The organism is Pelagerythrobacter marinus, from assembly GCF_009827515.1.
Lineage (GTDB): Bacteria > Pseudomonadota > Alphaproteobacteria > Sphingomonadales > Sphingomonadaceae > Pelagerythrobacter > Pelagerythrobacter marinus.
On the sequence record NZ_WTYO01000006.1, the window covers coordinates 107,935 to 150,615 of the forward strand.

At 68.6% G+C, this 42,681-nt stretch carries 44 protein-coding genes, 1 pseudogene and 1 riboswitch (1 of these 46 only partly in view); of the genes and pseudogenes, 25 read left to right on the top strand and 20 right to left on the bottom strand.

Going from position 1 to position 42,681, the window contains the following annotated elements; translation table 11 throughout:
- The 4 genes from GRI72_RS12845 to GRI72_RS12860 all read left to right on the top strand — a co-directional run.
- Positions 1-12: the 3' portion of a hypothetical protein gene (locus GRI72_RS12845; protein ID WP_160734330.1), read on the top strand. It extends 552 nt beyond the left edge of the window; 12 of the gene's 564 nt are visible here — the last part of the coding sequence; its start codon lies beyond the left edge, outside the window; the stop codon is at positions 10-12.
- A gap of 101 nt (positions 13-113) precedes the next feature.
- The gene (locus GRI72_RS12850) at positions 114-575 is read left to right on the top strand and encodes a Dps family protein (protein WP_160734331.1); all 462 of its coding nucleotides are present in this window, start codon (positions 114-116) and stop codon (positions 573-575) included.
- 76 nt (positions 576-651) lie between these two features.
- Complete coding sequence (locus GRI72_RS12855; RefSeq protein ID WP_337191193.1) at positions 652-1,272, top strand: 6-phosphogluconolactonase; 621 nt, start codon at positions 652-654, stop codon at positions 1,270-1,272.
- A complete protein-coding gene (locus GRI72_RS12860) occupies positions 1,260-1,727 on the top strand; it encodes an NUDIX domain-containing protein (protein WP_160734333.1) in 468 nt (155 codons plus the stop codon). The genes GRI72_RS12855 and GRI72_RS12860 overlap by 13 nt, the downstream gene beginning before the upstream one ends.
- Here GRI72_RS12860 and dinB read toward each other — a convergent pair.
- Positions 1,722-2,876 carry a DNA polymerase IV gene (gene dinB / locus GRI72_RS12865; protein WP_160734334.1) on the bottom strand — a complete coding sequence of 385 codons (1,155 nt, stop codon included), beginning with the start codon at positions 2,874-2,876 and terminating at the stop codon, positions 1,722-1,724. The two genes, GRI72_RS12860 and dinB, sit on opposite strands and share 6 nt — an antisense overlap.
- Before the next feature lie 64 nt (positions 2,877-2,940).
- Between dinB and GRI72_RS12870 the strand changes: the two genes are divergently transcribed.
- Entirely contained in the window at positions 2,941-4,215 is a 1,275-nt protein-coding gene (locus GRI72_RS12870; RefSeq protein ID WP_160734335.1) for a multidrug effflux MFS transporter, read from the top strand.
- An 18-nt stretch (positions 4,216-4,233) separates the two neighbouring features.
- Here GRI72_RS12870 and GRI72_RS12875 read toward each other — a convergent pair whose 3' ends face one another.
- From GRI72_RS12875 to crtY, 5 genes are read right to left on the bottom strand one after another with little or no spacing between them, the layout of a single operon-like run.
- Complete coding sequence (locus tag GRI72_RS12875; RefSeq protein WP_160734336.1) at positions 4,234-6,123, bottom strand: acetyl/propionyl/methylcrotonyl-CoA carboxylase subunit alpha; 1,890 nt, start codon at positions 6,121-6,123, stop codon at positions 4,234-4,236.
- Between the two features lie 48 nt (positions 6,124-6,171).
- Positions 6,172-7,233: a phytoene/squalene synthase family protein gene (locus tag GRI72_RS12880; protein WP_237487168.1), complete on the bottom strand. Its 1,062-nt coding sequence runs from the start codon at positions 7,231-7,233 to the stop codon at positions 6,172-6,174.
- Positions 7,234-7,273: 40 nt separating this feature from the next.
- Complete coding sequence (locus GRI72_RS12885) at positions 7,274-7,855, bottom strand: LOG family protein (RefSeq protein WP_160734338.1); 582 nt, start codon at positions 7,853-7,855, stop codon at positions 7,274-7,276.
- Positions 7,856-7,898: 43 nt separating this feature from the next.
- The gene (locus GRI72_RS12890; protein ID WP_160734339.1) at positions 7,899-9,461 is read right to left on the bottom strand and encodes a phytoene desaturase; all 1,563 of its coding nucleotides are present in this window, start codon (positions 9,459-9,461) and stop codon (positions 7,899-7,901) included.
- Entirely contained in the window at positions 9,458-10,639 is a 1,182-nt protein-coding gene (gene crtY / locus GRI72_RS12895) for a lycopene beta-cyclase CrtY (protein WP_160734340.1), read from the bottom strand. Before crtY ends, GRI72_RS12890 begins: the two co-directional genes overlap by 4 nt.
- 163 nt (positions 10,640-10,802) lie before the next feature.
- Here crtY and GRI72_RS12900 point away from each other — a divergent pair, with 163 nt between their 5' ends.
- A complete protein-coding gene (locus GRI72_RS12900; protein WP_202389114.1) occupies positions 10,803-11,663 on the top strand; it encodes a MipA/OmpV family protein in 861 nt (286 codons plus the stop codon).
- A gap of 70 nt (positions 11,664-11,733) precedes the next feature.
- On the opposite strand, the gene GRI72_RS12905 is transcribed toward GRI72_RS12900, so the two are convergent.
- Positions 11,734-13,773 (bottom strand): S9 family peptidase, encoded by a 2,040-nt coding sequence (locus GRI72_RS12905; RefSeq protein WP_160734342.1) that lies wholly within the window; start codon positions 13,771-13,773, stop codon positions 11,734-11,736.
- A gap of 133 nt (positions 13,774-13,906) precedes the next feature.
- Here GRI72_RS12905 and GRI72_RS12910 point away from each other — a divergent pair, with 133 nt between their 5' ends.
- The 6 genes from GRI72_RS12910 (at position 13,907) to GRI72_RS12935 (ending at position 22,352) form a co-directional block, all read left to right on the top strand.
- The gene (locus GRI72_RS12910; RefSeq protein ID WP_160734343.1) at positions 13,907-15,187 is read left to right on the top strand and encodes a metal-dependent hydrolase family protein; all 1,281 of its coding nucleotides are present in this window, start codon (positions 13,907-13,909) and stop codon (positions 15,185-15,187) included.
- A gap of 103 nt (positions 15,188-15,290) precedes the next feature.
- The gene (locus GRI72_RS12915; protein WP_160734344.1) at positions 15,291-17,171 is read left to right on the top strand and encodes a DUF885 domain-containing protein; all 1,881 of its coding nucleotides are present in this window, start codon (positions 15,291-15,293) and stop codon (positions 17,169-17,171) included.
- Positions 17,172-17,239: 68 nt separating this feature from the next.
- Positions 17,240-17,351, top strand: a riboswitch (TPP riboswitch).
- 44 nt (positions 17,352-17,395) lie between these two features.
- Positions 17,396-19,231, top strand: a complete 1,836-nt coding sequence (gene thiC / locus GRI72_RS12920) for a phosphomethylpyrimidine synthase ThiC (RefSeq protein WP_160734345.1) — start codon at positions 17,396-17,398, stop codon at positions 19,229-19,231.
- Positions 19,232-19,246: 15 nt separating this feature from the next.
- A complete protein-coding gene (locus GRI72_RS12925; protein WP_160734346.1) occupies positions 19,247-20,938 on the top strand; it encodes a hypothetical protein in 1,692 nt (563 codons plus the stop codon).
- A gap of 164 nt (positions 20,939-21,102) precedes the next feature.
- The gene (gene arr / locus GRI72_RS12930; RefSeq protein WP_419880247.1) at positions 21,103-21,528 is read left to right on the top strand and encodes an NAD(+)--rifampin ADP-ribosyltransferase; all 426 of its coding nucleotides are present in this window, start codon (positions 21,103-21,105) and stop codon (positions 21,526-21,528) included.
- Between the two features lie 83 nt (positions 21,529-21,611).
- Positions 21,612-22,352, top strand: coding sequence for a hypothetical protein (locus GRI72_RS12935; RefSeq protein WP_160734347.1), 741 nt, complete (start codon positions 21,612-21,614; stop codon positions 22,350-22,352).
- Between the two features lie 61 nt (positions 22,353-22,413).
- Here the strand turns inward: GRI72_RS12935 and GRI72_RS12940 are convergent, their stop codons facing one another.
- Entirely contained in the window at positions 22,414-22,683 is a 270-nt protein-coding gene (locus GRI72_RS12940; protein ID WP_160734348.1) for a DUF2061 domain-containing protein, read from the bottom strand.
- 218 nt (positions 22,684-22,901) lie between these two features.
- Between GRI72_RS12940 and GRI72_RS12945 the strand changes: the two genes are divergently transcribed.
- On the top strand, positions 22,902-23,246 hold the full coding sequence (locus GRI72_RS12945; RefSeq protein WP_160734349.1) for an HPF/RaiA family ribosome-associated protein: 345 nt from the start codon (positions 22,902-22,904) through the stop codon (positions 23,244-23,246).
- A 16-nt stretch (positions 23,247-23,262) separates the two neighbouring features.
- Here the strand turns inward: GRI72_RS12945 and GRI72_RS12950 are convergent, their stop codons facing one another.
- Positions 23,263-23,718 carry a GFA family protein gene (locus GRI72_RS12950; RefSeq protein ID WP_160734350.1) on the bottom strand — a complete coding sequence of 152 codons (456 nt, stop codon included), beginning with the start codon at positions 23,716-23,718 and terminating at the stop codon, positions 23,263-23,265.
- Positions 23,719-23,855: 137 nt separating this feature from the next.
- On the opposite strand from GRI72_RS12950, the gene GRI72_RS12955 reads away from it, so the two are divergent.
- From GRI72_RS12955 to GRI72_RS12970, 4 genes are all read left to right on the top strand, one after another.
- The gene (locus GRI72_RS12955) at positions 23,856-24,191 is read left to right on the top strand and encodes an antibiotic biosynthesis monooxygenase family protein (RefSeq protein ID WP_160734351.1); all 336 of its coding nucleotides are present in this window, start codon (positions 23,856-23,858) and stop codon (positions 24,189-24,191) included.
- A gap of 55 nt (positions 24,192-24,246) precedes the next feature.
- The gene (locus GRI72_RS12960) at positions 24,247-24,681 is read left to right on the top strand and encodes a DUF6491 family protein (RefSeq protein WP_160734352.1); all 435 of its coding nucleotides are present in this window, start codon (positions 24,247-24,249) and stop codon (positions 24,679-24,681) included.
- A 200-nt stretch (positions 24,682-24,881) separates the two neighbouring features.
- Positions 24,882-25,094, top strand: a complete 213-nt coding sequence (locus GRI72_RS12965; RefSeq protein WP_160734353.1) for a cold-shock protein — start codon at positions 24,882-24,884, stop codon at positions 25,092-25,094.
- An 82-nt stretch (positions 25,095-25,176) separates the two neighbouring features.
- On the top strand, positions 25,177-25,401 hold the full coding sequence (locus GRI72_RS12970) for a hypothetical protein (protein ID WP_160734354.1): 225 nt from the start codon (positions 25,177-25,179) through the stop codon (positions 25,399-25,401).
- Here GRI72_RS12970 and GRI72_RS12975 read toward each other — a convergent pair.
- Together GRI72_RS12975 and GRI72_RS12980 are read right to left on the bottom strand one after the other, a co-directional pair.
- Positions 25,395-25,775: a hypothetical protein gene (locus GRI72_RS12975; protein WP_160734355.1), complete on the bottom strand. Its 381-nt coding sequence runs from the start codon at positions 25,773-25,775 to the stop codon at positions 25,395-25,397. The two genes, GRI72_RS12970 and GRI72_RS12975, sit on opposite strands and share 7 nt — an antisense overlap.
- A 10-nt stretch (positions 25,776-25,785) precedes the next feature.
- Positions 25,786-26,070 carry a DUF3175 domain-containing protein gene (locus GRI72_RS12980; RefSeq protein WP_160734356.1) on the bottom strand — a complete coding sequence of 95 codons (285 nt, stop codon included), beginning with the start codon at positions 26,068-26,070 and terminating at the stop codon, positions 25,786-25,788.
- A 131-nt stretch (positions 26,071-26,201) separates the two neighbouring features.
- Here GRI72_RS12980 and GRI72_RS12985 point away from each other — a divergent pair, with 131 nt between their 5' ends.
- Positions 26,202-26,642 (top strand): COG3650 family protein, encoded by a 441-nt coding sequence (locus GRI72_RS12985; RefSeq protein ID WP_160734357.1) that lies wholly within the window; start codon positions 26,202-26,204, stop codon positions 26,640-26,642.
- On the opposite strand, the gene GRI72_RS12990 is transcribed toward GRI72_RS12985, so the two are convergent.
- On the bottom strand, positions 26,620-26,964 hold the full coding sequence (locus tag GRI72_RS12990; RefSeq protein WP_160734358.1) for an Mpo1-like protein: 345 nt from the start codon (positions 26,962-26,964) through the stop codon (positions 26,620-26,622). The two genes, GRI72_RS12985 and GRI72_RS12990, sit on opposite strands and share 23 nt — an antisense overlap.
- A gap of 58 nt (positions 26,965-27,022) precedes the next feature.
- Positions 27,023-28,468, bottom strand: a complete 1,446-nt coding sequence (locus GRI72_RS12995; protein ID WP_337191194.1) for a S41 family peptidase — start codon at positions 28,466-28,468, stop codon at positions 27,023-27,025.
- Between the two features lie 281 nt (positions 28,469-28,749).
- Here GRI72_RS12995 and GRI72_RS13000 point away from each other — a divergent pair, with 281 nt between their 5' ends.
- From GRI72_RS13000 to GRI72_RS13015, 4 genes and pseudogenes are all read left to right on the top strand, one after another.
- Complete coding sequence (locus tag GRI72_RS13000; protein ID WP_337191195.1) at positions 28,750-29,352, top strand: YbhB/YbcL family Raf kinase inhibitor-like protein; 603 nt, start codon at positions 28,750-28,752, stop codon at positions 29,350-29,352.
- Between the two features lie 33 nt (positions 29,353-29,385).
- Complete coding sequence (locus tag GRI72_RS13005) at positions 29,386-29,637, top strand: SWIB/MDM2 domain-containing protein (RefSeq protein WP_160734361.1); 252 nt, start codon at positions 29,386-29,388, stop codon at positions 29,635-29,637.
- A gap of 152 nt (positions 29,638-29,789) precedes the next feature.
- Positions 29,790-30,593 (top strand): annotated as a pseudogene (locus GRI72_RS13010) (DUF72 domain-containing protein).
- Positions 30,590-31,867: a dipeptidase gene (locus GRI72_RS13015; RefSeq protein WP_160734362.1), complete on the top strand. Its 1,278-nt coding sequence runs from the start codon at positions 30,590-30,592 to the stop codon at positions 31,865-31,867. Before GRI72_RS13010 ends, GRI72_RS13015 begins: the two are co-directional and overlap by 4 nt.
- A 28-nt stretch (positions 31,868-31,895) precedes the next feature.
- Here the strand turns inward: GRI72_RS13015 and GRI72_RS13020 are convergent, their stop codons facing one another.
- From GRI72_RS13020 to GRI72_RS13045, 7 genes are all read right to left on the bottom strand, one after another.
- Complete coding sequence (locus tag GRI72_RS13020; RefSeq protein ID WP_160734363.1) at positions 31,896-32,081, bottom strand: DUF3008 family protein; 186 nt, start codon at positions 32,079-32,081, stop codon at positions 31,896-31,898.
- Between the two features lie 47 nt (positions 32,082-32,128).
- On the bottom strand, positions 32,129-32,437 hold the full coding sequence (locus tag GRI72_RS14615) for a hypothetical protein (protein WP_202389116.1): 309 nt from the start codon (positions 32,435-32,437) through the stop codon (positions 32,129-32,131).
- A 99-nt stretch (positions 32,438-32,536) separates the two neighbouring features.
- Positions 32,537-33,358, bottom strand: a complete 822-nt coding sequence (dapD, locus tag GRI72_RS13025; RefSeq protein ID WP_160734364.1) for a 2,3,4,5-tetrahydropyridine-2,6-dicarboxylate N-succinyltransferase — start codon at positions 33,356-33,358, stop codon at positions 32,537-32,539.
- Positions 33,359-33,425: 67 nt separating this feature from the next.
- A complete protein-coding gene (locus GRI72_RS13030) occupies positions 33,426-34,496 on the bottom strand; it encodes a phosphotransferase family protein (protein ID WP_160734365.1) in 1,071 nt (356 codons plus the stop codon).
- A gap of 78 nt (positions 34,497-34,574) precedes the next feature.
- On the bottom strand, positions 34,575-35,663 hold the full coding sequence (locus GRI72_RS13035; protein WP_160734366.1) for a Zn-dependent alcohol dehydrogenase: 1,089 nt from the start codon (positions 35,661-35,663) through the stop codon (positions 34,575-34,577).
- On the bottom strand, positions 35,663-36,949 hold the full coding sequence (locus GRI72_RS13040; protein WP_160734367.1) for an acyl-CoA dehydrogenase family protein: 1,287 nt from the start codon (positions 36,947-36,949) through the stop codon (positions 35,663-35,665). The genes GRI72_RS13035 and GRI72_RS13040 overlap by 1 nt, the downstream gene beginning before the upstream one ends.
- A gap of 95 nt (positions 36,950-37,044) precedes the next feature.
- Positions 37,045-38,481, bottom strand: a complete 1,437-nt coding sequence (locus tag GRI72_RS13045) for an MFS transporter (protein WP_160734368.1) — start codon at positions 38,479-38,481, stop codon at positions 37,045-37,047.
- A 320-nt stretch (positions 38,482-38,801) separates the two neighbouring features.
- Between GRI72_RS13045 and GRI72_RS13050 the strand changes: the two genes are divergently transcribed.
- From GRI72_RS13050 to GRI72_RS13060, 3 genes are all read left to right on the top strand, one after another.
- Complete coding sequence (locus GRI72_RS13050) at positions 38,802-39,965, top strand: acyl-CoA dehydrogenase family protein (protein ID WP_160734369.1); 1,164 nt, start codon at positions 38,802-38,804, stop codon at positions 39,963-39,965.
- 138 nt (positions 39,966-40,103) lie between these two features.
- A complete protein-coding gene (locus GRI72_RS13055; RefSeq protein ID WP_160734370.1) occupies positions 40,104-41,243 on the top strand; it encodes an acyl-CoA dehydrogenase family protein in 1,140 nt (379 codons plus the stop codon).
- A gap of 130 nt (positions 41,244-41,373) precedes the next feature.
- On the top strand, positions 41,374-42,171 hold the full coding sequence (locus GRI72_RS13060) for an SDR family oxidoreductase (protein ID WP_160734371.1): 798 nt from the start codon (positions 41,374-41,376) through the stop codon (positions 42,169-42,171).
- The last annotated feature ends 510 nt before the right edge of the window (positions 42,172-42,681 follow it).

Below are 42,681 nucleotides of genomic sequence, written 5' to 3' on the forward strand. Positions count from 1 at the left end.
ATCATCGGTTGATCGACCCACTCGATCACACAGAGCGGCCGACCTCGCGAAACCGTTTGCCGATCCGGCCGTTGGGATAACAAGTATCAACGCGAAGGAGGGATATTCTCACGATGAGCACGACGGGCGACAATTCGAAGAAGGCGCTGGTGAGCGCGCTGAACGGCGCGCTGGCGGACACGCTGGCGCTCTACGTCAAGACCAAGAACTTCCACTGGCACGTCGCGGGCCCGCGCTTTCGCGACCTGCACCTGCTGTTCGACGAGCAGGCGGCCCAGCTGATCGGCACGGTGGACCTGATCGGCGAGCGGGTGCGGAAGAACGGCGCGCCGACGCTGACCTCGATCGGTTCGATCGGCAATGCCACCGGCGTATCCGACCAGGACGATACCTCGCTGGAAGCCGACACGATGGTGAAGGAACTGCGCGACGACAACCGCAAGCTCCACGACCGGCTGAACGAAGTAAAGGAAGCGGCCGAGGAAGCCGGCGACAATGCCACCAGCGGGATCGTGGACGACTGGATCGACCAGGCCGAAGAACGGATCTGGTTCCTTTCGCAGACGCTGAAGTAACGCCCGCCCCTTTTTTGCGATGAAAGCCCGCACGCGGCGCTTGGCCGCGGCGGGCTTTATGCTATTTGCTGCGGCCGTGAAGAACGCGAACGTGATCGAGGGGGCCGGCGATGCGCGCGTGGCCGAGTGGCTGGGCGACAGGCTCGACGCCGCGCTGGGCGGCACCGCCGGGACCGTGGCGGTTACCCTGCCCGGCGGATCGACCCCCTTTCCCATTCTCGAACGGCTGCAGGAACGCGCGATCGACTGGTCGCGGGTGGAGGTCTGGCCCGGCGACGACCGGATCGTTCCCGAAGATCACCCGGCCAGCAACACCGGCCGCATCCGCGCCGCGCTGGAGCCGCTGGGCGCGCGGATCGTCCCGCTGGAAGAAGACGCCGCGCCGCCGCGCTTCGCGATCGCCTGGCTGGGCATGGGGGCGGACGGGCACATCGCCTCGCTGTTTCCCAATACCGATCCGCGGCCCGACGATCCGCGCCCGGTGCGCCGCTTGACGCCTGACCCCCTGCCGCCGGAGGCGCCTTTCGACCGGATCACGCTGACGATCCCGGCGCTGCTGGCGAGCGAGGAGATCATGTTCGTCATCCGCGGGGCGGACAAGCGGACGGTGTTCGACGGCGCCCTGCGCGGCGAGCACGACCTGCCCGTGGCGCGCCTGCTGGCCGCGGCCCGGCAACCCGTTACGTGCTTCGCCTGATCCCTCCCCCGGCGCACCGCCTCGCGCTGCGCCTGGCCCATGCCGCGCGCAAGCGCTGGTGGCGCCTGACCCGGCCGACGCTGGAAAGCTGCGCGGTGATCGCCTGCGATATCGAGGGGCGGCTGCTGCTCGTGCGGCTCAGCTACGGCACCGGCAACTGGTCGTTGCCGATCGGCGGGGTGAAGCGGCGCGAGACGCCCGAGGAAGCGGCCCGGCGCGAACTGCGCGAGGAAACCGGGGTCGAGGCCCATGCCATGGCCCTGCTCGGCGTGCGGAACGAGGAACTGCACGGCGCGGTCCACCGGCTGCACATCTTCGCCACCCAGGTCGCCGGGCATCCCCGGCCCGACCGGCGCGAAGTGCTGGAGGCGCGGTTCTTCCCCCCGCATTCGCTTCCCGAGCCGCTCGACGAGCGCACCCGCCTCAAGATCGCGCTCTGGCGCCAGCGGTCATAGCAGCGACAGCTGGGCGCTGTCGCGCGCGGCCTCTTCCTCCGGCATCCCGGGCCGATCGAGGCCGGACAGGGTCAGGCCCATCAGCCGGATCGGCAGCGGCAGGGGCAGCAGGTTGTCGAGCAGCTCGTGCCCGATCCGGGCGAACTCGCGCTTGTCCGCGACGTCGCGCGGCAGGCTGCGCGAACGGGTCACGATGCGGAAATCGGTGTATTTCATCTTCAGCGTGACCGTGCGCCCGCGCGCCTCGGCCCGCTCGATCCTGTCCCACACGATATCGACGATCCCGTCCAGCGCCGCGCGCAGGGCATGGCCCGTCGAAATGTCCTCGCGGTACGTCCGCTCTCCGCCCACCGACTTGCGGATGCGGTTGGTCCGCACCGGGCGCAGGTCCACCCCGCGCGCCGCGCGATAGAGGTAATCGGCGAAGCTGCCGAAATGCGCGCGCAGGAAGGCGATGTCCTTCGCCGCCAGGTCGGCCCCGGTCTCGATCCCCAGCCGGGCCATCTTCTCCGCCCCCTTGGGCCCGACCCCGTGGAACCGGCGCACCGGCAGGCGCGCGACGAAGGCCGCCCCTTCGCCCGGGCGAATCACGCACAGGCCGTCGGGCTTGTTCTGGTCGCTGGCGATCTTGGCCAGGAACTTGTTGTACGAAACGCCGGCACTGGCGGTCAGGCCCGTTTCCTCGCGGATCGCGGCGCGGATCATCTGCGCGATCCGGGTGGCCGAACCGATGCCGTGCAGGTCCTCGGTCACGTCGAGATAGGCCTCGTCCAGGCTCAGCGGTTCGACCAGCGGGGTGTGGTGGCGAAAGATCGCCCGGATCTGCTGCGAAACCTGCTTGTAGACGTCGAACCGGTGGCGCACGAAGACCAGGCCCGGACACAGCCGCCGCGCGGTGACCGACGGCATGGCGCTGCACACGCCGAACTTGCGCGCCTCGTAACTGGCGGCCGCGACCACGCCCCGGCCGCCCGCGCCGCCGACGGCGACCGGCTTGCCGCGCAGTTCCGGGTGGTCGCGCTGCTCGACGCTGGCGAAGAAGGCATCCATGTCGACGTGGATGATCTTGCGCAGCCCCGCGGCCTCGTCGGATTCGGGCTCCTGCCCGTCGGGCCCGTCGCCGGCCGGATTGTCGATCGCGTGATCCATCCGTTCCGGATTACTTCACCGGGTTGCAAAGCGGAACCGTTCGCCGCACAGGCCACCTGTGCAGATGCGGAATCGAACCCTGGCCGGCGAAGAGCACGAGGTCCGACGCCATTCCAGCCTGGCCGGGCGGCCCCCGATCGGGGAACGCGAGCTGATCTGCATGATGGCCCTGCTGATGGCGCTCAACGCGTTCGGCATCGATGCCATCCTGCCCGCGCTCGACGATCTCGCCGGCGACCTGGGCGCGGCGGGCAACGACCGGCAGTTCGTGGTCGGCGTCTACCTGCTCGCCAGCGGCGTCGGCACGGTGCTGCCCGGCAGTTTCGCCGACCGTTTCGGCCGCCGCCCGGTCCTGTTCGTGGCGCTCGCGGCCTATATCCTCCTCTCGGTCGCCTGCGCGCTGGCCAGTTCGTTCACGATGCTGGTGGCGCTGCGCGCGGTGCAGGGCATCTTCGCCGCCGGGATCATCGCGCTGCCGCCGGCCATCATCCGCGACCGCGTGGGCGGCGACCGCATGGCCCGGATGATGAGCCTGATCTTCGTCATCTTCCTGCTGGTCCCGGCGATCGCGCCCAGCATCGGGCAGGGGATCATGGCGGTCATGGGCGGCTGGCGCTGGATTTTCGCCGCGATGGCCGCGCTGGGGCTGGGGATGACGGTCTGGGTCTACCTTCGCCTGCCGGAAACGCTCCACGCCGCCGACCGGCAGGAAATCCGCCTGCGGCCGATCGTGCGCAACATGACCAGCGCGCTGACCCTGCGCGAGACGATCGGCTACACGCTGGGCAGCGCGCTGGTGTTCGGCGGCCTGTTCGGCTTCATCAATTCCAGCCAGCAACTGATCGGCGAGGCTTTCGGCGCGGGCGACGACTTCCCGCTGATATTCGCCATCTGCGCGGGCTGCATGGCGATATCGAACTGGTCCAATTCGCGCATCGTCGAACGCTTCGGCGCGCGCCGGGTCAGCCACGTCGCCCTGTTCGCCTTCATCGCCGTGGCCGCGGCGCAGCTGTGGTTCGCCAGCCAGCCGGACGAGAGCCTGTGGACTTTCGTGCCGCTGATGGCCGCGAACATGAGCCTGCTCGGCTTCATCGGGGCCAATTTCGGTTCGATCGCGATGCAGCCGTTCGGCCATATCGCCGGGGCCGCGGCATCCGCGCAAGGCTTCGTGCGCATGACCAGCGGCGCCGCGCTGGGCGGGTTCATCGGCTATGCCTACGACGGAACGGCGCGGCCCCTGGCGCTCGCCCTGCTGGCGACCGCGGTGCTGAGCCTGCTGTTCGTGCTCTTCAGCGAGAAGGGCGAGCTGTTCGGCCCGCCGGTGCGCGACACCGACTGAGCGGCGCGGGGCCGCGCGCTATGCCTCGCGCGGCTCGACGATCGCCAGCACCGCCTCCACCTGCACTTGCGCGCCCTGGCTGGCGGCGAGTTCGGTCACCTTCCCGTCGAACGGGGCGGTCAGGGCATGTTCCATCTTCATCGCTTCCAGCACCATCAGCCGCTGGCCGGCGGCGACCGCGTCCCCCTCGGCCACGTCGAGCGCGATGACCTTGCCCGGCATCGGCGCCAGGATCGCGCCGTCGGCGGCCGAAGCCGCCCCGGCGGCCGGGCGCGGCAGGTCGAAGCGCAGGGCATGGCCGGCTTCGAACACGACCAGGCCGCCGTCCATCGCCGCCCATTCGAGGAACTGCACGTCCGCGTCGTCCTGGTTGGCGCAGATATCGACCACGTGGACCGTCCCCTCGTGGGCCAGCGCGACCGGCGAGCGATGCGGCGCGTTGAGGCGGAACCCCTCGAGGCCGAACCAGGTCGGGTGGTGATAGCTGCCGTCGATCTCGTCGCGGGCCATGGCCGCGGTATAGAGCGCGGAAGGCGAAGGTTCGCCCTTGCGAACCAGTTCGTCGATATGGTCGCCGATGAAGCCCGTGGTCAGCGCGCCGGCGCGGAAATCCTGCGCCAGCAGGCATTCGCGCAGGAAGGCGGCGTTGGTCTTCACCGGCCAGACCTGCGCGCTGTCGAGCGCCTCGGTCAGTTCCTCGATCGCGGCCATCCGGTCGGGCGCGGTGGCGATGACCTTGGCGATCATCGGGTCGTAGAACGGCTGGACCGTGTCGTCGGTGGTGACGCCGGTATCGACGCGCACGTCCTCGGGCAGGTTGAACACCCGCAGCCGGCCGATGCTCGGCAGGAAGCCGCTGGCCGGGTCTTCGGCATAGAGCCGCGCCTCGATCGCGTGGCCTTCGATGCGCAGTTCCTCCTGCGCCAGCGGGATCGGCTCGCCCCCGGCGATGCGCAGCTGCCATTCGACCAGGTCCACCCCGGTGATCTCCTCGGTCACCGGGTGTTCGACCTGGAGGCGGGTGTTCATCTCCATGAAGAAGATCCGGTCGGCGCGCAGCCCTTCGCTGGCGTCGGCGATGAATTCGATCGTGCCCGCGCCTTCGTAATCGACGGCCCTGGCCGCGCGCACGGCGGCGGCGCAGATTTCCGCGCGCGTGCCCGCGTCCATGCCCGGGGCGGGGGCTTCCTCGATCACTTTCTGGTGGCGCCGCTGGAGCGAGCAGTCGCGTTCGAACAGGTGAACGACGTTGCCGTGGCTGTCGCCGAAGACCTGGACCTCGATATGGCGGGGGGAGGTGATCCACTTTTCCAGCAGCACTTCGTCGTTGCCGAAGCTGGCCCTGGCTTCGCGCCGGCAGGATTCGAGCGCGGCCTCGAAATCGGCCGCGGCATCGACCTTGCGCATCCCCTTGCCGCCGCCACCCGCGACCGCCTTGATCAGCACCGGATAGCCGATCGCGTCGGCTTCGCGCTTTAGCCGTTCGGGCGACTGGTCTTCCCCCTCGTAGCCCGGCGTCACCGGGACGCCGGCCTCGCGCATCAGCTTCTTGGCCGCATCCTTCAGGCCCATCGCCTCGATGCTCGACGGTTTGGGCCCGACCCAGGTCAGCCCGGCGTCGATCACCGCCTGCGCGAAGCCGGCGTTCTCCGACAGGAAGCCGTAGCCGGGGTGGATCGCCCCGGCCCCGGTCTGCCGCGCGGCGGCGATGATCTTCTCGCCGACGAGGTAGCTCTCGGCCGCGGGGGCGGGGCCGATGTGCACCGCCTCGTCCGCCGCGCGCACGTGCAGCGCCCGCGCGTCGGCGTCGGAATAGACCGCGACCGTGGCAATTCCCATGGCGCGCGCGGTGCGGATGATACGACAGGCGATCTCGCCGCGATTGGCGATCAGGAGCTTGGTGATCATGGCGCGAGGGCTAGCCCAAAATCCAGGCCATGGCGAGAGCGCGAGAGATCAGCTTTCGTCGGGCAGCGGGTCCATCGGCGGCTTCGCCACCGGGCCGGCCATGCGCACGTCGATCAGGATCGATCCGCGGGTCCATTCGGGCATCGGGTCGGGCCGGGGCGGGCGGTTCTTCACCGCTTCCCAGAAGGCGGCGGCGATGTGGCGCGCCTTCTCGCGCCGGCCGATCGCGACCCTCCGGTCCCACGCAGCGGTGCCGCGGGCGCGCACCTCGCGCCCGATCGCGCCGTAGATCCGCGCCGCCGCCAGCACGGCCCAGCGGCGGCGGAAGGGCAGGCGCGCCGCGCCCAGCCGGGCGGCGGCCTCGTGTCGTTCCATCCGCTCGACCAGCTGTGCCGCCATTGCCGCCAGCTCGCGCCGGTGGTGCGGCTTCATGTGCTGGCCCGGCTCGATATCCTGTTCGACCAGCCAGTCCACCGGGAGGTAACACCGCTCGGCAGCGTCGTCCTCCCCGATGTCGCGGGCGATATTGGCCAGCTGGAACGCGATGCCGAGGTCGCAGGCCCGGTCGAGCGTCTCGCCGTCGTCGCGCGCGACCCCCATGACGACGGCCATCATCACGCCCACCGCGCCCGCGACGTGGTAGCAGTAGCGGGCAAGGTCGGCCTCGGTCCGCGGGCGCCAGCCGGTCGCGTCCAGCTCGAAGCCCATGATCACGTCCTCGGCCATCTCGCGCGTCAGCCCGCTTTCGCGCGCGACGAGGCCGAAGGCGTCGAAGGCCGGGTCCGCCGTGGGCAGCCCCTCGAACGCGCGCTCGGTCAGCAGGCGAATGGCGCGCAGGCGCCGCTCCGCCCCGGCCCGGCCCTCGGGCGCGGGGCCTTCGGCCGGGCGGCCGTGGTCCTGCCCGTCGGCCAGGTCGTCGCACCGCCGGCACCAGGCATAGAGCAGCCAGGCCTTCTCGCGCGCGGGGCGGTCGAACAGCAGGCTGGCCGCGTGGAAGCTGCGCGATCCTTCCTCGATCGCCTCGCGCGCGCGTTCGACCAGCGCCTCCCGGCTGCGGCCGCCGCCCGCCTGGGCCGGCGTCGTGCGCAGGATGCGCGACGGCGCCAGCATTCGCGGGACTATGCGACGCGCCCGTGCCATCAGCCGCCCTTCACAGCTCGCTCGCCTTCATGCGGAAGATCGGCGTGTGCGGGCGATAGGCGGCCATGCGGTCGAGCAGGGCGGGCAGGGTGCTTTCGGCGATCACGATGTTCTGGTGCGCCGGCCGCACGAAGCCCACTTCGGCCATGTGGCGGTTGAACGCGATCAGGTGGTCGTAGAACCCGAAGGCGTTGAGCAGGCCGACCGGCTTGGTGTGATAGCCGAGCTGCGCCCAGCTGACCGCTTCCCACAGCTCGTCCATCGTGCCCACGCCGCCCGGGATCGTGACGAACCCGTCCGAAAGGTCGGTGAAGCGCTGCTTGCGCTCGTGCATCCCGCCCACGGTGTGCAGTTCGGTGCAGTCGGTATTGGCAACCTCGCTGCCGGCCAGCGCCTCGGGGATGATCCCGATCACTTCGCCCCCGGCCTCGAGCGCGGCGCCGGCCACGGCCCCCATCAGGCCCAGCCGGCCGCCGCCGTAGACGACCCCGATCCCGCGCTGCGCCAGCGCGGCGCCGACGTCGCGGGCAAGTTCCATGTAACGCGGATCGGCGGGGGTCGCGGACCCGCAATAGACAGCAAGACGTTTCATCCGCGCCCCTTTGGCGGCAAGCGCGTTCCGGGGCAATCCGCTATCACGCGCTGAGGTCCGCGATCATCAGCCCGGCGGTGGCCTTGGCACTGCCGACGACGCCGGGGATGCCCGCCCCGGGGTGGGTGCCCGCGCCCACCAGGTAGAGGTTGGCGATCGCGTCGTCGCGGTTGTGGGCGCGGAACCAGGCGCTCTGCGTCAGGATCGGTTCGAGGCTGAAGGCGCTGCCGAGATGGGCGTTGAGGTCGAGCGCGAAATCGCGCGGGGCGTAATGGAAACTGGTCACGATCCGGTCGTGGATGTCGGGGATCAGCCGCCGGCCCACTTCGTCGAGAATGCGCCGTTCCAGCATCGGGCCGACCTGGTCCCAGTCCACCGCCAGCTTGCCCTGGTGGGCCACGGGGACGAGCGCGTAGAAGGTCGATCGGCCCGGCGGGGCCATCGCCGGGTCGGTAACGGTCGGGTGGTGCAGGTAGATCGAGAAATCGGCCGGCAGGACGCCGTTCTCGTAGATGTCGTCGAGCAGCCCCTTGTAACGCGGGCCGAACAGGATCGTGTGATGCGGGATTCCCGGCCAGGTCCCCTCCAGCCCGAAGTGGACGACGAAGAGGCTGGGGCTGAACCGCTTGCGCGCCAGCGAACGCGCCCGGGCCGGCCCGCGCTTCGTGCCGCGCAGCAGGTCGCGATAGGTATGGACGATGTCGGCATTGCTCGCCACCGCGTCGAACGTCTCGCGCCAGCCGCCGGCGGTTTCGACTTCGGTCGCGCGGTTGCCGACGGTGTGGACCCGGCACACCGCCTCGCCCAGCCGCACCGTCCCGCCGAGCCGTTCGAAATGACGCACCATCCCGGCGACGAGCCGGTTGGTCCCCCCGCGCGCCCACCAGACGCCGCCGTCCTTTTCCAGCTTGTGGATCAGGGCGTAGATCGCGCTGGTCTTCATCGGGTTGCCGCCCACCAGCAGGGTGTGGAAGCTGAACGCTTCGCGCAGGCGCTCGTCCTCGATATAGCGCGAGACCATCGAATAGACCGAGCGCCAGGCCTGGTGCTGCAGCAGGGCCGGCGCGGCGCGGATCATGGCCCGGAAATCGAGGAACGGCACGCTGCCCAGCCGCAGGTAGCCTTCGCGATGGACGGCTTCCGAATAGGCGAGGAATTCCTGGTAACCGGCGACGTCGGCCGGGTTGAGGCGCGCGATCTCGGCATTGAGCTGCGTCTCGTCGTTCGAATAGTCGAACACCGTCCCGTCGGGCCAGTTGAGGCGATAGAACGGCGCCACCGGCATCAGCTCGACATCGGCGTCCATGTCGCTGTCGCTCAGCGCCCACAGCTCGCGCAGGCAGGCGGGATCGGTGATCACGGTCGGGCCGGCATCGAAGGTGAACCCGTCGCGTTCCCAGTAATAGGCCCGGCCGCCGGGCTTGTCGCGCGCCTCGACCACCGTCGTCGCGATGCCCGCCGATTGCAGCCGGATGGCGAGCGCCAGCCCGCCGATGCCGGCCCCGATCACGCAGGCGCGCTTGCCGGTCGCCGCTTCCGCCGTGCCCGGCGGGGCGGGGGCGGGTTCCTGCTCGAGGAAGGAGGTCTGCCGGTCGCTGTCGATCATTGCCCCGGACCCTGCAACGGCGGGCCGGCCCGCGCAAGCGCGCCAAGCGCGCGCAGCACCGGAACCGGCGGTTTTCCCACCAGGACGCGGGCCTTGTCGCGCGCGGTCGAACGCGCGGCGTAGAACCGCTCTATCAACCCTTCGTCGAGGCGATAGAACCGCTCGAACACGCGATATCGCGTTTCCGGGGCGGCCGCGCCGAACAGCATCGCGCCCAGCCGCCGGTAGAACCGCGTGCGCCGCCAAGCCTGCCGCGCGCGGGTGGCGAGCAGCGCGGCGAGCTGGTCGCCCGGCAGGTCGGCCTCGGCGGCGACGGCCAGCGCCGTCTCGACCGCGAAGGGCAGGGTATAGCTGGTCAGCGGGTGGAAGAACCCGCCCCCCGCGCCGGCCCGGGCAACGCCCTCGATCGCCCCGGCGCGCTGCCATCGGGCGAAGTCGCCCCCGGTCACGACCGGCAGGACGCCCGCCTCGCGGCCGAGGATGTCCCCTTCCAGGCCGTGCCGTGTGCAATAGCGGTCGATCCGGCCCGACAGGGTCCCGCGGTCGAGCGTCGGGCGATCCTGGTAATAGGTATCCTCGACGAAGATCTCGTCCGCCCCCAGCGGCAGCAGGTAGACGAAGCGATAGCCGCCATGCTGGGCGACCGCGGCGTCCATGATCACCGGCCGCGCGATGCCGTGCGGGCGCGGGGTCCGCAGGTGGCGACCGAGGAAGACCTGCCAGCCGCCGGTGAGCGCGCCTTCCGCCGCGAAGCCGCGGCAGTCGATCACCGCGCGGGCCGAAATCCGTTCGCCCCCGTCCAGCGTCACGCCGCCCCCGTCGAGCGCGGCGACCGCGCGGCCGGCGATGATCGAGCCGGCCGGCAGCTCGCGCCGCAGCCCGGCGTCGAAGTCGGTCGAGGCGAGCGAGGCATAAGTGCTGCCCAGCCGGCGGCGATAGGCGGGGAAACGCACTTCGTACCCGTCCCACGCGGTCGTGCGGAACCGGCCCAGCAGCTCGCCGCCGCCCGGCGGCAGGTCGCTGGCGAACCAGCTCCACCGGTGGTTGCCGCCCAGCACCGCGTCGCGTTCGATCAGCAGGGTCGCGACGTCGGGCCGGACGCGGTGCAGCGCCAGCGCGAGCAGCCCCCCGGCCAGCCCGCCGCCCACGATCGCGATTTCGACACGGCGCCCGCTCATGCGGCCAAGCGGTACGGGCAAATCACCCGCCCGGCAATCGCGCCCGGGGCCTGCACGGCGCACCGGGTCGGGCGCAACCGGTTCGGGCGCACCGGCCCGCGCGCGGAACATGCGCCGCCCCCGCACGTTCGGGCAACAACAATCGCGGGGGATATCTCACGTCATGAAATCGCTTATCACGCTTGCCGGTGCGGGCCTTGCCGCGCTGGCCGCCGGCCCGGTGCTGGCGCAGGAGGGCGAGGCCGCCGGCCCGCCCGAGATCGAGGACAGCGTCTATTCGGGCGACTGGATCACCGTCGGCGGGGGCGCCGTCTATTCGGCCAGCTACGACGGTTCGGACGATTACGTCGTCTTCCCGATCCCGATGGTCATGGGCAAAGTCGGCCCGGTCAGCATCTCGCCGCGCGCGGGCGGGATCGCGCTCGATTTCGTCGAGAACCCGCCCGACCGCGTGGGGCTGGACCTGGGGCTGGTCGCCAGCCTCAATTCCAACCGCGCCAGCAGGATAGAAGACCCGGTGGTCAAGGCCGCGGGCAAGCTCGACCGCGCGGTGGAGATCGGGCCGACCGCGGGGCTGAGCTTCCCCGGCGTGCTCAATCCCTACGACCGGGTGTCGATCGGCGTCGATGCCCGGTGGGATGTCGCGGGCGCGCACGAAGGCATGGTGGCGAGCCCCAGCGTGTCCTACTTCACCCCGCTCAGCCGCGGCATGGTCGGCCTGCTCTCGCTCAGCGCCGAATATGCCGACGGCGACTATGCCGATTACTACTACTCGGTCTCCCCCGGCCAGGCCGCGGCCAGCGGGCTGCCGCTCTACCAGGCGGACAGCGGCTTCACCAAGGCCGGGGCGACCGTGCTCCTCGGGGCCGATCTCGACGGCAATCTCGCCAATGGCGGCTTCGCGCTATACGCGCTGGGCGGCTATTCGCGGATGCTCGGCGACGCCAGGGACACGCCCTATACCAGCGTGCGCGGCGACGCGGACCAGTGGTTCGCCGCGCTCGGCGTCGGCTACACGTTCTGAACCGCCTCGCGGGGCGGGGGCCAGCCATGCAGGCGGGGGCGCGGGCTGAACGCCGCGCCCCCGTGCGCCGTCAGTCCTCGCCCTCGGCGATCTTCAGCTCCGGCCGCGGCGGCGGCAGCGGCGCGTCGCGGTCGCCCGGCTTCAGGTAGGTGTCGAACCACTCCATCATCCGCACGCTGTAATCGTAGCGCGCGGCGGCCTTCTGGTTGCCGTGCCCCTCGCCCGGGTAGAGCACGAGGCGCACCGGCGTTTCGGGCTTACGCGTCTTCATGTGGCGATAGAGCTCGTAGCTCTGCGTCGGCGAAACGCGCGTGTCGGCATCGCCGTGCATGATCAGCAGCGGGGTTTCGGCCTTGTCCACGTGATAGATCGGGCTGCGTTCCATCAGGTGGTCCCATTCTTCCCACGGCCACTTGCGCTCGTGGACGAGATACATCTCGTTGGGAATGTCGGTCGTGCCGAACTTGCTGATATTGTTGGAAATGCCGACGAACATCACGCCTGCGGCGAATTCCTGCGAGTAGTAAGTGGAGCCCCAGGCGGTGGCGAAGCCGCCGTAGGAACCGCCGGTCAGGCCCACGCGGTCGGGATCGGCGATCCCGGCTTCGACCAGCGCGCGCTTGCCATCGACCAGGTCGTCGAACTCCTTGCCAGCGTAATCGCCCTGGTGCTGCTTCGAAAAGGCCGTGCCATAGCCGGTCGAGCCGCGATAATTGGGCAGGAACACGGCATAGCCGCGCCCGGCGGCGACCTGGCCGGGGGAGCTGTAATAGGTCTGCCAGCCGTTCGATTCGTGCGCTTCCGGCCCGCCGTGGACGTCGAAGATCACCGGCGCGCCGCCGCGCGGGATATCGCCGACCGGCTCGATCAGCACGCCTTCGATTTCCTGCCCGTCGCGCGCAGTATAGGTGAAGGTGCGCTGGGCGCCCATGTCGATCTCGGCCAGCCAGGGGTTGTGCCGGGTCCAGCGGGTGAACTGGCCGTCCGACACGACGTAGAGCTCCGGCGGATGCTCGGGCGAATGGGCCTCGACCGCGATCGTGCCGCCGCCCACTTCCAGGTCGCTGAGGATCAGCGCGCCCGGATCGTGCTCTTCCAGCACCTCGCCTTCGGCCGAATAGATCCGCAGCACGCTCTGCGCGCCGACATCGACGATCGCCGCCAGCCGGCCGTCGGGCAGGAACTCGGCGTCGCTCGTCGCCTCGGGCGCGCCGGCGTTGAGCGCGCGATAGGCGCCGGTCGCGACATCGGCCAGGTGCAGCGTGGTCGCCGCCGGGTCGTTCGCGTCGACCGCCGCGATCAGCGACAGGCGGCTGCCGTCGGGCGAGATCTCGACATCGCCGAGCTTGCCCGGCGTTTCGACCGCGCGCAGCATGCGCCCGCGGGCAAGGTCCACGACATGGACCCGCTTCGACGTGTAGCTGTCGTCCACCAGCGGGCTGGGCGCGCTCTCGACGATCGCGGTCGTCCCGTCGGGCGCGACCTGGATATTGCTGACATGGCCGGGCACCTCGATCGCGCGCGGCGATTCGTCGATCTCGGCGCCGACGCGCGCCGCGAAGAGGCGGTTCAGCCGCGCCTCTTCCTCGTAGACCACCGCGTCGAAGCCGGCCTTCTTGCGCTTGTCGAGCGCCTCGTCGGGCGCGGCCCCGGCGAGGAGGTAGAGCGTCGCGCCGTCGGGCGACCAGGCATAGCCGCGCACGTCGCCGTCCTCGATCGCGGCCAGCTTGCGGTGGCCGCCGCCGTCCACCGGGATCCCCCAGACCGCGCGCTTTTCATCGTCGGCCTTGTAGAGGAAGCTGACCATGCGCCCGTCGGGCGAGAAGCGGACCGCCGAAACGTCGATGTCGTCGGGCAGGAAATCGCGCGCGCTGTCGGGGCCGTAGGCAAGCTTGAGCTGGTCGGTGCTGCGCCCGTCCTTCTCCCCCTCGGTGACGTCGGGCCAGCGCGAAGTGGTATAGGCGACGCGGTTGCCATCGGGCGAAACCGCCAGTTCGCCGACCGTTTCCAGCTTGGCGACATCCTCGGCCGTCATCGGCCGCGCGGCGGCCGTGGCGGCGAGCGAGACCGATGCGAGCAGGGTCGCGGCGCTAACCAGTGTCCGGGTCATGGAAATCCTTTCGAATGAAACTGCCTGCACGGTCATACAGCCTGTGGCGCGCAGGGCAAACGGCGGGCCGTGCCCCCCTTGCGCCGGGCGGCGCGCGCGGGCATCACCCCCGGCCAAGAGGGAGGATTGCTCGATGACGTTCAAGGTTCCGCTGGCGGCCGCCGCCGCTTTCGCCGCCGTGCTGGGTGCCGCGCCGGCGCTCGCCCAGACGATCGTGATCCACGCCGGCGCGGTCGTGACCGATGCCCTGAGCGACCCGCGCGGCCCCTCCACGATCACGGTCGCCGACGGGCGGATCGTCTCGATCGAGGGAGGGCACCAGCCCGCGCCCGAAGGGGCCGAGGCGGTGGACCTGTCGGACCGCACCGTCCTGCCCGGCCTGATCGACCTGCACGTCCACCTGACCGGCGATCCGGGCGGCGATTTCTGGAAGGAAGCGGTCGAGCCCGACGAATGGGGCGTCGTGGTCGGGGCCAAGAACGCGCGGCTGACCGCGCTCGCCGGGTTCACCACCGTGCGCGAAGCGGGCAGCGCGCAGCACACCGCCTTCGCGCTGCGCCGCGGGACCGAAGAAGGCATGATCCCCGGGCCGCGGATCGTCGCCGCCGGCCCCGCGCTCGCGATCGTCGGCGGCCATGGCGACGTTTCGGGCTTCCGCCCGGAGATCAACCACGTCCTCGCCTCCGGCTATGCCTGCACCGGCGCGGTCGAGTGCGCGGAGAAAGTCCGCCGCGCGAGCCAGAACGGGGCGGACTGGATCAAGATCACCGCGACCGGCGGCGTGCTGAGCCAGCAGGGCCGCGGGCTCGACGCGCACTTCACCAGCGCGGAGATGCAGGCGATCGCCGACACCGCGCATTCGCTGGGCCTCAAGGTCATGGCCCATGCCCACGGCGCGCGCGGGGTCGAGGCGGCGAGCGCGGCCGGGATCGACACGATCGAGCACGGCACTTACCTCGACGACGGCGCGATTGCGGCAATGAAGAAGAACGGCACCGTGCTCGTGCCCACGCTGATGGCGTTCCAGGGCATTTCCGAAAGGCTCGGCACCGGCACTTATACCCCGGTGGTGGAGGCGAAAGTGCGCGCGGTGGCCGATGCCGCGCGCGTGTTCATGGGCAAGGCCTACCGCGAAGGGGTGCGGATCGCCTTCGGCACCGATGCCGGCGTGTTCGAACACGGCCGCAACGCGGGCGAGTTCCGCCTGATGATCGGGCAGGGCATGTCGAGCCGCGAGGCCCTGGCCAGCGCGACCACGGTGGCCGCCGAAGTGCTGGAGATGGAGGGGGAGATCGGCCGCCTCGCCCCCGGCTATTCGGCCGACATCATCGCGGTCGCCGGCAACCCGCTGGACGATGCGACCGTGCTGGAGCACGTCGATTGGGTCATGGCCCGCGGGCGCGTGATCGAATAGCCTTGCCCAACACCGGTCGAGCCGTGGGGCCGGCTCGTCGAAGCGGGCCCCACCCGGGCGCGGCCGGGCCTAGAGTGACGTGCCTGTCCAGGGGAGTTTACGCATGACCAGCCTTCGCCTTGCGCTTGCCGCGACCGCCGCCGCCACCGTCGCACTCGCCGCGCCCGCCGCCGCGCACACTGCCGCGAACACTGCCGGGAACACCGCCGCGAACACTGGCACCCAGCCGCCCGCATCGCCCGGGGCGGCCGCCGGCGCGGCGCAGGCGGCGCAGAGCGAGCACGACAAGCTCTTCGCCCTGTTCGCCGCGGCGGACGAGAAGGACATGCAGCTCAACCCGATCATGGCGCTGTTCCGCGGCGACATGCGCTATGCCGACCGGCTGGGCGATTACCTGACCGACGATTACAACGCGCGCACGCTGGCCAATGCGCGCGACAACCTCGCCGCGCTGGCGCGGATCGACCGCTCGGCGCTCAGCCCGACCGACCGGCTGGCCTACGACGTGTTCGAATACAACCAGCGCAACACGCTGAAGGACTACGCGCCGGAGATCCTCGCGCTGACCGAAGTGCGCCCGATCAACCACTTCACCGGCTTCCACACGTTCTACCCGACGTTCGCCAGCGGGCAGGGCGCGGCCCCGTTCAAGACGGTCGAGGATTACGAGAACAACCTCAGCCGCCATGCCGACTACGTCGAACTGATCGACCGTTCGATCGCCAGGTTCCGCGAAGGGCAGGCCAGCGGCGTCTATGCCACCCGGCTGACGATCGGCAACGTGATCGAACAGCTCGATACCCAGCTGGCCATGCCGATCGAGGAATCGCCGCTCTGGGGCCCGGTGACGATGCTGCCCGACAGCTTCGACGCGGCCGAGAAGGACCGCCTGACGCGTGAGCACCGGGCCGCGGTCGAGGCGATCTACGCCGCGCACACGCGCCTGCGCGATTACTTGCGCGACGAGTACCTGCCCCAAGCGCGCGAAACGGTCGGCCTGTCGCAGATGAAGGGCGGCGACCGGCTCTACGCCCGGCTGATCGAGGGGACAACCACGCTGCCGCTGTCTGCCGATTACCTGCACGACCTGGGCCTGGCCGAAGTTGCCCGGATCAAGGCGGAGCTGGAGAAGATCCGCCGCGAAGTCGGCTTCGAGGGCACGCTGAACGCGTTCTTCGACCATGTCCGCACCGATCCGCAGTTCAAGCCCGAAAGCCGCGAGGCGCTGACGCAGAGCTATTACGACATCGGCGAGGAAGTCGATGCGAAGATCGGCGAATACTTCTCGCTCGTCCCCGAGACCCCGCTGGAGATCAAGCCCTACGAACCCTTCCGCGAGAAGTTCGAGGCCGGCGGCTCCTACATGCCCGGCGCGCCCGACGGATCGCGCCCCGGCACGTTCTATTTCAACGCCTACGACCTGCCCAGCCGGCTGACGACGGGCAATGTCACGCTCTACCTCCACGAAGGGGCGCCGGGGCACCATTTCCAGATCAGCCTGGCGCAGGAGAACGAGGCGCTGCCCGCCTTCATGCGCTTCGGCGGCAATACCGCCTATGTCGAAGGCTGGGCGCTCTATTCCGAGACGCTGGGTTACGAGATGGGGTTCTTCGACGACCCCTGGAACCGCTACGGCACCTTGCAGGATGAACAGCTGCGGGCGATGCGGCTGGTGGTCGATACCGGCCTCCACGCCAAGGGCTGGACGCGCGAGCAGGCGATCGACTTCATGCTCGAGAACTCCGGCATGACGCGGACCGAGGTGGTTGCCGAAGTCGAACGCTATATCGCGATTCCCAGCCAGGCCCTGGCTTACAAGACCGGCGCGCTGAAGATCCAGGAACTGCGCGAGAAGGCCGAGGCCGCGCTGGGCGAGGATTTCGACATCCGCGCCTTCCACGCGCAAGTGCTGGGCACCGGCGCGCTGCCGCTGCCCGTGCTGGAGGAGAAGATCGACCGCTGGATCGCCGCCGGCGGGCAATAGGCTCCTCCGGCGGTTCCCGGGCCATGCGACAGTGCGCTGGACGGCGTGCGGCGGATGGCCTAGATACGGGGCCATCCCCGGGGAGCCTGTCGCGCAATCGCAGGTTGAGAGCGGAATACGCCGCGACCCGTCGAACCTGATCCCGGTAATACGGGCGGAGGGAGGGAACGGCTTTCGCTCCAGGAATCCGTGGCCTCGCTCCGACTGAATGGAGAGCGAGTTTCATGGCCGACATCAATTCCCAGTTCGAAATCGGCGTCACCACCGGTCCGATCCGCGGTAGCCGCAAGATCCACGTCGGCCCGCGCAAGGTCGCCATGCGCGAGATCGACCTCGAGGGCGGCGAGCCGCCGGTGCGGGTCTACGACACCTCCGGCCCCTATACCGACCCGGCGGCGCAGATCGACATTCGCCAGGGCCTGCCCGCGCTGCGCCGCGAATGGCAGCTTTCGCGCGGCGACGTGGAGGAATACGAGCCGCGCGAGGTGAAGCCGGAAGACAACGGCCAGCTCGGCCCCGACCGCAGCGGCGGCGTGCCCGCCTTCCCCACCGCGCTGCGCAAGCCGCTGCGCGCGAAAGCCGGCGGCAACATCAGCCAGATGCACTATGCCCGCCGCGGCATCATCACGCCCGAGATGGAATACGTGGCGGAGCGGGAGAACCTCGGCCGCGAGCGCCTGCGCCAGGAGCGCGACGGGCAGGACTGGGGCGCATCGATCCCCGAATACGTCACGCCCGAATTCGTGCGCGACGAGGTCGCCCGCGGCCGCGCGATCATCCCCAGCAACGTCAACCACCCGGAAAGCGAGCCGATGGCGATCGGCCGCAACTTCCTGGTCAAGATCAACGCCAATATCGGCAATAGCGCCGTGGCCTCCGACGTCGCATCCGAAGTGGACAAGATGGTCTGGTCGATCCGCTGGGGGGCGGACACCGTCATGGACCTCAGCACGGGGCGCAACATTCACGACACGCGCGAATGGATCATCCGCAACAGCCCCGTCCCCATCGGCACCGTGCCGATCTACCAGGCGCTCGAAAAGGTCGGCGGCATTGCCGAGGATCTGACGTGGGAGATCTTCCGCGACACGCTGATCGAACAGGCCGAGCAGGGTGTCGACTACTTCACCATCCACGCCGGCGTGCGCCTGCCCTATGTCCCGATGACCGCGAAACGCGTCACCGGCATCGTCAGCCGCGGCGGCTCGATCATGGCGAAATGGTGCCTCGCGCATCACAAGGAGAGCTTCCTTTACGAGCGCTTCGACGAGATCACCGAGATCATGAAGGCCTACGACATCGCCTACAGCCTCGGCGACGGCCTGCGCCCCGGCTCGATCGCCGACGCCAATGACGAGGCGCAATTCGCCGAACTCTACACGCTGGGCGAGCTGACCAGGCGCGCCTGGGAGCAGGACGTGCAGGTGATGATCGAAGGCCCCGGCCACGTGCCGATGCACAAGATCAAGGAGAATATGGACAAGCAGCTCGAGGCCTGCGGCGAAGCGCCCTTCTACACGCTCGGCCCGCTCGTCACCGATATCGCGCCCGGCTACGATCACATCACTAGCGGCATCGGCGCGGCGCAGATCGGCTGGTACGGCACGGCGATGCTCTGTTACGTCACGCCCAAGGAGCACCTCGGCCTGCCCGACCGCGACGACGTGAAGGTGGGCGTGGTGACCTACAAGCTCGCCGCCCACGCCGCCGACCTCGCCAAGGGCCACCCGGCCGCCAAGGTCCGCGACGACGCGCTCAGCAAGGCCCGCTTCGAATTCCGCTGGCGCGACCAGTTCAACCTCAGCCTCGACCCCGACACCGCCGAGCAATACCACGACCAGACCCTCCCCGCGGAAGGCGCCAAGACCGCGCATTTCTGCTCCATGTGCGGCCCGAAGTTCTGCTCGATGAAGATCACGCAGGAAGTGCGCGATTTTGCCGCGAAGCAGAACTCCGGGGCGGAGGCGTTCGTCGCCGCCGAGGAGGTGGAGACCGGGATGGCGGAGATGAGCGAGCGGTTTCGGGAGGAGGGTGGGGAGATTTACCTGCCGAGGGAATGAACTATAGCCAGACCTATGTCGATCGATCTTGAGCGTGTTATTGCTGTCTCTCATCCCCCTGCGGAGGGAGCGAAAGAGTGGCGTGAAAATGCACTTGAAGGCGTCAAATACGTTGTCGGGATTGCAAATCGCGATCCTGTAGTCATTTTCACATCTTCCGGGCAGTCTCTCATCGTGGGTGTGCTGGCTCCTCTCGAGAATCTCCGCCCACCAGACTTCGATGACCTAGGCCGGATGTCGGTCATGCTGGAGGAGTCCTGGTCTCTCACCTGGTGTAGTGGTGGGGGTGAACCAGACCGAGCATTTCTTTCGCCTCCCCTCGATAGCCCCGGCTGTAAGTCGCTAGTGGGGGGTGAAAAGCTGTTGTTTCGACGCAGCTTCGAAGGCGTTGACCGAGGTCTTGTGCGGACAGAAATCAGTCAAAAGCTTGTACATGCGTTAGGCCTGTACTGGCTTGATGAAGAGTCGGCGTATTGCAGATTAGACGATCATGGTGATGTAGAACCAGTGATTCGCCTTCAGGATATCTCGGCAGCCACGGGTCAAAATAACGACGTAATCGTTACGATAAAGAGAGGAGATCTTCACAACTATATGGCTCTTACAGGAATGGGGCTCGTCATCAAATTCGATTTCACGCGGTTTGAGCCCGGTTCGTTTATGGGATGGCATGGTGAACGCCGATTCAGCACCACTGACACCGATATTTCCTTTCACGGGGGGCAACAGCACAACAGCAGTTTTGTGAACGGTTGCCTCGTCGTTCTCCCGGATGTGGGACCAGACGATGTCCTGCAGACATTGCAACGAGATTGGCGTGATGATGGTAAGCAGTACGCGAGTTTCATTGCCCAAGACTGGAAGAATGATCGGATTGCAGAGATTTCGTGCGCTCCGGATGCCTTGGCAAGCTACTTCGAGAAGGATTCTCCGCTCCCCTTTCAGGTCACCCCTGCCTTCTTCAAGCCCGAAGTTCTGTTAAAATACAAGTCAAATAGAGAGAAATACAAAGTAGAAAATCGATCTATCAGCTGTCGGGGTGCTTGGCATCTTAAGTCCTACGATATAAATGAGGCAGGTCAAGTGCATGCATATCTGTACGACCTTGCGAAGTTGCCCTATAGCGAGCAGCTCTATTGGAAATCCTTCAATGAAGATCCTCGAGCTCCAATATCAAAGCGTGCGTTCCGCACGGACTTCGAAGGTGACTGGGACACCACACACGACCCACTTGAAGATATAAAATCGTATGTGAAAGACCTAAATCGCGTTGTTCCAACTTGGTGGTTGCCGCGAGCTGAGGCGTTGATCGATGCTACCAATTACCCGGTGACTGCGTCTCCTGACGAATGGGCGGAATCGATCCTGTCTCTCGATCAGCTCGTGGTTGAGGGATTCTCGCCATCTGGCTTGCGGACCTTGCTGGCGGAAGCCGCTGTCGACTATGAAAAGAACTGGCAAAGCCTCAAGCTATTGCACGAGATATTGCTAACCAAGGGCATTGATGCGGAAGACGTCCAGAAGATATTGAAACCTCTTAAAGAAATACATCACATTCGGTCAAAGGCAAAAGGACATGCGTCCGGCTCGCAGAGAGCGAATATGATCAAGACTGCACGAACCGAGCACGGATCGCTTACGAAGCATTTTCGTGAGGCCTGTATCCGCTGTCAGCAATCAATTGAGCGCATCATTGATATCCTTTGAAGTATCTGAGCCCCCGCTTGACAGCCAAGCGGAATCCGCCCTCACGCATTTCACCATGATGCTCAAGTGCGTCTCCTCGGCACCAACGACGCCGACCGTGCGGCCTGCTGTCCTATCCGCTCTTCGCCGTGCTAGGCATCCTTCGAATATATAGACAGCGTGAAATCACCTACGCCCGCAACGCCACCGGCCCCTTCTACCACGGCACCCGCGCCGACCTCGCCTTGGGCGACCTGCTCTCGCCCGGCTTCACCTCCAACTACGCCGACCGCAAGCTGTCGTGGATTTACTTCTCCGGCACGCTCGATGCGGCGATCTGGGGGTGTGAGCTGGCGAAGGGTCCCAAAGGAAACGGGAACGCGCGGGAGCGCATCTATATCGTCGAGCCGACCGGTGCGTTCGAGGACAATCCGAATCTCACCGACAAGCGCTTCCCCGGCAACCCGCCCGAGTCGTACCGCTCGCGCGAATCGCTCCGCATCGTGGGCGAGGTCGAGACGTGGGAGCCGCATCCGCCCGAGCGGCTGGCGGAGATGAAGGCCGCGCTCGCGCGGATGGAGGCCGAGGGCGGGCCCGAAATCATGGACTGAGGCACCCCACCGCCTCCGCCCCGCACGCCCCACCGGCAAAAACCATTTTCCTACAAGCCCCCGGCTGTGCCTTATCCTGCGCGATGAGCACGCGTCCCGATCCGTCCGCCTTCGCCGCCGGTGCCGCCAGTGCGCCGGACCGCGGCGACAGTTCCTCCGCTTCGCCTGCCGGCGCGCGCCCTCGCGGGGCCGATGACGCCAGCGGGGCCGGTGAGACCGGCAGGTCCGGCAGGGCCACCCGCCACGATGGCTGGTCGCTCGACAAGCAGGTCGCTTTCCTGCGCGCGCTGTCGGCCACGCATTCGGTCAGCGCCGCGGCCCGCTCGGTCGGGATGAGCCGCCAGTCGGCCTACCGCCTGCGCTCGCGCCTGAAGGGCAAGGCGTTCGACCTCGCGTGGGAAGTCGCCTTCCACCACAGCTACGACGTGCTTGCCCATGCCGCGCTCGAACGCGCGCTCAACGGGGTGGAGATGCCGGTCTATTACCAGGGCGAGCAGGTCGGCTCCTACCGCCGGTACGACGAGCGGCTGACGGTCGCGCTGCTCAACCGCTTCACGCTCGGCGGCAACCCGGTCTTCGGGCGGCTCGGCCCGCGCGCCGAGCTGCACGCGCGCGATTTCGAGGCGCTGCTGGCGCGGATCGGCGCGGGCGAGGCGGTCGATACCGGCGCCCCGGGGCCGGGCGATCCGGGCGAGCTGGAGACGATCCTGCGCCAGAGCAGCGCGAAGGCGACATTCCGCCCCGCCGCCCCCTGTCCGTCCGCGCCCGGCGACGAGGAGATTATCGCGGCCCTTCAGGCGCTTGCGGAGGAAACGGAAAAGTGACGCCCTGTCACTTTCGTCACCCGCGCCCCGGCGGTCGAGAGAGCCGGTCGGGCGGGCACGGTCAGGCGGGCACGGTCAGGCAGACAAGGTCAGGCTGGGGCCGAACGTTCCTGCGCCCCCGGCGATGGAGCAGGACGTCGAGCGGCGCGGGGCGGCTTTCCCGGCGCCAGGCGCGCTCGTGGAAGAAAAACACCACCGCGTTCACCAGCGGCTCGACCAGCGCGATCCCGCCGGCGATCATGATCGAGCCGGTGAACAGGTACGCGACCGAAAAGCCCACCAGCAGGTGGAGGGCGAGGAAGCTGCATGTCTTGGTCAGGTCGCGTTTCATCGGGCCGGCCTAGGCGCGGCCGGTGATCGTGCAAAGCGATGAAAAGTGGGCAGTGTGATCGGTTTTGGCTTTCTTGGCCGGACTTCCGGGCGGCCGGGGGCGAGCGGGCCGGAGCGGTGCCGGGCCGGATTATCGCGCGGCCCGTCGCGCCGGGCGGGAAATCGCGGCGGGTTCGCTCGTTGTTGTCGCACGGTCAATCAAACGAGAGGGCAAATTCCATGCAGGTCCAGTTCAATTCCGATTCCTCGGTCATGGGCACGGAAAACGTCGCCGAGCGGATCGAGGCAAGCGTGCGCGAGAAGCTGGCGCGGTTCGAAGAGCGGCTCACCCGGGTCGAGATCCACGTCCGCGACGAGAACGCGCGCAAGGGCGGGGCGGACGACAAGGCCTGCACGATCGAGGCGCGCCCGCGCGGCGGCCGCGCGATCGGGGTGACCGAGCGCGCCGACAAGGTCGACGATGCCGCGCGCCGCGCCGCGAGCACGCTGGCCCAGCGGCTGGAGCGGCATTTCGGGAAGGAATCGCGCCACGGCCACGATCCGCGGCCCGAAAAGGTGCTGTGAGCCGCGGCGCCGCTGCTCAGTCGAAGCTGAAGCCGGCGGCCCTGGCCTCCGCGATCACTTCGGCGCCGGTCTTCTTCGGGGTGTCCGCCGCCAGCGCGTTGTGCGGCGGCATCTCGTCGATGAAGATCTGCTCGTCCAGCGGCCAGCTTGCCGGCAGGTCGAACAGGCCGGCCATGAACGAGAACGTGCCGGCCGGCTGGAAACTGTACCACAGCGCGCTGCCGCACCGCGCGCAGCTCGCCCGTTCGGCCCAGTCGGACGAGGCATAGCGGTTCACCGCGTCCTCGCCCGAAAGGGTGAAGGCGTCGGGCGCGACGCCGTGGAGCGAGAAGAACGTGCCCCCGGTCCACCGGCGGCACATGTCGCAGTGGCAGGCCTCGATCCCGGGCTTCGCCTCGCGCAGGCTGACGGTGACCGCGCCGCACAGGCAGCGCCCCTCGAGCGGCGGGTCGAGCGGGACGGGGTCGGCCATGGCAGGCTCCTCGGCTGGAGGGGGAATCGGATGGCCGCGCAGGATAGCGCCGCGCGTGCCCGGCCCAAAGCGCTTTCCCCGCCGGCGGAACGGCGGCGCGCGGCGCGGGTTGGTGGGGGAAAGAGGAGGACTGGCCGATGTTCGTCGCCGCCTACTGGTGGAAAGTGCACCCGGGCAAGGAAGAGCAGTTCCGTGCCGCCTGGCGGCGCGGGACCGAGTTGATCGCGCGCAAGTACGGCTCGCTCGGCTCCCGCCTGCACTGGGACGATGACAACGCGCGTTTCGTCGGCGTGGCCGAATGGCCCGACCGCGACACCTGGCAGGCGGCCTACGACGCGAAGATGGCATACGACGAGCCGGAAACCCGGCGCGCCTTCACCGACGCGATCGCCGACACGGCCGACGATCCCCTGCTGTTGATGGAGGTGACCGACGATCTCCTGGCAAGGCCGGCGGCGAGCGGCGCCGTCTGACAAGGGCCTTCGAAAAAGGGCCGTCTGACAAGGAAAGAGCGAACGGAGGTTTCGAATGACCGGTTCCCACAACCCCATCCCCGCCGCGCTGGGCGCCTTCGGCCTCGCGCTGATCGCGGGGTGCACCCCGCCGGCCGATGGCCCGGGCGGGGCCGAGAGCGCGTCCGCCGCCGGGCGCGAGTGCTTCAGCGCGCGCTCCGTCACCGGCTATCGCTCCGCGCCGCGCGATCCGGGCGCGGGGGAAAGGATCTACGTCGATGTCGGCGCGCGCGACACTTACCTGTTCGAGACGTTCGGCGCCTGTCCGGAACTCGATTTCTCGTGGCGCATCGGGCTGCGCGACCGGGGGATCGGGCGGATCTGCCGCGGGGCCGACGTGGACCTGGTCGTGCCCCACCCTGCCTTCGGCACGCAGGTCTGCCCGGTGCGGATGATCCGCAAGCTCGGCCCCGGGGAAGAGGGCGCGCGGCGCAGTCGCAGCGAGGATTAGGTGAATCGGCGCAGGCGTGCTACATGGCCTGCGCTGACGTCGAAAATTGCGACGGACTTCGGCTTTTGACGACCGCCTCGCCGCCTCCGCGCGGCGCCGGCGCAACCCAGACGGCGACTTCCTTTCATTTGACGACCCGACGCACGACCGGCGGGCAATTCCGTCCGCGGGCAATATCGTTTCTTGAAAGGAAACACCGCATGGCCAAGACTGGCACCGTGAAATTCTTCAACGCCGACAAGGGCTACGGCTTCATCCAGCCCGACGACGGTTCGTCCGACAGCTTCGTCCACATCACCGCCGTCCAGGCGGCCGGGATGCAGTCGCTGGACAAGGACCAGCGCCTCAACTTCGAAGTGGAGCGCGGGCGCAACGGCAAGGAAAGCGCCGTCAACCTGTCGGCTGCCGACTGATCCGGCCGGCCGGGCGCTGCCCCCGCGGTGGCGCCCGGCCCGTCACCCGCCCTGTCATCCGCCTCGCTGCAAGGAACGATCCATGAGCCAGGGTTTCGAATTCTATCAGGCACGGGCCGAGGAATCCGCCGCAGAGGCGCGCGCCGCCGTGCTCGACAACGTGCGCGACCGGGCGCTGCGCTCCGAGGCGACCTGGCGGGCCCTGGCCGACCAGGCGCGCGCGGTCGCGAAGGAACGCCTGCGGGTCGAGAACGAGAAGGCCGTCCGCCGCGCGGAAGAGGCCGCCGAAGCCGCCGCGCTTCAATAGGGCCAGCGCGCCGCTGTCAGGCGAAACCGCTCGTCCTCCCGCTCCAGCGGCTGCCAGCCGCGGGCGGCAATCACCTCGTTGCTTTCGCGCGCTTCGCGCCCGGGGGCCAGCGACCAGGTGACGTGGTACGTCCCGCCGGTCGGCCTGTCGGTTGATCCGTCGATCGCGACGACCATCGCCTCCACCCCTTCGCCGTCATCCGCGCGGCCGACGATCCGGGCCGACGACGCCCGGGGCATGTCTTCGCTCTCCCCGGCCGGGCCGAAGGTCACGTGATCGGCCACCGCGCGGGCATAGCGCGGCGGATGGCGCGCCAGCAGCGCCTCGCGCTCGTCGCGGTCGAGCTTCCACCCGCACCAGAGCTGCCGCGTCATGCCGGTGCCCTCAGTCGTCCTGCGGTTCGCGGTCGTAGAGCTTGCGCAACTCGTCCTTCGCGTCTTCGAGCACCTGTTTCTGATCGGAATCGAGATCCTTGCCCGCGCGGTTGATGTAGAATGTCAGCATCGACATCGCGGAGCGGTAGGGATCGGTCTTGCGCCGGTCGCTCGCCTCTGCGGACCGCTTGAGGGACTTGGCGACCTCGCGCGGGTCGTCCTTGGTGAAGACGCCGTCCTCCAGGTCGAGCGCATCGGAATTGTCGGTAACGTCCTGCGACCATTTCTCGCTCATGCCAGGCTCCTTTCATCCGACCAATCGCGAGCGGGGGCACCCGTTCCCGCTGCCCGCGCAGCCGGTTCGGCCGTGGCCACCGTCCCCGTACCCACTGGCAATCGGGCGGCCGATGGCATAGAATGCCCGCCATGACGCGCACGTCGATCGCCGCTGCCGCCCTGCTTTCCCTCGCCGCCTGCCAGTCCGGCCCCGAGGGGCCCGGCGGCACGTCGAGCGAGGCGCCGGGGACGGCCTTTTCCGCCATCGCGATGGACGAGACGGTGAACTTCACCGGTACCGAGCCGTTCTGGGGCGGCGAAGTGACCGGCGAGACGCTGACTTATTCGACGCCCGAGAATATCGAAGGCACGACGATCCGGGTGGAACGTTTCGCCGGCAACAACGGTCTCGGCTATTCCGGCACGCTCGACGGGGAGTCGTTCGACATGACCGTCACGCCCGGCGAATGCTCCGACGGGATGAGCGACCGCACCTATCCGTTCACCGTCACGCTGCAGATCGGGGCGGAGCAGCGCAACGGCTGCGCCTGGAGCGAACGAACCCCGTTCAGCGGTCCGGAGAGCCCCTGACCCCCGCCCGCTCCAGCTCGGGCGCGAGCCGCCCGGTCAGCCACAGCCACCACATCCGGAAGTCCGCGGCGAGGCTCCAGAGCGGATAAGTGAACGTCGCCGGGCGGTTCTTCTCGACCCCGAAATGGGCGATCCAGGCGAAGAAATATCCCGCCAGCGGCAGCGCCAGCAGCCACCACCAGCGCCCCGTCGCGAGCGCGAAGGCGGCGATCAGGACGACGAGCGTGGTGCCGACGTAATGCAGGGCGCGCGTGCGCGGTTTCGAATGTTCGCGCAGGTAGAACGGCCAGAACTCGGCAAAAGTCGAATAGGCGCGGGTCATGGCGGCGAATATGCCATGCGCGGCAGGTGCAGGCAATTCGCCGCCGTTCGCCGGCCGGTCAGAACAGGCCGGGCGTTTCGCGCTGAGCAGGGGTCGGCCGTGCGGGCTGCAACACCTCGCGCCGGGCAGTGATCGCGCGGCTGGTCGGGTCGCGCCGCATGGCGGTGGCGTCCCGGCCGCTGATCGGGCTGCACACGCCCGCCCCGCCGCGCAGGAAGGCCAGCGCCTGGGCGATCGACGATTCGGCCGGATCGCCAAGTTGGGTGCTGATGTCGTCGGAGGCGCGGCAGGTGACCGGCACCACGCTGGCGAGGCCAGTGTAGTACTCGCCCTGGCGATCGGCGTTTTCGGTCTTGAAGGTTACCGCACGCAGCCGCAGGTCGCATTCTTCCTCGGGATGATCGAACCCGTACTGACCCACCGGCTTGCCGTATGTGTTGGTCCCGACCAGAGCCATGTTCGTGTCGAGGTAGGGAATAAAAGCATTGGTGACCAACTCGCTAGCGGAAGCCGTGCCGCCCGTGCCGATGAAGGCGATCTTGGTCGGGGCGATGGCCTGGGATTGGCTGCCGAACAGGTCGGTCTCGTTCCTGTCCGACTTGGACGGGCGCAGGGTCGTGTGGCTGAAGACCTGCCCGACATAGGCCCGTCCCATCAGGTCGCCCATCAGTTCCGCGATGCGGACCAGCCCGCCGCCGTTGTAGCGGAAATCGACGATCACCTCGTTCACGCCCTGCGCGCGGAAATCGTCGAAGGCTTCGCGCAAGTCGGTCTCGGCCGGGCCGATGAAGGTCCGCAAGTTGACGTAGCCGACCTTCTTGCCGCCGTCGTCGATGATCTTCGCGCCGTAGCGGTCGGAAACCGGGTCGAGCGGATACTCGGCCTTGGTCACCGTGACCTGGCGCTCCGTCCCGCCGAGTTCGCGAATGCGGAAGACCCGCTGCACGCCCGGGTCCGAGGGGCCGAGCGCCTCGATCACCGCCTGCGGCCCGCCGGTGGCCATCAGGGTGGCGATGTCCTGCATCGAGGACGCGGTCGGCCCGACGGCCAGCAGTTCGACCCCGCGATCGAGCCCTTGCGGCAGGCCGGGGCCATCCTCGAACCCCTCGATCACGAAGACGCGGTTGCTGCCGGTGTCGTAGCCGAGCCGAATGCCGAAGCCGGCGTTGGAGCCGGAGTTGTAGTAGGCTTCTTCCTCCGCGATCGAGGTGATGTAAGTGAAGAAGCGATCCTTCGACTGCGCGCGCGCCGGCGCGACCAGCGCGTCGATATAGGATTGCAGGTCGTTGTAATTGCCCTGGTTGACCGAAGTGTCCAGCAGGTCGGGGAACAGGTACCATTCGTCCAGCACGGCGCGGACGAAATCCTGCCGCGCCGGGAGCGAGCATTCCGACGAGCTCGGCGGCGGCGTGGGGGTCGGCGTCGGCGTCGGGTTGCCTCCGATCGGCCCCCCGCCGCCCGAATTGCTCCCCCCGCCGCCGCAGGCGACGAGCGATCCCGCCAATACGATGCTGAGTGCGGTGCGACCTCGACCCATTTTCCTGTCCCCCCGTGGCCCCGGCGCGGCGCCAGGGCGATGCCGTGATGACGGCAAAATGCCGCGCCCCGGCAGGGCGCGCAAGCGCGATGGGACGGGCCGAGGGGGAAAATTGGCACGGTTTTCGGGGTGAATCGGCCCTGTCGGGCCGTCAGAGCGGTGGAAAACCCGGGATTTGCGCCCCCGCGCCCTCGCGGGCGCCTGCCGATCGCCCTAGATTGCCCGGCTCGAAACAACAGGAGTTCCACGTGCCGAATACCGTACCGTCCTGGCTTTCCGGAGCGCTCAAGGGCACGGGTCCGGGCGACGGGCGGCTGACGGTGGCCCGCCTGGCCGACGAACGCACGCTGGGCCGGGGCGGCTTCGCGCTGACGAGCCCGGCCTTCGGCGACGGCGAGGCGCTGGACCCCTGCTTTACGGCCGATGAGGAAGACGCGGTCGCGCCGCCCCTCGAATGGTCCGCGCCCCCGCCCGGGACGCAGGAGCTGGCGCTGGTCGTCGAAGATGCGGATGCCGGCGAGGAGCCGGCCTGTCACTGGCTGGTGTGGGGGCTGGCCGGCCAGCGGGGGAAGCTGCTGGAAGGCGAGGTTCCGCCGCGGGTGGGGAAGAATGCCCACCGCAACTCCGAATGGCTCCTGCCGGAGCCTCCGCCCGAGGACGAGGCCCATAGATACGTGTTCCAGCTTTTCGCGCTGGACCTGCCGCTGACCCTGATGCCCGGCGCGAGCCGGGAAGACCTGGTGAAGACGATGGAAAACCACGTCGTCGCCGCGGCGGTCCTGACCGGGAAGTACAAGCGCCAGCCGGAGGATGCAGGGGAAGGGGCTTGGGACGAAGACGATTTCGTGTAACCAGCAACAAGCCAAGAAGGAAAGGACCTTAAAATGGCTGGCAAGAACAATGCACTGCAGAAGCCGGTGAATCTCTCATCGGACCTTGAGAACGTGGTCGGCAAGGGGCCGATGACGCGCGCCCAGGTCACCTCCAAGGTGTGGGACTACATCAAGGCCAACAACCTGCAGGATTCGCAGGACAAGCGGATGATCAATCCCGACGCCAAGCTGGGCGCGGTGATCGGCAATTCGCAGATCTCCATGTTCAAGATGACGGCCGCGGTGTCGAAGCACCTCAGCTGATCGCGTTTGCCGGCGGCGCGGCGCCTTCGTCGCGCGCGCCGCCGGATTGCCGCGCGGGGGCGCCCCCCGCGTGCGAGGGGCCGGGGCGATCGCGCCCGGCCGATCCCCGTCGCGGCATACGCGGCGCCCCGGCGTGAAGCGGGCGAGGGCCTATGACGATCCGGACCGGCATCGGCGGCTGGACATATCCCGACTGGCGCAAGGGCGCCTTCTATCCCGACGGGCTGCGCCAGGCGGACGAGCTTTCCCATGCCGCGCGGCGGGTGGGCGCGATCGAGATCAACGGCACGTTCTACCGCCTGCAGAAGCCGGAAAGCTTCGCCCGCTGGCGCGAGGAGACCCCGCCCGGCTTCGTCTTCGCGATCAAGGGATCGCGCTACGTCACCAATCGCAAGGACTTGTCGCAGGCCGGGGAATCGGTCGACACGTTCGTCGCCCAGGGCATCGCCGAACTGGGCGACCGCCTGGGCCCCGTGCTGTGGCAACTGGCGAAGACCAAGCGGTTCGACCGCGACGAGATCGCCGCCTTCCTGGCCCTCCTGCCCCGCGAGACCGGGGGGCTGCCGCTGCGCCACGCGATCGAGGCAGGGCACGAGAGCTTCGCGTGACCGGCCTTCGTCGATCTCGCGCGCGACGCCGGGGTCGCGATCGTCTGGTCGGAAGACGAGGGGCGGGCCCGGATCGCCGACCGCACGGCGGACTTCGCCTACCTGCGATGCCAGCAGATGCGGAGCGAGATCGCGACCGGGTACGACGAGGCCGGGCTGGAACGGATCGCCGCGATGTGCCGCGCCTGGTCGGAAGGCGCGGCACCCGAGGGGTTGCCATATGCAGGCGATCCGGGCGACAGCGCCGGCGGTGGCGGGGATGTCTTCGCCTTCATGATCAACGGCGCGAAGGAACGCGCACCGGCGGCCGCCATGGCGCTCGCCGAAAGAGTGGAAGGATCGGAATGAAACTGTTGTCTTCGCTGCGCCCGAATACCCTGGTCCCCGGCACGCTGGCTTTCGCCGCGATGGCCCTCGCGCCCGCGGCGCTGGCGCAGACGCCCGAACAGGTCGCCGAGGCCGCGCTGGAGGCCGCGCCCGTGTTCGACGGGCACAACGACGTGCCGATCCAGCTGCGCGCGCGCCTGCAGAACATGATCGCCGATTTCGACTTCGTCGACACGACCGATACCGGCGCCGAGGACGGGCGCACGATGCATACCGACCTCACGCGCCTGCGCGAAGGCAAAGTCGGGGCGCAGTTCTGGTCGGTCTACGTCTCGCCCGCGATGGAGGAGCCGGAAGCCGTCCAGGCGACGATCGAGCAGATCGACGTCACCCGCCGGCTGATCGATCGCTATCCCGACGACCTGGCGCTGGCGCTGACCGCCGACGACGTCGAGCGCGCGGTGCGCGAAGGGCGGATCGCCTCGCTGATGGGGATGGAAGGCGGCCATTCGATCGGCTCCAGCCTGGCCGTCCTGCGCCAGATGTACGCGATCGGCGCGCGCTACCTGACGCTCACCCATTCGCGCAACACGCCCTGGGCGGACAGCGCCACCGACGATCCCGAGCACGGCGGGCTGACCGATTTCGGCCGCCAGGTCGTGCGCGAGATGAACCGGCTCGGCATGCTGGTCGATCTCAGCCATGTCAGCGAAGCGACGATGGCCGACGTGCTCGATATCGCGAGCGCGCCGGTGATCTTCAGCCACTCGGGCGCGCGGGCGATCAACGGCCACGCGCGCAACGTGCCCGATTCGATCCTCCGTCGCCTGCCGGAAAACGGCGGCGTGGTCATGGTCGTCGGCCTGCCGGGTTACCTGAGCGAGGACATGCGGCAGTGGAACGCCCGCCGGCAGGCGGAGCGGGCGCGGCTGGAATCGCTCTGGCAGGGGCAGCCGGACAGCGCCGCCGCCGCGCTCGAGGCATGGGACGCGGCGAACCCCGCGCCGACCGCGACGATCGCCGACATGGCCGATCATATCGATCACGTCCGCCAGGTGGCGGGGATCGACCATATCGGCATCGGCGGCGATTACGACGGGATGCCCACCGGCCCGCAGGGGATGGAGGACGTTTCGGGATACCCGGCGCTGTTCGTCGAACTGGCGCGCCGCGGCTATAGCCAGGCGGACCTGGAAAAGATCGCGATGGGCAATGTCCTGCGCGCGATGCGGCAGGCCGAAGCGGTCGCCGCGGCCCAGGCGGACATGGACCCGATCGAAACCCCGGCATCGTAACCGCCGGGCGAGGGCGGCAGCGCGAGGGTCAGTCGGACTTCCTGTCGGGCAGGCCCTCGCGATCGGTTTCCGCGAGCTCTTCCAGTTCGCTCTCGCTCATCGAATCGTACATCTGTTTCGACGCGCCCTGCAGGTCGGACACTTTCGTCTCCCCGCGCTTGGCGGAAAGCGCGGCACCGGCCGCCTTCTGCTGGGCTTTCGATCGGGCGGGCATGGCCAGTTCCTCCTGTAATCGGGTCGGGGGGCGGCCCCCGGCGCGGATCAGGTGCCGACGCGGCCCGGGTCGTCCGCCGGGCTGTCGTTGCCCTCTACCGCGCCCTCGATATCATCGAAGCGATCGTCGACGATGCTGTCGGTACCGGTGTCGCGTTCCTGGGCCTCGATCCGGCCGCTGACATTGCCCTCGCTCTCGACGTCGCCCTGGGTCAGGGCGCCGGTGACCCAGATCACGGTGAGCGCCGCAATCGCGAGGAAAGTGCCGACGATCAGGACCCAGCGCACGACGCCTTCCTTCGAGCCGCCGCTCGCCTCGGTTTCGTTCATGTGAACTTCGTCGCCCCGTCGTTCCATCGTTCTTGCTCCCGTAAACGCGACCCAGATGGGCCAACTACGCACGGGAAGGGCGAATGTTCCTGTTCCGTGCGCGGGAGCGTGCCCCGCGCCGGGGCGTCAGTCGCGCAGCAGGTCGTTGATCCCGGTCTTCGCGCGGGTCTGCGCGTCGACGGTCTTCACGATCACCGCGCAGGCCAGCGACGGGCCGCCGTCGGGATCGGGCAGGGTGCCGGGCACGACGACCGAGTAGGGCGGGATCGCGCCGCGGGTGATCCGGCCGGTCGCGCGGTCCACGATCTTGGTCGACTGGGTGATGAACACGCCCATCGCGACCACGCTGCCTTCGCCGACGATGACCCCTTCGACGATTTCGGAGCGCGCGCCGATGAAGCAGTTGTCGCCGATGATGGTCGGGTTCGCCTGCAGCGGCTCGAGCACGCCGCCGATTCCGGCGCCGGCGGAAATGTGGCAATTGCTGCCCACTTGCGCGCAGCTGCCGACCGATGCCCAGGTATCGACCATCGTGCCGTCGCCGACATAGGCCCCGATGTTGACGAAGCTGGGCATCAGCACCACGCCCTTGCCGATATGGCTGCCGCGGCGCACGATCGCGCCGGGCACGACGCGGAAGCCGCCGGCGGCGAAGCGGCCTTCGTCCCAGCCATCGAACTTGCTCGGCACCTTGTCGTAGGCGGGCGCGCCCACCGCGCCTTCGATCACCGCGTTGTCGCGCAGGCGGAAGCTGAGGAGGACGGCCTTCTTCAGCCACTGGTTGACCTTCCAGCCGCCTTCCCCGTCAGGCTCCGCCACGCGGGCCTTGCCGCTGTCGATCAGCTCGATCGCGGCTTCGACCTGGTCGCGGATGGCGGTCGAGCCGGGGCCGACCTCGGCGCGGTTTTCCCAGGCGGCTTCGATGGCGGATTCGAGTTCGGCGGACATGGCGGCGCTCCGGTCGGTTGCAGTTGGCCCCGGCTGCTAGCGGCCCCGCGTCCGCGCGGCAAGAAAGCTAATCCAGGCCCGCTGCTTGCGCGAATTGATAGGCGCGATCGACCAGCGGCCCGACGCGTTCGGACATCGTCTTGGCATGGGCGGAGGAGGCCGTGCCGTCGATCACGCGTTTCTTGATCCCCTGCATGATCCCCGCCAGCCGGAACAGGTTGTAGGCGAAGTACCAGTCCATCGGCGGAACCGGGTAGCCGGTGCGCGCGACATAGCGATCGACCGCCTGATCGACCGTGGGAATGCCCAGCGCCGCGAGGTCGAGCCCGCCCAGGCCCGCCCGCCCGTCGGCCGGGCTGTACCAGTTGAGCATGAGGTAGGCGAAGTCGGCCACCGGGTCGCCCAGCGTCGAAAGCTCCCAGTCGAGCACGGCGATCACGCGGTTTTCGGTCTTGTGGAAGATCATGTTGTCGAGCCGGTAGTCGCCGTGGACCACGCTCGATTCATGCTGCGGCGGGACGGTCTGCGGCAGCCATTCGATCAGCCGGTCCATCTTGGGCAGCGGCTCGGTTTCCGAAAGGCGATACTGCTTGGTCCAGCGGGCGATCTGGCGCGCGCAGTAATCGGCCGGCTTGCCGAAATCGCCCATGCCGATGGCCTGCGGGTCCTTCAGGTGGAGATCGGCGATCGTGTCGATCATCGCGTGGTAGATCTCGCGCCGCTGGTCCGGCGTGCAGCCGGGCAGCGCCCCGTTCCACAAGGAACGGCCATCGGCGAGATCCATCACGAAGAACTTCGACCCGATCACCTCCGGGTCTTCGCACAGGCCGTAAGTCCGCGGCACGGGGAAGCCGGTGGGCCCCAGCGAGGACATGGCCTTGTATTCGCGGTCCACCGCGTGCGCGCTGGGCAGGAGCTTGCCGAACGGCTGGCGCCGCAGGACGTAGGACTGCTTCGGCGTGTCCACGCGGTAGGTCGGGTTCGACTGGCCGCCCTTGAACTTGGACAGCGAGACCGGCCCGGCGAAGCCGGCGACGTTCGCCTCCATCCACGCGGTCAGCGCGGCCTCGTCCAGCCGGTCGCGCTCGGGCACGGCGATCGTGCCCACCATTTCCTTCTCGTAGTCGATTTCGGCCATTTCACCTCGTCCCTTGGGGCGGGGCGGCGGAACCTGCCGCCGCCCCGCCGGGTCTTTTCGCCGCCTTGGCGTTCGCCGCTAGTCGAACACGATCACGCTGCGGGCGCTGTGCCCGGCGCGCATCTTGTCGAACCCGGCGTTGATCTCCTCCAGCGGGATGCGCTCGGCAATGATCGTGTCGAGATCCAGCAGCCCGCGCATGTAGAAATCGACCAGCCGCGGCAGGTCCACCGGGAAGTGGTTCATCCCCATGATCGCGCCTTGCAGCTTCTTGCCCGAGAGCAGGTCCATCGCGCCGAGGCCGACCTTGCAGTCGAGCGGCATCATGCCGAGGATCGTCGCCGTCCCGCCGCGCCGCAGGACCTTGACCGCGAGATCGGCGCTCGCCTGGCGCCCGACCGCCTCGATCGCGTGATCGACGCCGTCGCCCGCAATGCGCACGACCTGTTCGGCCGCGTCGTCGGCCAGGGCATCGACCGTGTGCGTCGCGCCCAGCGTTTCGGCCAGCGCGCGCTTTTCGGGCAGGGGATCGACCGCGATCACTTTCCCCGCCCCGGCGATCCGGGCGGCGTTGATCGTCGCCAGGCCCACGCCGCCGCAGCCGATCACCGCGACCGTTTCGCCCGGCACCAGCTTGCAGGCGTTGAACACCGCGCCCGCGCCGGTCGTGACCGCGCAGCCGATCACCGCGGCGCGATCGAGCGGCATGTCCTTGTCGATCGCGACGCAGGCGTGTTCGTGGATCAGCATCTGTTCGGCGAAGGCGGACAGGTTCAGCAACTGCATCACCGGCTCCCCCCCGTCGCGGGTCAGGCGCGGGGCCTGCCCTTTCCCGCGCCGGGTATCGCCGCCCAGGCACAGCGCCATGCGCCCGGTCACGCAGAATTCGCAGTGGCCGCAGAAGGCGCTGAGGCAGGTGACCACGTGATCGCCCGGCTTCACCGTCTTCACCTCGCTGCCGACCGCGCGCACCACGCCGGCCGCCTCGTGCCCGGGCACGAGCGGCAGGGCGTGGGGATAGGCGCCGTCGATGAAGTGCAGGTCCGAATGGCACAGGCCGCAGGCCCGCGTGTCGATCAGCACCTCGTGCGGCAGCGGGTCGGCCACCGCGATCTCGCCGATCACCAGCCCTTCGCCGGGCTTTTCGAGGATTGCCGCCTTCGCCATCAGCGCGTGGCCCCCATGTCGCCCGAGCTGACCGCGTCGCTGGCCGGCTGGGGGGAGTGCTTGGCGAACTCCATCCGCGCGATCGACCGCGCGTGGACTTCGTCCGGCCCGTCCGCCAGGCGCAGCGTGCGCTGGTGGGCATAGGCCTTGGCGAGGCCGAAGTCGTTCGACACCCCGCCGCCGCCGTGGGCCTGGATCGCGTCGTCGATGATCTTCAGCGCCATGTTCGGCGCCTGGACCTTGATCATGGCGATTTCCTGCTTGGCGGTCTTGTTGCCGACCTTGTCCATCATGTCCGCCGCCTTCAGGCACAGCAGGCGCGTCATCTCGATGTCGATCCGCGCGCGGGCGACCCGCTCTTCCCAGACCGAGTGCTTGTAGATCGCCTTGCCGAACGCCTCGCGCGCCTGCAGCCGCTCGCACATCCGGGCCAGCGCCTCTTCCGCGACCCCGATCGTGCGCATGCAGTGGTGGATGCGGCCCGGGCCGAGGCGGCCCTGCGCGATCTCGAACCCGCGCCCTTCGCCCAGCAGCAGGTTTTCCGCCGGCACGCGCACGTTTTCCAGCGCGATTTCCATGTGGCCGTGGGGCGCATCGTCGTAACCGAACACCGGCAGGTGGCGCTCGATCGTGACGCCCTCTGCATCGAGCGGCATGACGATCATCGATTGCTGCGCGTGGCGCTGGGCGTTGAAATCGGTCTTGCCCATGACGATCGCGACCTTGCAGCGCGGGTCGCCTGCGCCCGAGGACCACCACTTGCGCCCGTTGATCACGTAGTGATCGCCGTCGCGTTCGATCCGGGTTTCGATATTGGTCGCGTCGGAACTGGCAACGCCGGGCTCGGTCATCAGGAAGGCGGAGCGGATTTCCCCCTCCATCAGCGGCTTGAGCCACTGGTCCTTCTGCGCCCGCGTGCCGTAGCGGTGGAACACTTCCATGTTGCCGGTATCGGGGGCGGAGCAGTTGAACACTTCGCTGGCCCAGCCGATCCGGCCCATTTCCTCGGCGCAGAGCGCATATTCGAGGTTGGTCAGGCCCGGGCCGTCGAACTCGAACGTGTCGTCCACGTGGCTCAGCTGGCCCTGCGGGGGCATGAACAGGTTCCAGATGCCCTGCGCCTTGGCCTTGGCCTTCATGTCCTCGACGATCGGGATCACTTTCCAGCGATCGCCTTCGGCATCCTGGCGGGCGTAAGTCTCGGCATTGGGGCGCACGTTCGTCTCGATGAAGTCGCGCACGCGGTCGCGCCAGTACTGCTGCCTCTCGGTGGGTTCGAAGTCCATCTTGCTAGCCGTTCCTCTCTAGGATCTCGTTTCGTTGCGGTGTGAAACTGGCAGAGGCGCGTGCCCGCGCCAAGCTGCAATCGCGGGTGACCGGATCATGGTGCAGCGCCTCCGGCCTCGGGATCGGCGCGCGCCGCGGCGTCGAGCGCGGCCAGCCGCGCCTCGTGATCGGCGCGGTCGATCGGGAAACGGGCCAGCCACCAGGCGGAGAAGGCGCCGAGCAGGGCGATCATCACGCAATATTGCACGATCACCGCGTCGATCACCGGCTCGGCCACGCTGCCGGGGGTGGCGTCGGTCGGCAGGCCGGAGAGCGAGACGATGATCCCGGCGCTGAGAATGCCCAGGCCCGTCGCGCATTTCTGCACGAACCAGTTGCCCGAATAGAACGCCCCTTCCGCCCGGCGGCCGGTGCGTTCTTCGAACGCTTCGACGATTTCGGCGACCATCGACGATGCCGAAACCAGCACCATCACCGTGAAACAGTTGCTGACCAGAACGAACGCGAACAGCATCGCGGTGGACGCGGTGCCGCCGACCTCGGGCCACATCCCGGCCAGCCGCAGGCCGTAGGGGATCAACCAGAACGCCGCGCCCAGGATCGTCGCGCCCGAAGCCACGCGAATCTTGCCGAACCGGCGATGGAGCGCGCCCAGCGACAGGAACACGACGATGACGCTGGCGAGAAGCACGAAAGGATAGGTCGCCAGCGCGCTCTCGGTGAACTCCCACACGAAATAGAACAGGTAATTGGACAGCGCGAACGTCATCCCCTGGGTGATGTAGGCGGCGACGGCCCCCAGCGCGAAGATCAGGAAGGCGCGCTCGGAGAACGATTCGGCGATCTCGGCGAAGGCGGTCCGCAGATGGAAGCGCGGCGGCCGCGCGTCGGGATAGCGGGCGACGAACTTGTGCTGGCCCAGCGCGGAAAGCAGGGTGGTGACGACGATCACGACCGCCCCGACGAGGCCGTAAGTGCGATAGCCGTCGCGGTCGAGCAGGCTCTCGCTCAGGAACACGCTGTAGGTCAGGAACAGCAGGGCGAGCCCGCCGGTCCAGCCGAACAGGTAGCGATAGCGGAACAGCGTCGTGCGTTCGTCGTAATCGCGCGTCAGCTCGGGCACGAGCGCGGCCGAGGGGACTTCGCAGGCGGACAGCAGCAGGCGGATCACGATCGCCATGCCCAGCAGGAGGGCGAAGCTGGGCGGCCCGTCGACCGGCGGCGACCACAGCACGTACCAGGCGATGCCCAGGGGCAGCGGGGCGAGGTAGAGCCAGGGCAGGCGCCGGCCCCAGCGCGAATAAGTGCGGTCCGACAGGTTGCCCAGCAGCGGATCGACGAAGGCATCGACGATCAGCGCCAGGACCAGCGCGAGGCTGACCAGCCAGGCCTCCATCCCCAGGACGAGGTTGTAGAACGTCAGCAGGAAGACGGAAAAACCGTTGTCCTTCACCCCGAAGGCGATCGAGCCGACGCCGTTCGCCAGCTTGATCCGCATCGGCAGCGGGCCGCTCCTTGCCGGCGCGCTCATGCCCGCGACGCCGCCCGTCGCGTGCCCGAGAACCGGGCCGTGGGTTGGGCCGGGATCGGGGCCGCGATTGGCGCAGGGATGCGGGCCGCACGGGGCGTCGCGGGGCCCGTCAGGGCTCGATCGATCATGCAGGCCTCTCCTCCCGATTTCGGCCCCTGAGCTTACGGGAAGGTAAACTTGCGTCAACGCGCTTGTGATGACGTTACGGCATGGCGGAACGGCACGATCGCGCTTGCGGTCCGGGGCCGAATCACCTTAACCTGCACGTAAAGCTGGCGGCATTCGACCGTCCCCGTTTTCCCGAGAGGAGCATGCCTGAAATGTCGGATCTGGACACCTTTCGCGCCGAGACGCGCGCCTGGCTCGAAGCCAATTGCCCGCCCGAGATGCGCGAGCCCGTGCAGGGCGAGGACGACGTGTACTGGGGCGGCCGCAAGGCCACGTTCAAGAGCGAGGCGCAGAAGGCCTGGTTCGAGGCCTGCCGCGACAAGGGCTATACCGTCCCGGCCTGGCCGCGCGAATATGGCGGGGCGGGGCTCTCCCCGGCCGAGGCCAAGGTCCTGCGCGAGGAAATGGCGCGCATCAACGCCCGCCCGCCGCTGTCGAGCTTCGGCATCTGGATGCTCGGCCCGGCGTTGCTGAAGTTCGGCACCGAGGAACAGAAGCGCAAGTACCTGAACGAGATCGCCCGCGGCGAGATCCGCTGGTGCCAGGGCTATTCGGAGCCGGGCTCGGGCTCCGACCTCGTCAGCCTGCAGACGTTTGGCGAGGACAAGGGCGATCACTGGGTCGTCAACGGCCAGAAGATCTGGACCAGCTATGCCGACAAGGCGGACTGGATCTTCTGCCTCGTCCGCACCGACAAGACGAACAAGTACCAGGGCATCACGTTCATGCTGTTCGACATGGAGTCGCCCGGCGTCTCGACCAAGCCGATCCTGCTGATCAGCGGCAACAGCCCCTTCTGCGAAACGTTCTTCGACGACGTGAAGGTGCCGAAAGACCAGTACGTGGGCGAGATCAACCGCGGCTGGGACGTGGCCAAGTACCTGCTGGGGCACGAGCGCGAGATGATTTCGGGCGCCGACAACTCCGAACGCGGCGCGGGCATCGGCGCGATGCTGAAGCGCCAGGCGGGCGAGCTGGACCCGGTCCTGCGCGCAGAGCTGGCGATGTTCGACGTCGACGCCCTGGCCTTTTCCGCGATGGGGGAGAAGTTCCTCGACGAGATCAAGGTCGGCAAGGCGCACCCGGCGCAGCCGAACATGATGAAATACGCCGGGACCGAGCTGAACAAACGCCGGCACGAGCTGCTGATGGCGGCCGGCGGGTCGGCCGCGCTCGAATGGGACAGCGAGGAATCGCGTGGCGGCGCCGCGGCGCGGTCGTGGCTGCGGACCAAGGCCAATTCGATCGAGGGCGGGACGAGCGAGGTCATGCTCAACGTCATCGCCAAGCGTATTCTGGAGCTGCCGGGGGCTTGAACCGATTTCCCCTCCCGCTTGCGGGAGGGGCCGGGGGCGGGCCTCGGCCGACGTGCCTGCCCCGTTGCGATCAGGGCTTGCCGCAAGGGGCAGGCCGCGCTCCGCTTCCGCGCGCGGGAGGGAGCCAGGGAGAAAGAAATGCCGCTCTATCACGATGACGACCAGACGATGCTCGCCGATACCGCCCGCCAGTTCATGGCGGAGGAAGGCGCGATCGCGAAGCAGCTGCGCCACTGGCGCGACCGCGAATGCAAGGACGGCTTCGGCCACGCGCTGTGGAAGCAGATGGCCGAAATGGGTTTCACCGGCATCCTCGTGCCCGAGGCCGACGGCGGGCTGGGCATGGGCCATGTCGAGGCGGGCATCGTGCTGGAGGAGATCGGCCGCAACCTCACGCCGTCGCCGTTCCTGACCAGCTCGGTCGTCGCCGCGACCGCGCTGGGCCAGGCGGGCGACGAACTGCGCGGCCGCTACCTGCCCGGGCTGATCGCGGGCGAGAGCGTGTTCGCCGTCGCGATCGACGAAGGCGCGAAGCACCGGCCCGAACGGATCGCGACCCGGGCCGAGAAATCGGGCAACGGCTTCCGCCTCTCGGGCCGCAAGGACTTCGTCGTCCAGGGCGCGAGCGCGGACATGATCGTCGTCGCCGCGCGCACTTCGGGCGCCGACGACGATGCCGACGGCGTGACGCTGTTCGCGGTGCCGAAGGACGCGGCCGGGCTGAACCACGATTCGGTGCGGCTGGTGGACAGCGCGATGGCGAGCCACCTGACGCTCGACGGGGTGGAGCTCGACGGCGATGCCGTGATCGGCGAAGTCGACGGCGGGCGCGAAGTGCTCAACCGGATGCTCGACGCCGGGCGCGTGGGCGCCGCTGCCGAGGGGGTCGGCGTGGCCCGCGGCGCGATGGACATGACGGTCGATTACCTCAAGCAGCGCAAGCAGTTCGGCAAGCTGATCGGCGAGTTCCAGGCGCTGCAGCACCGCGCCGCGCACCTCTATTCCGAGGTCGAGATTGCCCGCGCCGTGACGATCAAGGCCCAGCAGCTGCTCGATGCCGGGGCGCAGAACGCCTCGCTGATGGCCTCGGTCGCCAAGGCCAAGGTGGGCAAGGCCGCCGGCCTTGCGGTGAAGGAAGGGGTGCAGATGCACGGCGGCATCGGCATGACCGACGAATACGACATCGGCCTCTACATGAAGCGCGACCGCGCGCTGGCCGAGTTCCTCGGCGACGTGCACTATCACGCGGGCCGCGTGGCGGAGCTGTCGGGCTACTGATACCATCCCCTCCCGATTGCGGGAGGGGCGGGGGCAGGGCCGGCCGGCCCGCCCCGCCGCGACCGGGCAGGCAGGCTGCCCGGCCTCGCTCCCCGCCCGCACGCGGGAGCGGCAACCAGGAGAGACATTCATGACCCTCGAAGACCTGTTCAGCCTCAAGGGGCGTATCGCGCTGGTGACCGGCGGCAGCCGCGGAATCGGCCGGATGATCGTCGAAGGCTTCCTCGCCGCCGGGATCGACAAGGTGTACATCACCGCGCGCAAGGGCGGCGAGCTGCACGAAGCGGCGGAGCAGATGGGCGAGAAAGTCGTGCCGATCCAGGGCGACATCTCGACGATGGAAGGGATCGAGGAACTGGTGGCCGAGATCGCGGGCCGCGAGAGCAGGCTCGACATCCTCGTCAACAATGCCGGCGCGGCCTGGGGCGCGGACTACACCGAATTCCCCGAAAGCGGGTGGGACAAGGTGATGGACCTCAACGTCAAGACGCCGTTCTTCCTGACCCAGAAGCTGCACGGCCTGCTGACCGCGGCGGCCAGCGCGGAGCGCCCGGCGAAGGTGATCAACATCACCTCGATCGACGGGCAGCGGGTGAACCCGTGGGAAACCTATCCCTACCAGGCATCGAAGGCGGCGCTGATCCACCTGACCCGGCGCATGGCCGCGCGGCTGGTGCGGGATCACGTCTATGTCACCAGTCTCGCGCCCGGGGCCTTCCCCTCGAACATGAACCGCGCCGCGCGCGACCACGAGGAGGAATCGGCCGCCGGCATTCCCAGCCGGCGCGTGGGCGACAAGTTCGACATGGGCGGCACCGCGGTCTACCTCGCCAGCCGCGCGGGCGACTACACGATCGGCGAAACGCTGACGGTCGACGGCGGCATCGTCAACGCGCTGCTGCCCAGCCACTTCGCCCAGCCCGGCTGAGCTGTCGGGGCAGGTCCGAACGCTCGACAGACCGTCGCCCTGAACGTGGTTCGGGGTCCATTCCTCCTCCCGCACCGACGGTGCCGGGCGGCGCGATGGATGCTGAAACACGTTCAGCATGACGGGGGGCGGCGAAGGATCGCTCTCCGCAACGCGAGCTCCTGCGGAAGCAGGAGCCCAGGACGGCGGGCGTTGCGGCTGTGTCTGGGTTCCTGCTTTCGCAGGAACTCGGCGTGGGTTGCATGGCGGGGCGCGGAACCGGCCCACGCCCGGTCATCCGCTGGCGAGTGCGGACGGTTACGCCGGGAGGAAAGGCAAGCGGACGGAACCGGCCGGTGCCGCCTGGGCATCACAGGATTGCCACCTGGGCGTCACAGGGTTGCCTTGGCAACATCCTTGCGAGTGGCGGGAGGGGTTGCCTTCAACCTCCCGCTCGGCCCTTCGAGGGGTGCGAGGCGCGGACAGGGCCAGGGCTCGCGCTTGCCCCGTCCGTTGGAACCAGCGTCCGTT

Bases quoted from the DNA above. Each gene is read 5' to 3' on its own strand.
- GRI72_RS12850 (WP_160734331.1), top strand. From the start codon at position 114: ATGAGCACGACGGGCGACAATTCGAAGAAGGCGCTGGTGAGCGCGCTG.
- dinB (WP_160734334.1), bottom strand. From the start codon at position 2,876: ATGGATCACGCGATCGACAATCCGGCCGGCGACGGGCCCGACGGGCAG.
- GRI72_RS12870 (WP_160734335.1), top strand. From the start codon at position 2,941: ATGCGGAATCGAACCCTGGCCGGCGAAGAGCACGAGGTCCGACGCCAT.
- GRI72_RS12875 (WP_160734336.1), bottom strand. From the start codon at position 6,123: ATGATCACCAAGCTCCTGATCGCCAATCGCGGCGAGATCGCCTGTCGT.
- GRI72_RS12880 (WP_237487168.1), bottom strand. From the start codon at position 7,233: ATGCTGGCGCCGTCGCGCATCCTGCGCACGACGCCGGCCCAGGCGGGC.
- GRI72_RS12885 (WP_160734338.1), bottom strand. From the start codon at position 7,855: ATGAAACGTCTTGCTGTCTATTGCGGGTCCGCGACCCCCGCCGATCCG.
- GRI72_RS12890 (WP_160734339.1), bottom strand. From the start codon at position 9,461: ATGATCGACAGCGACCGGCAGACCTCCTTCCTCGAGCAGGAACCCGCC.
- crtY (WP_160734340.1), bottom strand. From the start codon at position 10,639: ATGAGCGGGCGCCGTGTCGAAATCGCGATCGTGGGCGGCGGGCTGGCC.
- GRI72_RS12900 (WP_202389114.1), top strand. From the start codon at position 10,803: ATGAAATCGCTTATCACGCTTGCCGGTGCGGGCCTTGCCGCGCTGGCC.
- GRI72_RS12905 (WP_160734342.1), bottom strand. From the start codon at position 13,773: ATGACCCGGACACTGGTTAGCGCCGCGACCCTGCTCGCATCGGTCTCG.
- GRI72_RS12910 (WP_160734343.1), top strand. From the start codon at position 13,907: ATGACGTTCAAGGTTCCGCTGGCGGCCGCCGCCGCTTTCGCCGCCGTG.
- GRI72_RS12915 (WP_160734344.1), top strand. From the start codon at position 15,291: ATGACCAGCCTTCGCCTTGCGCTTGCCGCGACCGCCGCCGCCACCGTC.
- thiC (WP_160734345.1), top strand. From the start codon at position 17,396: ATGGCCGACATCAATTCCCAGTTCGAAATCGGCGTCACCACCGGTCCG.
- GRI72_RS12925 (WP_160734346.1), top strand. From the start codon at position 19,247: ATGTCGATCGATCTTGAGCGTGTTATTGCTGTCTCTCATCCCCCTGCG.
- GRI72_RS12935 (WP_160734347.1), top strand. From the start codon at position 21,612: ATGAGCACGCGTCCCGATCCGTCCGCCTTCGCCGCCGGTGCCGCCAGT.
- GRI72_RS12940 (WP_160734348.1), bottom strand. From the start codon at position 22,683: ATGAAACGCGACCTGACCAAGACATGCAGCTTCCTCGCCCTCCACCTG.
- GRI72_RS12945 (WP_160734349.1), top strand. From the start codon at position 22,902: ATGCAGGTCCAGTTCAATTCCGATTCCTCGGTCATGGGCACGGAAAAC.
- GRI72_RS12950 (WP_160734350.1), bottom strand. From the start codon at position 23,718: ATGGCCGACCCCGTCCCGCTCGACCCGCCGCTCGAGGGGCGCTGCCTG.
- GRI72_RS12955 (WP_160734351.1), top strand. From the start codon at position 23,856: ATGTTCGTCGCCGCCTACTGGTGGAAAGTGCACCCGGGCAAGGAAGAG.
- GRI72_RS12960 (WP_160734352.1), top strand. From the start codon at position 24,247: ATGACCGGTTCCCACAACCCCATCCCCGCCGCGCTGGGCGCCTTCGGC.
- GRI72_RS12965 (WP_160734353.1), top strand. From the start codon at position 24,882: ATGGCCAAGACTGGCACCGTGAAATTCTTCAACGCCGACAAGGGCTAC.
- GRI72_RS12970 (WP_160734354.1), top strand. From the start codon at position 25,177: ATGAGCCAGGGTTTCGAATTCTATCAGGCACGGGCCGAGGAATCCGCC.
- GRI72_RS12975 (WP_160734355.1), bottom strand. From the start codon at position 25,775: ATGACGCGGCAGCTCTGGTGCGGGTGGAAGCTCGACCGCGACGAGCGC.
- GRI72_RS12980 (WP_160734356.1), bottom strand. From the start codon at position 26,070: ATGAGCGAGAAATGGTCGCAGGACGTTACCGACAATTCCGATGCGCTC.
- GRI72_RS12985 (WP_160734357.1), top strand. From the start codon at position 26,202: ATGACGCGCACGTCGATCGCCGCTGCCGCCCTGCTTTCCCTCGCCGCC.
- GRI72_RS12990 (WP_160734358.1), bottom strand. From the start codon at position 26,964: ATGACCCGCGCCTATTCGACTTTTGCCGAGTTCTGGCCGTTCTACCTG.
- GRI72_RS13005 (WP_160734361.1), top strand. From the start codon at position 29,386: ATGGCTGGCAAGAACAATGCACTGCAGAAGCCGGTGAATCTCTCATCG.
- GRI72_RS13015 (WP_160734362.1), top strand. From the start codon at position 30,590: ATGAAACTGTTGTCTTCGCTGCGCCCGAATACCCTGGTCCCCGGCACG.
- GRI72_RS13020 (WP_160734363.1), bottom strand. From the start codon at position 32,081: ATGCCCGCCCGATCGAAAGCCCAGCAGAAGGCGGCCGGTGCCGCGCTT.
- GRI72_RS14615 (WP_202389116.1), bottom strand. From the start codon at position 32,437: ATGGAACGACGGGGCGACGAAGTTCACATGAACGAAACCGAGGCGAGC.
- dapD (WP_160734364.1), bottom strand. From the start codon at position 33,358: ATGTCCGCCGAACTCGAATCCGCCATCGAAGCCGCCTGGGAAAACCGC.
- GRI72_RS13030 (WP_160734365.1), bottom strand. From the start codon at position 34,496: ATGGCCGAAATCGACTACGAGAAGGAAATGGTGGGCACGATCGCCGTG.
- GRI72_RS13035 (WP_160734366.1), bottom strand. From the start codon at position 35,663: ATGGCGAAGGCGGCAATCCTCGAAAAGCCCGGCGAAGGGCTGGTGATC.
- GRI72_RS13040 (WP_160734367.1), bottom strand. From the start codon at position 36,949: ATGGACTTCGAACCCACCGAGAGGCAGCAGTACTGGCGCGACCGCGTG.
- GRI72_RS13045 (WP_160734368.1), bottom strand. From the start codon at position 38,481: ATGAGCGCGCCGGCAAGGAGCGGCCCGCTGCCGATGCGGATCAAGCTG.
- GRI72_RS13050 (WP_160734369.1), top strand. From the start codon at position 38,802: ATGTCGGATCTGGACACCTTTCGCGCCGAGACGCGCGCCTGGCTCGAA.
- GRI72_RS13055 (WP_160734370.1), top strand. From the start codon at position 40,104: ATGCCGCTCTATCACGATGACGACCAGACGATGCTCGCCGATACCGCC.
- GRI72_RS13060 (WP_160734371.1), top strand. From the start codon at position 41,374: ATGACCCTCGAAGACCTGTTCAGCCTCAAGGGGCGTATCGCGCTGGTG.